General features: G+C 65.9%; 50 protein-coding genes and 1 pseudogene (1 of these 51 only partly in view). 27 read left to right on the forward strand and 24 right to left on the reverse strand.

Annotated features, from left to right (window positions below; genetic code table 11):
- Positions 1-53: 53 nt before the first annotated feature.
- Positions 54-1,154, reverse strand: a complete 1,101-nt coding sequence (locus JYA52_RS18965; protein ID WP_205654804.1) for a LacI family DNA-binding transcriptional regulator — start codon at positions 1,152-1,154, stop codon at positions 54-56.
- 177 nt (positions 1,155-1,331) lie between these two features.
- On the opposite strand from JYA52_RS18965, the gene JYA52_RS18970 reads away from it, so the two are divergent.
- The 6 genes from JYA52_RS18970 to JYA52_RS18995 all read left to right on the forward strand — a co-directional run bounded on the left by JYA52_RS18970 (position 1,332) and on the right by JYA52_RS18995 (position 7,071).
- Positions 1,332-2,192, forward strand: a complete 861-nt coding sequence (locus JYA52_RS18970) for an ABC transporter substrate-binding protein (protein ID WP_205654805.1) — start codon at positions 1,332-1,334, stop codon at positions 2,190-2,192.
- A 93-nt stretch (positions 2,193-2,285) separates the two neighbouring features.
- Positions 2,286-3,074: an amino acid ABC transporter permease gene (locus JYA52_RS18975; protein WP_205654806.1), complete on the forward strand. Its 789-nt coding sequence runs from the start codon at positions 2,286-2,288 to the stop codon at positions 3,072-3,074.
- Positions 3,071-3,841 carry an amino acid ABC transporter ATP-binding protein gene (locus tag JYA52_RS18980; RefSeq protein WP_205654807.1) on the forward strand — a complete coding sequence of 257 codons (771 nt, stop codon included), beginning with the start codon at positions 3,071-3,073 and terminating at the stop codon, positions 3,839-3,841. The genes JYA52_RS18975 and JYA52_RS18980 overlap by 4 nt, the downstream gene beginning before the upstream one ends.
- The gene (locus JYA52_RS18985; RefSeq protein WP_205654808.1) at positions 3,841-4,884 is read left to right on the forward strand and encodes a Gfo/Idh/MocA family protein; all 1,044 of its coding nucleotides are present in this window, start codon (positions 3,841-3,843) and stop codon (positions 4,882-4,884) included. The genes JYA52_RS18980 and JYA52_RS18985 overlap by 1 nt, the downstream gene beginning before the upstream one ends.
- 96 nt (positions 4,885-4,980) lie before the next feature.
- A complete protein-coding gene (locus tag JYA52_RS18990) occupies positions 4,981-6,099 on the forward strand; it encodes an NAD(P)/FAD-dependent oxidoreductase (RefSeq protein WP_205654809.1) in 1,119 nt (372 codons plus the stop codon).
- Between the two features lie 39 nt (positions 6,100-6,138).
- Positions 6,139-7,071, forward strand: a complete 933-nt coding sequence (locus tag JYA52_RS18995; RefSeq protein WP_205654810.1) for a hypothetical protein — start codon at positions 6,139-6,141, stop codon at positions 7,069-7,071.
- 225 nt (positions 7,072-7,296) lie between these two features.
- On the opposite strand, the gene JYA52_RS19000 is transcribed toward JYA52_RS18995, so the two are convergent.
- Positions 7,297-8,337, reverse strand: a complete 1,041-nt coding sequence (locus tag JYA52_RS19000) for a LacI family DNA-binding transcriptional regulator (protein ID WP_205654811.1) — start codon at positions 8,335-8,337, stop codon at positions 7,297-7,299.
- A gap of 162 nt (positions 8,338-8,499) precedes the next feature.
- Between JYA52_RS19000 and JYA52_RS19005 the strand changes: the two genes are divergently transcribed.
- The gene (locus JYA52_RS19005; protein ID WP_205654812.1) at positions 8,500-9,435 is read left to right on the forward strand and encodes a dihydrodipicolinate synthase family protein; all 936 of its coding nucleotides are present in this window, start codon (positions 8,500-8,502) and stop codon (positions 9,433-9,435) included.
- A gap of 116 nt (positions 9,436-9,551) precedes the next feature.
- A complete protein-coding gene (locus tag JYA52_RS19010; protein WP_240460539.1) occupies positions 9,552-10,850 on the forward strand; it encodes an Nramp family divalent metal transporter in 1,299 nt (432 codons plus the stop codon).
- 80 nt (positions 10,851-10,930) lie between these two features.
- Here JYA52_RS19010 and JYA52_RS19015 read toward each other — a convergent pair whose 3' ends face one another.
- From JYA52_RS19015 to JYA52_RS19045, 7 genes are all read right to left on the reverse strand, one after another.
- Entirely contained in the window at positions 10,931-11,269 is a 339-nt protein-coding gene (locus tag JYA52_RS19015; RefSeq protein WP_205654813.1) for a GYD domain-containing protein, read from the reverse strand.
- An 89-nt stretch (positions 11,270-11,358) separates the two neighbouring features.
- Positions 11,359-12,528 (reverse strand): glycerate kinase, encoded by a 1,170-nt coding sequence (locus tag JYA52_RS19020; protein ID WP_205654814.1) that lies wholly within the window; start codon positions 12,526-12,528, stop codon positions 11,359-11,361.
- Between the two features lies 1 nt (position 12,529).
- Positions 12,530-14,008 carry a C4-dicarboxylate transporter DctA gene (dctA, locus tag JYA52_RS19025; RefSeq protein ID WP_205654815.1) on the reverse strand — a complete coding sequence of 493 codons (1,479 nt, stop codon included), beginning with the start codon at positions 14,006-14,008 and terminating at the stop codon, positions 12,530-12,532.
- A gap of 189 nt (positions 14,009-14,197) precedes the next feature.
- A complete protein-coding gene (locus JYA52_RS19030; RefSeq protein ID WP_205654816.1) occupies positions 14,198-15,295 on the reverse strand; it encodes a tartrate dehydrogenase in 1,098 nt (365 codons plus the stop codon).
- A 117-nt stretch (positions 15,296-15,412) separates the two neighbouring features.
- On the reverse strand, positions 15,413-16,324 hold the full coding sequence (locus JYA52_RS19035; RefSeq protein ID WP_205654817.1) for a LysR family transcriptional regulator: 912 nt from the start codon (positions 16,322-16,324) through the stop codon (positions 15,413-15,415).
- A gap of 36 nt (positions 16,325-16,360) precedes the next feature.
- Positions 16,361-16,642 (reverse strand): hypothetical protein, encoded by a 282-nt coding sequence (locus JYA52_RS19040; RefSeq protein WP_205654818.1) that lies wholly within the window; start codon positions 16,640-16,642, stop codon positions 16,361-16,363.
- A gap of 20 nt (positions 16,643-16,662) precedes the next feature.
- Positions 16,663-17,406 (reverse strand): TetR/AcrR family transcriptional regulator, encoded by a 744-nt coding sequence (locus JYA52_RS19045; protein ID WP_372433933.1) that lies wholly within the window; start codon positions 17,404-17,406, stop codon positions 16,663-16,665.
- Between the two features lie 112 nt (positions 17,407-17,518).
- Between JYA52_RS19045 and JYA52_RS19050 the strand changes: the two genes are divergently transcribed.
- From JYA52_RS19050 to JYA52_RS19060, 3 genes are all read left to right on the forward strand, one after another.
- Positions 17,519-18,940: a flavin monoamine oxidase family protein gene (locus tag JYA52_RS19050; protein ID WP_205654819.1), complete on the forward strand. Its 1,422-nt coding sequence runs from the start codon at positions 17,519-17,521 to the stop codon at positions 18,938-18,940.
- 55 nt (positions 18,941-18,995) lie between these two features.
- Positions 18,996-20,510, forward strand: coding sequence for an APC family permease (locus JYA52_RS19055; RefSeq protein WP_205654821.1), 1,515 nt, complete (start codon positions 18,996-18,998; stop codon positions 20,508-20,510).
- 114 nt (positions 20,511-20,624) lie between these two features.
- Positions 20,625-21,107, forward strand: coding sequence for a pyridoxamine 5'-phosphate oxidase family protein (locus tag JYA52_RS19060; RefSeq protein WP_205654823.1), 483 nt, complete (start codon positions 20,625-20,627; stop codon positions 21,105-21,107).
- A 121-nt stretch (positions 21,108-21,228) separates the two neighbouring features.
- Here JYA52_RS19060 and JYA52_RS19065 read toward each other — a convergent pair whose 3' ends face one another.
- From JYA52_RS19065 to JYA52_RS19095, 7 genes are all read right to left on the reverse strand, one after another.
- Positions 21,229-22,569: an MFS transporter gene (locus JYA52_RS19065; protein ID WP_205654825.1), complete on the reverse strand. Its 1,341-nt coding sequence runs from the start codon at positions 22,567-22,569 to the stop codon at positions 21,229-21,231.
- A 418-nt stretch (positions 22,570-22,987) separates the two neighbouring features.
- On the reverse strand, positions 22,988-24,139 hold the full coding sequence (locus tag JYA52_RS19070; RefSeq protein WP_240460540.1) for an ROK family protein: 1,152 nt from the start codon (positions 24,137-24,139) through the stop codon (positions 22,988-22,990).
- 198 nt (positions 24,140-24,337) lie between these two features.
- Positions 24,338-25,264: an ABC transporter substrate-binding protein gene (locus JYA52_RS19075; RefSeq protein WP_205654828.1), complete on the reverse strand. Its 927-nt coding sequence runs from the start codon at positions 25,262-25,264 to the stop codon at positions 24,338-24,340.
- An 86-nt stretch (positions 25,265-25,350) separates the two neighbouring features.
- The gene (locus JYA52_RS19080) at positions 25,351-26,706 is read right to left on the reverse strand and encodes an aspartate aminotransferase family protein (protein WP_205654830.1); all 1,356 of its coding nucleotides are present in this window, start codon (positions 26,704-26,706) and stop codon (positions 25,351-25,353) included.
- A gap of 29 nt (positions 26,707-26,735) precedes the next feature.
- Complete coding sequence (locus JYA52_RS19085) at positions 26,736-27,875, reverse strand: phosphotransferase (RefSeq protein WP_205654832.1); 1,140 nt, start codon at positions 27,873-27,875, stop codon at positions 26,736-26,738.
- A gap of 48 nt (positions 27,876-27,923) precedes the next feature.
- Positions 27,924-28,214: a hypothetical protein gene (locus JYA52_RS22575; RefSeq protein WP_240460541.1), complete on the reverse strand. Its 291-nt coding sequence runs from the start codon at positions 28,212-28,214 to the stop codon at positions 27,924-27,926.
- 48 nt (positions 28,215-28,262) lie between these two features.
- Entirely contained in the window at positions 28,263-28,937 is a 675-nt protein-coding gene (locus JYA52_RS19095; RefSeq protein ID WP_205654834.1) for a haloacid dehalogenase type II, read from the reverse strand.
- A 459-nt stretch (positions 28,938-29,396) separates the two neighbouring features.
- Between JYA52_RS19095 and JYA52_RS19100 the strand changes: the two genes are divergently transcribed.
- The 4 genes from JYA52_RS19100 (at position 29,397) to JYA52_RS19115 (ending at position 34,389) form a co-directional block, all read left to right on the forward strand.
- Positions 29,397-30,119 (forward strand): GntR family transcriptional regulator, encoded by a 723-nt coding sequence (locus JYA52_RS19100; protein ID WP_307869454.1) that lies wholly within the window; start codon positions 29,397-29,399, stop codon positions 30,117-30,119.
- A gap of 183 nt (positions 30,120-30,302) precedes the next feature.
- Complete coding sequence (locus JYA52_RS19105; RefSeq protein WP_205654836.1) at positions 30,303-31,649, forward strand: L-fuconate dehydratase; 1,347 nt, start codon at positions 30,303-30,305, stop codon at positions 31,647-31,649.
- Positions 31,646-33,184 (forward strand): aldehyde dehydrogenase (NADP(+)), encoded by a 1,539-nt coding sequence (locus JYA52_RS19110; RefSeq protein WP_205654838.1) that lies wholly within the window; start codon positions 31,646-31,648, stop codon positions 33,182-33,184. The genes JYA52_RS19105 and JYA52_RS19110 overlap by 4 nt, the downstream gene beginning before the upstream one ends.
- Entirely contained in the window at positions 33,181-34,389 is a 1,209-nt protein-coding gene (locus JYA52_RS19115) for a fumarylacetoacetate hydrolase family protein (RefSeq protein ID WP_372433937.1), read from the forward strand. The genes JYA52_RS19110 and JYA52_RS19115 overlap by 4 nt, the downstream gene beginning before the upstream one ends.
- On the opposite strand, the gene JYA52_RS19120 is transcribed toward JYA52_RS19115, so the two are convergent.
- Positions 34,277-34,975: a hypothetical protein gene (locus JYA52_RS19120; RefSeq protein WP_205654839.1), complete on the reverse strand. Its 699-nt coding sequence runs from the start codon at positions 34,973-34,975 to the stop codon at positions 34,277-34,279. The two genes, JYA52_RS19115 and JYA52_RS19120, sit on opposite strands and share 113 nt — an antisense overlap.
- 184 nt (positions 34,976-35,159) lie before the next feature.
- Between JYA52_RS19120 and JYA52_RS19125 the strand changes: the two genes are divergently transcribed.
- The 4 genes and pseudogenes from JYA52_RS19125 (at position 35,160) to JYA52_RS19140 (ending at position 38,831) form a co-directional block, all read left to right on the forward strand.
- A complete protein-coding gene (locus JYA52_RS19125; RefSeq protein ID WP_205654841.1) occupies positions 35,160-35,537 on the forward strand; it encodes a VOC family protein in 378 nt (125 codons plus the stop codon).
- 44 nt (positions 35,538-35,581) lie between these two features.
- Positions 35,582-36,525 (forward strand): annotated as a pseudogene (locus JYA52_RS19130) (PHP domain-containing protein).
- Positions 36,526-36,647: 122 nt separating this feature from the next.
- Positions 36,648-38,027: an MFS transporter gene (locus JYA52_RS19135; RefSeq protein WP_205654843.1), complete on the forward strand. Its 1,380-nt coding sequence runs from the start codon at positions 36,648-36,650 to the stop codon at positions 38,025-38,027.
- A 27-nt stretch (positions 38,028-38,054) separates the two neighbouring features.
- On the forward strand, positions 38,055-38,831 hold the full coding sequence (locus JYA52_RS19140; protein WP_205654845.1) for an SDR family NAD(P)-dependent oxidoreductase: 777 nt from the start codon (positions 38,055-38,057) through the stop codon (positions 38,829-38,831).
- Between the two features lie 7 nt (positions 38,832-38,838).
- Here JYA52_RS19140 and JYA52_RS19145 read toward each other — a convergent pair whose 3' ends face one another.
- From JYA52_RS19145 to JYA52_RS19155, 3 genes are all read right to left on the reverse strand, one after another.
- On the reverse strand, positions 38,839-39,141 hold the full coding sequence (locus JYA52_RS19145) for a DUF4193 domain-containing protein (RefSeq protein ID WP_205654846.1): 303 nt from the start codon (positions 39,139-39,141) through the stop codon (positions 38,839-38,841).
- A 175-nt stretch (positions 39,142-39,316) separates the two neighbouring features.
- Positions 39,317-41,605 carry a fibronectin type III domain-containing protein gene (locus JYA52_RS19150; RefSeq protein WP_205654848.1) on the reverse strand — a complete coding sequence of 763 codons (2,289 nt, stop codon included), beginning with the start codon at positions 41,603-41,605 and terminating at the stop codon, positions 39,317-39,319.
- 364 nt (positions 41,606-41,969) lie between these two features.
- Positions 41,970-42,356, reverse strand: a complete 387-nt coding sequence (locus JYA52_RS19155; RefSeq protein ID WP_205654850.1) for a DUF5997 family protein — start codon at positions 42,354-42,356, stop codon at positions 41,970-41,972.
- Between JYA52_RS19155 and JYA52_RS19160 the strand changes: the two genes are divergently transcribed.
- Positions 42,319-43,185 carry a LysR family substrate-binding domain-containing protein gene (locus JYA52_RS19160; protein ID WP_307869456.1) on the forward strand — a complete coding sequence of 289 codons (867 nt, stop codon included), beginning with the start codon at positions 42,319-42,321 and terminating at the stop codon, positions 43,183-43,185. The genes JYA52_RS19155 and JYA52_RS19160 overlap by 38 nt on opposite strands.
- 31 nt (positions 43,186-43,216) lie before the next feature.
- Here JYA52_RS19160 and JYA52_RS19165 read toward each other — a convergent pair whose 3' ends face one another.
- The gene (locus JYA52_RS19165; RefSeq protein ID WP_205655276.1) at positions 43,217-44,155 is read right to left on the reverse strand and encodes a 5'-3' exonuclease; all 939 of its coding nucleotides are present in this window, start codon (positions 44,153-44,155) and stop codon (positions 43,217-43,219) included.
- Between the two features lie 187 nt (positions 44,156-44,342).
- Here JYA52_RS19165 and JYA52_RS19170 point away from each other — a divergent pair, with 187 nt between their 5' ends.
- The 5 genes from JYA52_RS19170 to JYA52_RS19190 are packed head-to-tail and all read left to right on the forward strand — an operon-like array spanning position 44,343 to position 50,062.
- Positions 44,343-45,788, forward strand: coding sequence for a GntP family permease (locus tag JYA52_RS19170; protein ID WP_240460543.1), 1,446 nt, complete (start codon positions 44,343-44,345; stop codon positions 45,786-45,788).
- Positions 45,789-45,838: 50 nt separating this feature from the next.
- Positions 45,839-47,089, forward strand: a complete 1,251-nt coding sequence (locus JYA52_RS19175) for a CaiB/BaiF CoA transferase family protein (protein WP_205654853.1) — start codon at positions 45,839-45,841, stop codon at positions 47,087-47,089.
- A complete protein-coding gene (locus tag JYA52_RS19180) occupies positions 47,086-48,078 on the forward strand; it encodes a hydroxymethylglutaryl-CoA lyase-like TIM-barrel protein (protein ID WP_205654855.1) in 993 nt (330 codons plus the stop codon). The genes JYA52_RS19175 and JYA52_RS19180 overlap by 4 nt, the downstream gene beginning before the upstream one ends.
- Before the next feature lie 2 nt (positions 48,079-48,080).
- Entirely contained in the window at positions 48,081-49,070 is a 990-nt protein-coding gene (locus JYA52_RS19185) for a 2-hydroxyacid dehydrogenase (protein WP_205654857.1), read from the forward strand.
- Entirely contained in the window at positions 49,067-50,062 is a 996-nt protein-coding gene (locus tag JYA52_RS19190) for a glycerate kinase family protein (protein ID WP_205654859.1), read from the forward strand. Before JYA52_RS19185 ends, JYA52_RS19190 begins: the two co-directional genes overlap by 4 nt.
- Positions 50,063-50,088: 26 nt before the next feature.
- Here JYA52_RS19190 and JYA52_RS19195 read toward each other — a convergent pair whose 3' ends face one another.
- On the reverse strand, positions 50,089-50,880 hold the full coding sequence (locus JYA52_RS19195; protein ID WP_205654861.1) for an IclR family transcriptional regulator: 792 nt from the start codon (positions 50,878-50,880) through the stop codon (positions 50,089-50,091).
- A gap of 78 nt (positions 50,881-50,958) precedes the next feature.
- Positions 50,959-52,287 (reverse strand): MFS transporter, encoded by a 1,329-nt coding sequence (locus JYA52_RS19200; RefSeq protein WP_205654862.1) that lies wholly within the window; start codon positions 52,285-52,287, stop codon positions 50,959-50,961.
- Between the two features lie 240 nt (positions 52,288-52,527).
- Here JYA52_RS19200 and JYA52_RS19205 point away from each other — a divergent pair, with 240 nt between their 5' ends.
- Together JYA52_RS19205 and JYA52_RS19210 are read left to right on the forward strand one after the other, a co-directional pair.
- On the forward strand, positions 52,528-53,298 hold the full coding sequence (locus tag JYA52_RS19205; RefSeq protein WP_205654864.1) for an IclR family transcriptional regulator domain-containing protein: 771 nt from the start codon (positions 52,528-52,530) through the stop codon (positions 53,296-53,298).
- A gap of 144 nt (positions 53,299-53,442) precedes the next feature.
- Positions 53,443-55,599, forward strand: coding sequence for an amylo-alpha-1,6-glucosidase (locus tag JYA52_RS19210; RefSeq protein WP_205654865.1), 2,157 nt, complete (start codon positions 53,443-53,445; stop codon positions 55,597-55,599).
- 57 nt (positions 55,600-55,656) lie between these two features.
- Here JYA52_RS19210 and JYA52_RS19215 read toward each other — a convergent pair whose 3' ends face one another.
- A protein-coding gene (locus JYA52_RS19215; protein ID WP_307869457.1) for a cytochrome P450 crosses the window boundary here: on the reverse strand, positions 55,657-56,145 show its 3' end. The gene runs 738 nt beyond the window's last position; the window shows 489 of its 1,227 coding nt (coding positions 739-1,227); the start codon falls outside the window, past its right edge; it ends in the stop codon at positions 55,657-55,659.

The raw sequence follows: 56,145 nt of genomic DNA on the forward strand, positions 1-56,145 counted from the left end.
CGAACGGGGCTGCCGGGAATCGACACGGGCATGAAAAGTTTTTGAAGCCGCGGCTAGAGTGCCGGCACCTCGACGGACTCCCCGGATGAGGCAGGGACCACGCCGACCGACCCGCGGCGGACCAGTGTCGCGCTGAACTCCGGCGCGGCGGCCGCGGGAGGCCGGCCTTCGATCTGCCGGATCAGTGCGCTCGCCGCAGCGACGCCCATGTCGTACACCGGCTGCGCGATCACCGTGAGGGGCGGCGTGGTGAGCCGGGTCCACGCGAAATCGTCGTACATCAGGAACGAGACGTCGGCCGGGATGGCCAGGCCCAGTTCCTGGATGGCCTCCACGACGCTCAGCGCGATGAGTCCGTCCGAAGCGACGACGGCGGTGGCCGCGTCGTTGCCTTGGAGGACGTCGCGGGTGAGGTTCCGGATGGAGTCGGCGCCGCCCGCATTGAGCCGCACGAGATCCTCCGGGAATGCGCACCCCATGTCGGCAAAGGCCCGGCGCATGCCGTCCAGGCGATCGGAGATCTGGGAGGAGTCCAGCCGCATGCCCGCGGTGTAAGCGGCGTCGGTGCGCAGGGTAGAGATGAAGGCGATCCTCCGGTGTCCGGTCTGAAGGAGGTACCGGGTGGACTCGTATGAGATGGCTGCCATATCGACGGCGACCGTCTCCACCTCGAGCCCCTCCGCGGAGCGGTCCAGCAGGACCAGCGGACGCCCGGAATCGTGAACGCGCCGCAAATGCTGGGTTTCCACGGAGGACGCGGGGGCGACGATGAGGCCGTCGACCCTCTTGTCCAGGAGCACCCGCACGGCGTCCACTTCAGCTGCCGTATTCTCATCCGTGTTGACCAGGATGACGTTGAACCCGCTCTTCTTGGCGGTGTCGGTGATGCCCCTGGTGGCGAGTCCGAAGTGCGGGTTTTCGATGTCGCCCACCACCACCCCGATGGTGTGCGATTTTCCCGTGTTCATGCTGCGGGCGAGCTCGTTGGGCCGGTAGTCCAGCTCTTCCGCGGCGGCCAGGACCCGCTCGCGGACGTCCTCGCTGACCGCGCCGTAGTTGCCCAGCGCGCGGGCGGCCTGGGCCTTGGACACCTGGGCAGCTTTTGCGACGTCGGCAACCGTTACGTCGCGCCGTCTTGCTCCGTCACTGCTCATGTTCACCTTTCAGAGGGGCTGTTGACGCGGCCTGTGAGTTCCGCTACATTTTCATCAATCGATGTGAGTCCGGTCTCAATCGTAGGGACTGAGACCGGACTCAGCAAGACCCCGCATCGACCACATCCTTTAGCGGCCCTGACAGCACCGCTTTCCCTCCCACGATTGGACAACGCTGTGATCAAACTGAACTTCCGCCCGGCAGCCGTGGCCGCTGCAGCCCTGGCGGCAATCCTCGCCCTCTCCGGCTGCGGCGGCTCCTCGCCGGCCAACTCGGCCCCCGCCGAGAACCCATACGGCCTGATCGAGCCGGGCACCATCCGCGTCGCCAGCCTGGGCGATTCGAAGCCGTACACCTTCACCGACGCGCAGGGCAACTTCACCGGCTTCGACGTCGAACTGTTCAAGGACGTGGCCCACCGCGCCGGCGTAGACAATGTTGTCTTCACCGGCCAGGACTTCTCCGGGCTGCTCGCCGCGGTGGCCAACGGCCAGTTCGACGTCGGTGTGGCCGCGATCGGCATCACCGACAAGCGCAAGGAAACCGTCGACTTCTCCGAGGGCTACCTCGCCGGCTACCTGACGGTCATCACCACCAAGACCTCGGGCATCAAGGATGTTGACGGACTTTCCGGCAAGCGCCTGGGCGTGGTTCAGGGAACGCTCCAGGAAGCCTATGCCGTCAAGAACTTCACCTCCGCCAACCTGGTGCGCTTCCCGGACAACAACACGGCCATCTCCGCCGTCAACAGCGGCTCCGTGGACGCCCACTTCCTGGACTACGAGGCAGCCAAGGCATACCAGGAGCAGTATGGCCTGGTCAGCGCCGCAGACATCCCGTCCTTCGATGCCCCGGCGGGCTTCGCCATCGCCAAGGACAAGCCTGCCTTCAAGGAGGCCCTCAACAAGGGCCTGGCTGCAGCGATGGAAGACGGCACCTGGAAGAAGCTCTACCAGAAGTGGTTCCCGGGTTCGCCGATGCCGGAGCAGTACCTGCCGAAGGCCGAGCAGACCGCGTCCCCTGCCCCGAGCAAGTAAGCCCCTCCGGTAACCAACCCAACCGGCTATCCGGGCGGGCCGCCGTGCGCGGTCCGCCCGGGACCCACAAGCGAACTACGTCTGAGAGCAACCATGGACTGGCTCAACACCATCATCCGTACATTTTTTGACTTCGGCGCAATGGCCGAAGTGCTGCCCCAGCTCCTCGGGGTGGGCCTCCTCAACACCCTGATCATCTCCGTCGCCGCCACCGTCCTGGGCGTGGTGCTGGGCATGGTGATCGCCGTCATGGGCATCTCGCCGTCCAAGTGGCTGCGGGTTCCGGCCCGGATCTACACCGACCTCTTCAGGGGCCTGCCTGCAATCCTCACCATCCTGCTGATCGGGCAGGGCTTCGCGCGGTTCAGCCAGTCCGTCTTCGGACCGTCGCCATACCCGCTGGGCATCATCGCACTGAGCCTGATTGCCAGCGCCTACATCGGGGAGATCTTCCGCGCCGGCATCCTCAGTGTGGACAAGGGGCAGGGCGAGGCATGCCGTGCGCTGGGCATGAGCTACGCCAAGTCCATGGCCCTCGTGGTGGTGCCGCAGGGCGTCCGCCGCGTGCTGCCGGCCCTGGTGAACCAGTTCATCGCCATCGTCAAGGACTCCTCCCTGGTCTACTTCCTGGGGCTGCTGGTCAGTGAGCGCGAACTGTTCCGGGTGGGCCAGGACGCTGCCGTGCTGTCCGGCAACCTGTCGCCGCTGGTCATGGCGGGCATCTTCTACCTGGTGATCACGGTGCCGCTGACCCATCTGGTCAACTACTTCGACAACAGGTTCCGCACCGGCCGCCGCCGTCCTGCCGCACCCAGCAGCGGATTGAAGGAAGTCAAGGAACTCGATGCGGCCTCGCCGCTGATTACCGGGAGCAACACATGAGCGTCGCAAGCAACACAACCGCCCCAGACATCGAGACGTTCCACGGTTCGAGCCTGGAACTGAAAAACCTGACCATGGCTTATGGGGACATTGACGTGCTCCGCAACGTCAGCCTCACCGTGGCCCCCGGCACCACCACCTGCATCATCGGGCCGTCCGGTTCAGGTAAGTCCACGCTGCTGCGCGGGGTCAACCGGCTCCATGAACCCAAGAGCGGCGACGTGCTGCTGGCCGGGGAAAGCGCCCTGCAGGTCAAGCCGGATACCCTGCGGCGCCGCATCGGCATGGTGTTCCAGCACTTCAACCTGTTTCCCGACCACACCGCATTGGAAAATGTGGCGCTGGCCCTCTGGAGCGTCAAGGGCATGTCCAAGGCCCAGGCCATGGAGCGCGCCCGGCGCCGCCTCGCCGAGGTGGGGCTTGCCGAACGCGCCGACCACCGGCCCCGGGACCTGTCCGGCGGGCAGCAGCAGCGCGTTGCCATTGCCCGGGCACTGGCCATGGAACCTGAGGTCATGCTCTTCGACGAGGCCACCAGTGCGCTGGACCCCGAGCTGGTCAAGGGCGTCCTGAACCTGATGGCAGGCCTCGGCAAACGCGGCATGACCATGCTGGTGGTCACCCACGAGATGGGCTTCGCCCGCAAGGTCGCGGACCAGGTGGTCTTCATGGACGAGGGCGAAGTGGTGGAAGCCGGTACCCCGGCCGACCTCTTCGACAACCCCCGCAGCGAACGCCTGCAGCGCTTCCTTTCGGAGGTGCTGTGATGGGCAAGGTTACAGCGGCACCCATCCGGACCGCCGTCGTCGGCTTCGGGATCTCCGGCAAGGTGTTCCACGCGCCGCTGATCGCGGCGGACGCGGACTACTCGCTGGATGTGATTGTGACGGCGGACCCGGCACGGGCCGCCGAGGCGGCCCGGCTCTACCCGCACGCGCGCATCGTGCCGTCGCCGGAGGAGATGTTCGCGCTGGCCGGCGACCTGGACCTCGTCATCCTGGGCACCCCGCCGCACACCCACTTCGACCTCGCGGCCACGGCCATTGCGCACGGCCTTCACGTGGTGGTGGACAAGCCCTTCGTGCCGACATCAGCCCAGGGGGAGGAGCTCATCGCTCTGGCGTCCGACGGCGGCGTGCAGCTCACGGTCTTCCAGAACCGCCGGTGGGACGCCGACTTCCTGACGCTGAAAAAGCTGCTTCGGTCGGCGGCTTTGGGCGAGGCGCGCACTTTTGAATCGCGGTTCGAGTGGTGGCGGCCCGAGGGCTTCGGGAACTGGCGGGACAGCGTTTCCCTTGCTGAGGGCGGCGGGATCCTGCACGACCTCGGTGCGCACCTGATCGACCAGGCCATCCAGCTGTTCGGGCCGGTGGAAAAGAGCTACGGCGAGACCGCGAACCGAGGAACAAATCCGGACGCCGCAGACACCGAAGCGTTCGTGTCGCTGCTCCACGAGTCCGGAGTCCGCAGCAGGCTGTGGATGAACGGCATGGCGGCCCGCGTGGGCCCGCGCTTTCACGTTCTGGGCGCGGAATCCGGCTACACGAAATGGGGGCTGGACGGCCAGGAGCCTGCGCTCGCGGCCGGCATGTCGCCGTCGGACCCCGCCTTTGGTGTTGACCCACAGGAGTCTTGGGGGCTTCTGGGAGTGGACGGCGCATCAGTGCCCGTTCCGGCCGAACGGGGCGCCTATCCCGAGTTTTACGTGCAGCTCGCCGCCGCCCTGCGGCGGGAGGGGCCCCTGCCCGTCGACCCGGCCGGGCCCCTCGAGGTCCTGAAGATTATCGAGGGCATCCACGCCCTGGCGTAGCTGACCCAGCACTTTTGCGGCGCCGGCCGCTCTCTTCCCGGGCGCGGCTACGCGTCCTCATCAATCGTGTCCAAAATCCACAGAAAGGGAGAACTCATGTCCTCCACCGCCACCAAGCACGTCGCCATCATCGGCGGCGGCATCCTGGGCGTCTCCACCGCTGTCCACCTGCTCCGCGAAGGCGCGTCCGTGACGCTGCTGACCGAGCGCAGCCTGGCCAGCGAGGCCACCGGCCGCTCGCTCTCCTGGCTCAACTCCGCCGGAGAGCGGTCCACGCCGTACCACCAGCTTCGCCTTGCCGGCGTGGACCGGTACCGCACCCTCTTCGCGGCCGATCCCAGCCGGGAGTGGCTGCAGTTCGGCGGCGGGCTGATGTGGAACGCTGCTGGTCAGCGGGAGGTTACTGAGGCCCGCCACGCGTACGAGACGTCCGTGGGCTACGACTCCAAGCTGGTGGCACCGGACGGGATTGCCGCGCTGACGCCCGGAATCGACGCGGGAGCCGTTCCGGAGAATGCCATCTTCAACCCGGGTGAGGGTTGGGTCAGCCTGCCGGACCTCGTGGAATTCCTGATGGAGGAGTTCCACAGCCGCGGCGGCCGACTGGTGCTGAACACTGGAAAGTCTTCCGTGGTGCTCGACGGCGGCCGGGCCGTCGGCGTCGAAACGGAGGCGGGGGAGACGTACGACGCCGACTCCGTGCTCGTGGCCTGCGGAGCGGCGACGCCCGCCGTCGTCGCGCCCCTGGGAGTGGAGATCCCGAACGGTTCCCCTGTGTCCATGCTCGTGGTGACCAAGCCGGTGGCCCATGACGTGCGGGCCGTGATGAACACGCCCCGTGCCGCCGTGCGGCCCAACCCGGGCAGTACCTTTGCGCTGGACCACGACTGGTACGAAGGGCGCATCACCGAGCACGCGGACGGCACGTTCAGCATCCCGGACGACGTTGTCCAGGAACTTGCCGACGAAGCATCCAAGCTCATCGCCGGAAACCCCGAGCTGAAGCCGGCGTCGTGGAAGATCGGGTACAAGCCGATCCCCGGTGACGGCGAGCCGGTCTTCGGCGAACTGGGCCAGGTGCCGGGCTGCTTCGTCGCCTTCACCCATTCCGGCGCTACGCTGGGGCTCATCGCCGGCGAACTGCTCGCGGGGGAGATCCTGACCGGCAACAGGCACCCGATGCTGGCCACGTTCCGGCCGGGGCGGTTCTCCTGACGCCTGGGGCGCTGAGTACGTCAGGTGTACTTTGAGGGGATGGAGGTCCTCGACTGGCTGCTCGATTCTGACCCGTCAATCCGCTGGCAGGTGCTGCGGGACCTGACGGACGCGCCGCCGGAGGAGGTGTCCGCAGAACGCACCCGCGTCGCCAACGAGGGGTGGGGCGCCCGCCTGCTCGCGCTGCAGGGTGGGGACGGGCAATGGGACGGCGGCACGTACTACCCGTCGCCGTACGACGACGCTGAGCCGGGCCAGCCCTGGACCGCGACGACCTACAGCCTGCTGCTCCTGCGTGAATTCGGGCTGGACCCCCGCAGCGACCAGGCCCGCCGCGCCGTGGCACTCGTCCGGGAGAACAGCAGGTGGGAGGAGGGAGACCAGCCCTTCTTCGAAGGGGAGGTGGAGCCGTGCATCAACGGCATGGCAGTCACCCTCGGAGCCTATTTCGGACACGACGTCGACGGCGTGGTGTCGCGTCTGCTCGGGGATCAGCTGACCGACGGCGGCTGGAACTGTGAGGCGGAAAACGGCTCCACGCGGTCATCCTTCGGGACCACCATCAACGTGCTCGAGGGGCTGTTGGAGCACGCACGCGCGACGGGCGGGTCACCGGCTTCTACTGCGGCCAGGAAACGCGGGGAGGAGTACCTGCTTGAACGCGGACTCCTCCGCAGGAAATCCACCGGCGACGTGATCAACGGGGACTGGCTGCACTTTTCCTACCCGACCCGCTGGTTCTACGACGTGCTCCGCGGGCTCGAGTACTTCCGTGCAGCCGGCGGTCCCCCCGACGAGCGCGTGAGTGAGGCGATCGGCGTGCTCCGTTCCAGACGGCAGCCAGATGGCACCTGGCTGCTGGAGAACACCCACCCCGGGCGGGTCCACTTCGCGATGGAGGACGGCGACGGGCACCCGAGCAGGTGGAACACCCTCAGGGCGCTGCGTGTGCTCAAGTGGTACGGAAACTGACCCCCGTTTCCTTGTCCGCCCGCAGGGGCGGACAAGGACCTGCCGGTCCCGGCATCGCCTTGGGGAGTGCGGTGCCAGGCCGGCAGACTGGCCGAGCCATTCGGAAGTTCACCGTTCCGGCCAGATGCCCATAGTGTGGCAGCGCCGCCCTACAGAAACCTTGCGGCACCCTATGGGTCCCGCGACCGCAGACGGGGTCAGGTGCGGCGGCCGTTGCTCTCTGGCCTAGGCGTGATCCGAGGTGGAGGAGTGCCTGGGGGAGCCGCTCGATTCGCGCGGAATGAGCGTTGGCATGGATTTCCGGATTCTTGGTTCCTTACCCGGGTTCACAATGAGGTCGATCGCGTTGCCGGCGATCTGGTCGAGAGGCACGTGCACCGACGTCAGGGGGGTTGAGAGCCGGGACGAGAGGGGTATGTCGTTGTAGCCGACCAGGGCCAGGTCTGCTCCGACAGTGACGTGGTGGCGGTGGGCCGCTGCGATGAGGCCCATGGCCAGATTGTCGTTGGCCGCGAACACAGCACTGGGGCGTCTTACGGTGTTGCTGTCCAGCAGGGATTCCCCGGCGGAGAACCCGCTTTCTATGCCGTAGCCGACGGCCAGCTGCCATTCGTCCGGCAGCGTGATGCCCGCTTCGTCCAAGGCTCTGCGGGCACCGGCGAGCCGGGAAATTCCTGTGGACGTGAAGGACGGGCCCGTCACCACAGCAATGTCGCGGTGGCCCAAATCTATGAGGTGCCGGACGGCCAGGTATCCGCCGACCTCGTCGTCACCCAGCGCGGAAGGGCTAACCCCGTCGGTGCGCAGCACCAGCGCGTGCGCCACGCCCCGTTCGCGCAAGCGGCGGGGGAGCTCGTCGTCGAGGCGGGCGGTGGCCATGATGAGTCCGTCCACATTGCGGTCGAGCAGCGTCTCTGCGGCCCGCCGTTCATCGTCAGGGTCATCGCCGCTGGTGGCAACCATGGCGAAGTAGCCCCGGTCCGACGCGGCGCGTTCGAGCTCCTCGAACATCAGGGCCATCACCGTGTCGCTGAGCCGCGGGACGAGCACTCCGAGGGTTCGTGTTTCGCCCCTGCGCAGGCTCGACGCGAACGAGTTGCGGCGGTATCCGAGTTCCTCGGCCACTTTGCGGACATGCGCCGCGGCTGCTGAGCGCGATGCGGTGCCCCGTTCGTCCAATGCGCGGCTGGCCGTGGAAAGACTCACCCCGCTGGCCGCAGCAACGTCCCTGAGGGTGACGCTCGAGCCTGGGGCAGCCGGTTCCATGTGAGTTCTCCTGTTCGGGATGGTCCTACTAGACACTCTATTTCCTCCTCGTTCGGAATCAGCCCTTGACAGTGAGGTGGAGCACATCGCAGAATGAAAACGTTCCCGCAAACGTTCTCACATCCTAGCGGGACTTCGGACAACAAGACAGAGGAAGCTCTTATGACCATCGACCTCCGCGGGCTGGTTCCCGCACCTGTAACGCCGTTCAACCGGGACGGCAGCGTCGACGTCGACGCCATCCACCGCCTCGGGGGCTGGCTGGCCAGCGTCGACGGCGTCAAGGGCCTCGTGGTCCTGGGGCACGCCGGCGAAGGGACGTTCCTGACCCAGGAGGAGCAGGCCCTCGTCATCCGTGAGTTCAAGAACGCGGTCAATGGCGAGATCCCGATCATCGCCGGCATCACCGGTGAAGGAAACACGGTCGCGGCCCTGGAAGCCAAGCGCGCGGTCGAGGCCGGCGCCGAGGCCGGGCTGGTCTACCCCTCCCACGGCTGGCTGCGGTTCGGATACCAGAAGGGCGCACCCCAGACCCGCTACAAGGAAATCTACGAAACGTCCGGCCTGCCGCTGATCCTCTTCCAGTACCCGGATGCCACCAAGGCCACCTACGACCTGGAAACCCAGTTGGACATCGCCGGCCAGGAGGGCGTGTTCGCAACCAAGAACGGCGTTCGCAACATGAAGCGCTGGGACACCGAAATCCCCGTCCTGCGGGCCACCTTCCCGGACCTGCAGATCCTGACCTGCCACGATGAATACCTGCTGCACACCATGTTTGACGTGGACGGTGCACTCGTTGGCTACGGCGGACTCGCCCCCGAACCGCTCGTGGAGCTGATCGCAGCCGGCAAGGCAAAGGACTACCCAGCCGCCCGCGCCATCCACGACCGCCTGCTGCCTGTGACGAAAAACGTTTACCACCGCGGGTCCCACATGGAAGGCACCGTCGCCCTCAAGGAAGGCCTCGTCGCCCGCGGCATCCTGGAACACGCCACCGTCCGCCCGCCGCTGCTTCCGCTTGCTGAGGGTGCCGGCGATGAAATCGCACTGGCACTCAAGTCCGCGAACCTGGGCAGCGTAACCGTTCCCGCCTGATCTCCGAATCACTCAAGGGTGGCGGGCCCCCAACCCGCCACCCTTACCCAATGCCTTATTCTCCAATTAGGTCAACGACGACCCACAGCGGCGACGCTGTAGAAGGAGGACTCGCAATGAGCGAGCCAAACAAGACCATCGCCTCCCCGCACGCTCACCGAGGACAGACAGTCACCCACGACAGCAGCCCCGCTCCGGCCGCACCAGCCAAACGCAGGACGTTCCTTGGTTACCTCGCGCTCATGGGGCCGGCCTTCGTGGTCGGAGCTTGGCAATTCGGACCCGGAAACCTCACCACCGCGGTGCAGGCTGGCAGCCGATATGACTACACCCTCGTTTGGGTCATCGCCGTATCCACGATTCTCATGATCTTCTTCACCGACATGAGCGTACGGCTGGGCATCGCCACACCCACCTCCCTGGTCACATCCATCAAGGATCACCTGGGCAAATGGGTGGGGGTTCTGGCCGGATTCGGTGTCTTTGGAATCACCCTCATGTTCTCCGTCGGCAACGCCGTCGGATCCGGCCTTGGCCTGTCGCTGGTTTTCGGCGGCTCCCCGGTCCTCTGGACCGTCGTCTGCACCGCCGCAGTTGCCTTCGTCCTGGCCTTCCGCAACGTCTACGGCATTGTCGAGAAAGCCCTGTTGGTAATCGTCGCGCTCATGGCCGTCGCCTTCGTTGCCAGCGCCGTCGTCGCCCAACCCGACTGGTACCGGTCCATGGAAGGCATGGTTCCCCAGCTGCCGGCCGGAAGCGAAATCCTCATCGTGGCGCTGGTCGGAACCAACTTCTCCATCAACGCCGCCTTCTACACCTCCTACGGCATCAAGGAAAACCGCCGCACCCGCGCCGACTACCGCGACATCACGCTTGTCGACACGATCCCAGGCATCGTCGCACCCGGCATCATGACCGCACTCGTCATCATGGTGGCCGCCGCCGTGCTCGGCAAGACGGGCGCGGAGGCCGGAACAATCAATGCCCTCGCCTCCGTTTTCGCGCCGCTGGCAGGCCCAGTGGGCTCCATGCTCTTCGCCCTGGGTCTCTCAGGCGCCGCCTTTTCATCCATGATCGCGAACGCAACCGCTGGCGGCACCATGTTTTCCGACGCCCTCGGCCGCGGCGCGAAAGCAGGATCACCGACCGCCCGCATTTTCACCGGCGTCATCCTGGCCTTCGGGCTGCTGATCACTCTTGCGTTCCAGTCCTCACCCGTCGGGCTGATCGTCATCGCCCAGTCCCTGACCGTGCTCATCGCACCCATGCTGGGCGTCCTGATCGTCATCATGGCCAACAAGGCTTCCCTCATGGGAAGCCTTCGCAACAGATGGTGGCACAACCTGTTCGGTGCCATCGGGCTCATCGCCATCATCGCGTCCTCCCTGCGCCTCATCACTACCCTGCTCGGATAGTCCCCCCCTAAGGCAAGGAATAAGGCCCCCATCTGCACAGGATGGGGGCCTTATTCGTCATTGGCCGAGGCTCCCGCAGCCTAAGCGTCTGGGGCCGTGCCGGGAACCCGGTACTTGATCTGGCCGGCTTTCTGGAGGGCTTCCAGGGTTTCGTCCACGCTCAGAAGTACAGTCGTTTCCATGGAACTCAGTGCGCCGCCTCCGCTGATGGCAACCGCAACCGCGGCCATGGAGACGTTGTCGGGAGCCTCCCACAAGTTGTAGCCGTCGTGGGTGCCAAAGGCGTACCAGAAGCCGTGGAGTTTTCCGCCGACGGATTCGATGTATTCCTGTGCGGCCTTCCTCCGGTCCTCGGGCTTGCTGACCAGCCTCGCCCAGGTCTCCGGTGTGTAGCTGAACTTCGACAGGTAGAGCGGCATGGTCTCGTCCCCTTGTTCGCGGTTGGGAGTGCGGATGCACCAAGAATGGCAGTGTGCCGCCGGGTCGGCAATGGTCCTGCGGCAGCTGATTAGCCAGCTACAAGGAGGCTAGTTCCGATGTCGCTTCCGATCCTGCGCAGCAGCGCGGCGGAGAGTTGGGAGTCCTTCGACGAGTCCTGGTCCGTGTATTCGGCCAGCGTGTAGACCCGGGTCAGAGACATCTCGGACCACCGCTCTCTGGGGAGCAGGGAGCGTCCGGCGACGGCGATGATCGGTCGGCGTCCGGACCGGCGGGCGACGGCGGCGGGCAGCTTCCCGGACAGCGTCTGTTCGTCGATGCTGCCTTCGCCGGTGATGACGACGTCGCAGCCGTCCTTCCGGGTGTTGAAATCGAGCAGGTCCAGGAAGTAGTCGGCGCCGGACACCTGCCTGGCGCCCAGCAGGAGGCAGGCATAGCCGATGCCGCCGGCGCTTCCGGCGCCGTCGTGTCCTGCCAGCGCCGCCGCGTCGGCGAAGCCGGCCTCCGCCATCTTGGCAACGAAGTGCTCCAGGCCCTCGTTGAGGCCTGCGATGTCCTCCGGACCGGCTCCCTTTTGCGGTCCGAAGACCGCCGGTGCCCCTTGTGCGCCGAGCAGCGGGTTGTGGACGTCGCTGGCAACAATGAGTTCTGTGTCGGCCAGTTCCGGAAGGTCAGTCCGGTGGATGGAGTGGATCTGCGCCAGGGCACTGCCGCTGCCGTAAAGCTGCCGGCCGCCGGCATCGCGGAAGCTGTAACCCAGGGCGGTCAGCATTCCCATGCCGCCGTCGGTGCTGGCGCTGCCGCCCAGGGCCATGACGATCCTGGCCGGCTTCAGGCTGAGGGCGAACAGGATGGCTTCGCCGAAACCGCGGCTGGACGCGCTCAGCGGCTCCAGCTTTCCGTCCGGAAGGAGCCCGAGGCCGCAGGTGTTGGCGACCTCGACGACGGCCGTGTCGCCGTCGAACGCGATGACTGCCTGGACGTGCTGGCCCGTGGGCCCCGCGGCCGTGTAGCTTCGCCGGGTGAACCCGGAGGCGACGGCGGCGTCGACGCTGCCGTCACCCCCGTCCGCCAGCGGAAGCAGTTCGCATTGGACCGCCCCGGCCCGGCCGGTGGAATCGGCTGCGGAGCGGAGCCCCGCGGCCAATGCGGCCGCCACCTCGCCGGCGGTGAGGCTGCCTTTGAATTTGTCGGGTGCGATGAGGGTCCGCACGGTTTTCGGGGCGGCTGTGTTGTGCATGTCAGACGGTTTCCGAGTAGGCGGGAGTGCGGCCCCGGGAGTGCCCGGCATCAGCTGCGGTCGCGTCGTGCTTGGGGCTGGTTTCCCTAGGGGCGTGGTGGCCGTATTTCGCCAGGTCGTCGTCGATGTCCGTGACCTCGTTGAGATGGATCGGGTCCTCACTGGGCATCGGCTCAACGGTTTCGCCGGCGAAGACGCGGCGGGCGCGGTCCGCGTCCAGGGTTCGGTCCCACCAAGCGATGAACAGCGTGGCCACCGCGTTGCCCGTGAAGTTCACCAGGGCCCGGCACTCGGACATGAACTTGTCGATGCCGAAGATGAGCATGATGCCGGCCGCCGGGATGGTGCCGATGGTGGTCAGCGTGGCCGTCAGGGCGATGAAGCCGCCGCCGGCGACGCCTGCTGCGCCCTTGGAGGTAAGCAGCATGACGGCGAGCAGGCCCAGCTGCTCGCCCAGGGTCAGGTCCGTGTTGGTGGCCTGGGCGATGTAGAGGGCGGCAAGGGAGAGGTAGATGGCGGCGCCGTCGAGGTTGAAGCTGTAGCCGGTGGGGACAACCAGGCCGACGGTCTCTTTCTTGACGCCGGCGTGCTCGAGCTTGCGCATCAGGCCGGGCAGGGCCGGTTCGGCGGTGGAGGTGCCCAGGATGAGCATGTATTCCTCTTTGAGGTGGCGGATCATCGTGAAGATGTTCAGCTTCAGGAAGAGCATGATGGAGCCGAGCACGATCACCACGAAGAGGATGGAAGTGATGTAGAAGAGGGCGATGAGTCCGCCCATGCTGGTCAGGGATGAGACGCCGAACTTGCCCACGGCGTAGGCCATGGCGCCGAAAGCACCGATCGGGGCAGCCTTCATGATGAAACTGAGGATCTTGAACATCACGCCGGTGAGGCGCTGCACGCCGTCGAGGACGGGGGCGCCGACCTTGCCCATGGCGTTCAGGGCGATGCCGAAGATGACGGCGATGAAGATGATCTGTAGGATGTTGCCCTCAGCAAAGGGGGCAACCATGCTTTCAGGGATGACCTTGGTGAGGAACTGCCACCATTCCTGGTTCGCTCCGGCGTCGATCAGTTTTGCCGCGGACTCGGAAGTTTCGATGCTGTCCGCGTCGGCGTTGACGCCGTCGCCCAGTCGGAAGATGTTGATGGCGACGAGGCCGAAGATCATGGCCAGGATGGTGCCGACCTGGAAGTACGTCAGCGCTTTCAGCCCGGTCATGCCGACCTTCTTGAGGTCCGCTACGCTGGCGATGCCGCCCACGATCGTGAGGAACACGATGGGGCCGATGAGCATCTTCATCGCATCAACGAAGGTGGTTCCGATGGGTTCCATGGCGATGCCGACACTTGGCGCGAGCCAGCCGACGAGAATGCCGATGACGATGGCGGTCAGTACCCAGAAATACAGTTGGCGGTACAAAGGTGTTTTGCGGGCCGGGGTGCTGGCTGACGCGCCGGCCGTGGTGATGTTATCCATGATTCCTACCTCGTTGTGGAATGTCTCTGGAGATGGTCTGAAGTGTAAAGGGGTAAGCGGCGTCCCGAGGGCCCCGACGCGAGCTTGCGAGCGTTGGGAAGGGACCTCCGCGGTGGCGTTCGACGGCGGCGGGCGGCCGCCGTCGAACGCCACGGCAGGTTCTAAGCGGCGTCCCGAGGGGCCTCCGCGTTAGACGGCGGCCAGGGTCAGCGTGAGGGCCTTGATAATGGCCTCGGTGACGTCCTCCGTGGTGGAGTCACCGCCGACGTCGCGGGTCAGGTGGCCAGCGCCGGTGGTCTGCTCGATGGCGGCCTCCACACGGCGAGCTTCCTCATGCAGGCCGAAATGGTCCAACATCAGGGCGGCGCTGGCGATCGCACCGATCGGGTTGCTGATGCCCTGGCCCGCAATGTCCGGAGCGGAGCCGTGGACCGGTTCGAACATGGACGGGAAGCGGCGCTCCGGGTTGAGGTTGGCGCTGGCTGCCAGGCCCAGGCTTCCAGCGAGGGCCGAGCCCAGGTCCGAAAGGATGTCGGCGTTCAGGTTCGAGGCGACGACGACGGAGAGGTCCTCGGGCTTGAGGATGAACTTCGCGCTCATCGCGTCGACCAGGACGCTTTCGGTTGCGACGTCCGGGTAATCCAGGGCTACGCGCTGGAAGGTTTCGTCCCAGAGGACCATGCCGTACTGCTGGGCGTTGGACTTGGTCACCGAGGAGACCTTCTTGACCGTGCGGGTCCGGGCCAGGTCGAAGGCGAAGCGCATGATGCGTTCGCAGCCCTTCTCGGTGAACAGTGCGGTCTGCAGGGCGACTTCGTTGCCCGGGCCGCGGCCGCTGAGGTTCCGGCCGCCGAGGCCGGCGTATTCGCCTTCGCTGTTTTCGCGGACAACCACCCAGTCGAGCTCGGTGTTGTCGGCCTTGCGGAGCGGCGACTGGATGCCCGGGAGGAACTTGACCGGGCGGATGTTGGCCCACTGGTCGAAGTTCTGGGTGATGTTCAGGCGCAGGCCCCAGAGGCTGATGTGGTCAGGGACGTTTTCCCAGCCGACGGCGCCGAAGTAGATGGCGTCGAAGTCCTTCAGGGTCTCCAGGCCCTTGGGGTCCATCATCTGGCCGGTCTTTTCGAAGTAGCCGCAGCCCCAGGGGAACTCGGTCCACTCGAAGGAGAACTTGCCGCCGGAGTTCTCGGCCAGGGCGTCCAGGACGCGGCGGCCTGCGGAGACGACCTCTTTGCCGACGCCGTCTGCGGGGATTGATGCGATCGTGAATTTCTGGGTGGCGCTCATGTGCCTACCTCCTCGTTGAGTCTGTTAGCAGCGTCACACTGCCCTTCCTCTTCAAGTAGAGGGCACAGCGCCCGGACCCGTCCAAGACCAAGATCCGATACGGCAAATAGGCTCAGCCTATGTGTCAGCTGCGTCGGGTTTGCCCTTGGCGGCGTGCAGCGCCGCGACGGCAAGGAATGCCCGGGCTGCCGGCGTCAGGTCTTCCTTCCGGCTCAGGATGGCCACGTGCAGATGGGAGACGGGTTCAATGAGGAGTGTCCGGAGTCCGGCCTTCTGGGCTGTCGGCGCCCAGGAGGAAGGCATGACTGCGTGGCCCACACCCGCCAAAACCAGCGGAAGAATCGAGGTCCGGTGGGCCACTTCAACTACGATTTCGGTGTTGACCCCGCGGGCCAGGGCATCGTCCACCAGCCAGCGCATCAGGGAGCCGCGCTGGCTGGCGATCAGCCGGTGGCCTCCCAGGTCCGCCCGCTGGATGGCTGACCCGGTGCCGAAGGTGTCGGCGTGGGGGTTCACGATCAGGATCAGTGGTTGACGCTCCAGCTCCAGGACCTGGACGCCGGGAACCTTCATCGCGCTGGAAGAACCGGCCAGTCCGATCTCGGTACTGCCGCTGCGCACGGATTCGATCACTTCCTCGGGTGTGAACGCGGCACTGATGTTGAGACTGACAGAGGGGTGCTCGCGGGTGAAGCCGGCGATCATCGAGGTCAGCGGCTCGATGCCGGGGGAGGGCATGGTGGTGATGTCCAGCCTGCCGCTGCGCACGCCACGGAGCGCCAGCACCGCCGACTGCGCGGCGTCGAGGTCGCGCATCACCAGCCGGGCGGGACCTACGAGCTCCCTGCCGGCTTCGCTGAGCACGGCACGCCGCCCGATGCGGTGGAAGAGTGGGACGCCCAGTTCCTTCTCCAGGCTGGCGATGGTCTGGGAGAGGGATGGCTGGGCGATGAGCAGATGTTCTGCTGCGCGGTTGAAGCCGTCATGGTCGACGACGGCAAGAAAGTACTTGAGTTTCCGGGTGTCCACGCCGCTCCTTCGCAGGGTTCCGTTCCGTGCTCGGCGTCATTCGTCCTCGTCTGGGGAGTCTTCGCCGGTGAGTTCTGCGAGAACCTCGGCGGCATCGCTGTTGCCGTTGGCGGCGAGCCGCCGGAGCTCGTTCAGGTCCGACTTTTCGCTGGCGAGTTCAACAAGCTGGTCTGCAGCATCCCTGCTGCCGCCGTCGGCAAGGCGCCGCAGTTCCTCGAAGTCTTCGCGCTCCGCGGCACGTTCGATCAGTTCGCCGACGGCGTCGAGGTCCCCGCGGGCCGCTTGTTCCCGCAATGCTTCGAGCTCGGAATCTGACATGGTGGGTTCCTCCAAGGGAATTAGTGCTGGTGGACCTGGTTCCGCAGCGTGCCGAGCCCGGTGATCAGAGCCTCGAGACCCAGGGTGAATGCCACGTCGGCGGGCCGCTCATGGCCCTGCTCGGCCAGGCTCCGCACGGCAGCGGTGAAGCTTGGCGTCGCCTCGGCCATGGATCCGGGGTCGAAGATGTCCGCCGGTGCAGTGACGTCGTAGGCCGAACCGAAAATGAACGATTCCAGGGCCACGATGGAGGAGACGATCCGCTCTTCGGGGAAGCCGGCGTCGCGGAACCCCGCGCTCACTGTCTCGTACATCGCCAGGGTCTGCGGGGCGTCCGTTACGGGCAGTACGGCGATGACCGGGATCAGCGGAGTGTGCCGGGAGAACACGTCGCGGTAGCTCCACGCCCACTTCCGCACGGCCTCCTCCCACGGCTCGGCGTCGAAAGCTGACAAGTCCACCAGCGCTGCGAGGTGGTCCTCGACCAGGACCAGCACGTCGCGTTTGGATTTCACATGGTTATAAAGGGCCGACGGCGCGACGTTCAGTGCGCGGGCCAGCGCGGCCATAGTGAGGCCGTCATAGCCCTTTTTTTCGACGAGTTCGAGCGCGGCGCGGGTGATGCGGGACTTGTCGAGTACCCCGCCGACTGGCCGGCCGGCGCGACGCCGGGCAAGGTCTTCCACGGCAGTCTCTCCCGTGGCGGTGCTTCCCGGGGCGGGTGGTGCCGGCATGGCTGGCCTTTCTGCAGGCGGTGTCTTCATCAGTATTCCATCAGCCCCTTCCCGTCCGGGGACGGACCGGCTATAGTTTCTCATAAATGAATAGCATTCATTTAGTGGCATGCATCACCCGCGGCCACAGAGAAAGGACATCATGCTGAATCTTGACCGCGACGTCGTGATCGTGGGCGCAGGCCCCTCCGGGCTTACGGCGGCCCGTGAACTGACGAAAGCAGGCCTCACGGTCGCCGTGCTCGAGGCCCGCGACCGCGTGGGCGGCCGAACCTGGACCGACACCGTGGACGGCGCCACCCTGGAAATCGGCGGACAGTGGGTCTCCCCGGACCAGACCGCTCTGCTGGCACTCCTGGACGAGCTGGGCCTGGAAACCTACTCCCGCTACCGGGAGGGCGAATCCGTCTATATCGGCGCCGACGGCACACCCGTCCGCTACACGGGCGACTCCTTCCCCGCCAGCGCGGAAACCGCCGCGGAAATGGACAAGCTCATCGGCCTGCTGGACACGCTCGCTGCCGAAGTCGGCCCCACCGAGCCCTGGGCTCGCCCCAAGGCGCGGGAGCTGGACACCATTTCGTTCCACCACTGGCTCCGCCGGCACTCAAGCGACGAGGAAGCCTGCAACAACATCGGCCTGTTCATCGCAGGCGGCATGCTCACCAAGCCCGCCCACGCCTTCTCCGCGCTGCAGGCTGTGCTGATGGCCGCCTCCGCCGGATCCTTCACCCACCTGACCGACGAGGACTTCATCCTGGACAAGCGGGTTATTGGCGGGATGCAGCAGGTCTCCCTGCTGCAGGCGGCGGAGCTGGGGGAGGACGTGATCCTCAACAGCCCGGTGCGCACCATCCGCTGGGAGGCCGACGGCGGCGATGGCTACCGCGTCACGGCGGTGTCAGAGCGCGCCACCGTCAATGCCCGCTTCGTGATCATGGCCGTGCCGCCCAACCTCTACTCCCGGGTCTCCTTCAGCCCGCCGCTGCCGCGCCGCCAGCACCAGATGCACCAGCACCAGTCCCTGGGCCTGGTCATCAAGGTGCACGCCGTGTACAGCACGCCGTTCTGGCGCGAGGACGGGCTGTCGGGGACGGGCTTCGGCGCCGGCTCCCTGGTCCAGGAGGTCTATGACAACACCAATTTCGGCGACTCCCGGGGCACGCTGGTGGGCTTCGTCTCGGACGAAAAGGCCGACGCCGTCTTCGAGCTGGATGCAGAGGCACGCAAGCGGGCCATCCTGGAGTCCATCGCGGGCTTCCTGGGGGACAAGGCGCTGGAACCGGAGGTCTACTACGAATCCGACTGGGGCTCAGAGGAGTGGACCCGCGGCGCATACGCGTCGAGCTACGACCTCGGCGGCCTGCACCGCTACGGCAAGGACCAGCACGCGCCGGTGGGACCCATCTACTGGTGCTCCTCCGACCTCGCCGCCGAGGGCTACCAGCACGTGGACGGCGCGGTCCGCATGGGGCAGGCCACCGCTGCCCGCATCACCTCAGCGGCCGGCACCTCAGCAGCTGGCGACCGTGCGCTGGCCCCCGCTACTGCCGCCGTCGGCTGACGCGGCCGCCCCCATCCCATTCAATGGCGAATGAACCATCCGGAGAGGCAATCCCATGAGCACCAAGGCCGCAGTCGCCCAGGATCCGCACAAGAAACTCAGTGAAAAGGGCCTGAAGGCCGGGTCCGTGGGGCTGCTCGGGGCGGTGGTGATCGGCGTTTCGTGCATCGCGCCGGCGTACACGCTGACGGCGGCACTCGGGCCCACCGTGTCCGAGGTCGGCGTGCACCTGCCGGCCATTTTCCTGGTGGGGTTCGTCCCCATGCTGCTCGTGGCGCTCGGGTACCGCGAACTCAACAACGCCATGCCCGACGCCGGAACCTCCTTCACGTGGGCGACGCGCGCCTTCGGCCCGTGGATCGGGTGGATGGGCGGCTGGGGTTTGATCGCCGCCACGATCATCGTTCTGTCCAACCTGGCGGCGGTTGCCGTCGACTTCTTCTACCTCATGCTCGCGCAGCTGCTCGGTAATCCTGGGCTTGCTGAGCTGTCAAAGAATCTGCCGCTGAACATCGCCACCACCCTGGTGTTCATCGCCGCCGCCTGCTGGATCTCCTACCGGGGCATGGAAACCACCAAGGGCGTCCAGTATGTCCTGGTGGGCTTCCAGTTGCTCGTGCTGGGCTGGTTCGCCGTGTCCGCGTTCGTCCATGTGGCAAATGGCTCAGCGTTCGATGCCACAGCCATCTCGCCCGACTGGTTCAACCCGTTCGCCGTGGACTCGTTCTCCTCGTTCGCGGCCGGAGTCTCGCTCTCGATCTTCATCTACTGGGGCTGGGACGTGACCCTGACGATGAACGAGGAAACCAGAAATCCGGAGAAGACGCCGGGCCGCGCCGCAACCGTGACCGTCGTCGTGATCATGGCCATCTACATGCTGGTCGCACTGGCAACCCTGTCCTTCGCCGGCGTGGGCGAGACCGGACTGGGCGCCGGGAATCCTGAGAACCAGTCCAGCATCTTCGCCGTCCTGGCGGGACCGGTGATGGGTCCGTTCGCCATCCTGATGTCGCTGGCCATCCTCAGCAGCTCGGCCGCGTCCCTGCAGTCCACGTTTGTCTCACCGGCCCGCACGCTGCTGGCGATGGGGCATTACAAGGCCCTGCCAGTGAGGTTCGGCAGGGTCAGCCCGGCGTTCAAATCTCCGAGCTACGCCACGGTTGCAGCTGCTGCTGCCGCCGCCGGGTTCTACGTCATCACCCGGACCACGTCGGAGAACGCCCTCTGGGACACCATCACGGCGCTGGGCATGATGATCTGCTTCTATTACGGCATCACGGCGCTGGCCTGCGTCTGGTTTTTCCGGGCAGTGGCCTTCAGCAACGCCAGGGCCTTCTTTTTCAAGTTCCTGGCACCGCTGCTCGGCGGGGTCATCCTGCTGGTCATGTTCTTCAAGACGGCCTACGACTCCATGGATCCGGAGTACGGCTCGGGATCGTCCGTGGGAGGAGTTGGCATGGTGTTTGTGCTGGGCATGGGCGTGATCCTGCTCGGCGTCGTGGCCATGCTGGTGATGGCCAGGATCCGGCCCGAGTTCTTCAAGGGGCAGGTACTGGCCCGCGGCCTGTAGCGCCCGGGGGCTGGAAAGTAAGCACGCTTATCAATAGGGTGGTCCGAGGGGAAGATTTCCCGCACCGAACAGAGTGACCTGAACAGAGCGTCCTGAACAGAACGAGGTGACAGCATGCCGGAAACCGCCAACATCAGCAAAGTCACGGACATCATCAACGATTCCCACATCGGGATGTTCACCACCATCAACGAAAAAGGCGCGCTGGTCAGCCGGCCGCTGGCCGTCCAGGATGTGAAGGACGACGGCGACATGTGGTTCTTCACCGGGGAGGGAACCTCCCAGGTGGCGCACATCGGCGCGGACCCACGGGTCAACGTGTCCTTCGGCAAGCGTACGGAATGGGTGTCCGTCGCCGGAACCGCGGAAGTGGTCCGGGATCGGGCGAAGATCCGCGAACTGTGGAACCAGGCCGTGGAGGCGTGGTTCCCGGACGGGCCCGACACCCCCGAGGTGGTCCTGCTGCGCGTCGACTCAGACTCCGCGGAATACTGGACCAGCCCCGGCGGCACTGCCGCCACCGTGCTGCAGTGGGTCAAGTCCAAGGTCACCCACAGCCGCATGAGCGTCGGCGAAAGCGGCACGGTGGAGCTGTAAAGAACAACCACACCAGGCGTGCGAAGGCCGCCATCCGGATGTCCGGATGGCGGCCTTCGCTTCGTTGTGCTGCTTCCTCAAGCCCTGTTGACTCCTAAGGCCCTGTTGAGGGGTTGCCGCGTCAGGCCGCCGGCACCGGCTCCTTCACCTTCAGGGGTTCCACCTTGCCCAGGACGAACAGGTAGTTGGCGGCGCCGATCAGGGACACGGCGCCGATGACGGCCAGCGGCGCCACGAACGAACCGGTCTGGTCCACCAGCACGCCGATCAGGACCGGCGTGAAAATGCCGGCCAGGTTGGAGGCGAAGTTCTGCAGGCCGCCAATGGAGCCCACGTGCCGGGAGCTGGGTGCGACGTCGGCCGGCAGCGACCAGATGCCGGTGGCGGCAACGGTGAGGCTCGAGTACGCCACAGACAGCAGCGCGAGGGCCATCCATGCTTCGGGAACCAGCGCGGCGAACATGATGACCGAACCGCCGATCAGCCCGCCGGCAATGGCGGTCTTGCGGACCTTGGTAACGGATACTCCTGCCCGGACTGCGCGGTCGGCCAGGTAGCCGCCGAGCCAGCCGCACAGCACGGCGCAGATGCCGGGGATCGCCCCGAACATACCGAGCTTGAGGAGGTCGAAGCCGCGTTCCTTGACGAGGTAGCTCGGGAAGAAGGTGATGAAGAAGTAGATGGCGCTGTTCAGGCAGAAGAAGCCAAACATCATGCTAAGGATGGTGCGGTATTTGAAGAGTGCACGCCACGGCAGCTTTGCTGCGTTTGCATCGTCGCTTCCCTCGCCGCGGGCGCCGCCTTCCTCGATGTAGGCCACCTCGGCGGCATTGGCCCCCGGGTGCTCCTGCGGGCTGCGGTATACCTTCCACCAGACCGCGGCCCAGATGATGCCGGCAATGCCGATGATGATGAAGACCGCGTGCCAGGACGTGAGGGCAACGATCAGGGTGACGATGGGCAGCGCGATGACGGCGCCGACCCGCGAGCCGGAGTCCCAGATGCTGGTGGCGAAGGCCCGTTCCCGGACCGGGAACCAGGTGGCAACCACCTTGGCAGCGGTGCTGGGGGCGGGGCTTTCACCGACGCCGAGAAGGAACCGTGCGGCGAAGAGCGACCAGAAGTTCGTCGCGGCGGCGGTCACCATGGTGAAGGCGGACCACCATACAGCGGCCAGCGAGAATGACCGTCGCGGTCCCACCTTGTCCACGTACCAGCCTGCGGCGAGCTGGCAGAAATCGTAGGCCCAGAAGAAGGCGGCAAAGATGAGTCCCTGCTGCGTGGCGGTGAGCTCGAAGTCCTTGCCCATGAACGGCAGGGCGACGCTCAGGCTTGAACGGTCAAGGTAGTTGATGCTGAGCCCGATGAAGGCGAGCCAGATGATGACCCAGCGTTTCCGGGTCATCAGGCGCGGTGGTGTGGGGGATGACTTGGTGGCGGTCTTGCTTCCGAGCGCAGTCATGCGGTCTCCTTCGACGTGAACATGGCTTCGGGTGCCTGGGGCACCGGCGGGGAGGGAAGACGCCGAGGGTGTCGGCGCCAAAATCATATAGGAATCTTGTTAATCATATAGATAATGTGATGCGGATCAAGTCCTGCTCCAAAAAAGGCGGTAATACGGGAAAAGGTCTTGAGCCGGGGTGGCCCAGCAAGAAACTGACGTGCCTGGCGGCACTGTCTTGCGGACGATCTGTCCGCCGGCTCAAGGTCCGTCAAAGGGGTGTCGAGCCAGGCGGACATGAGTCACAGCCGTCGGTGTCGAGGGAACAGGCTCCTATGGGACGGAACTCGCCAGGATCCTGAGCGGCGCAGGGATGAAGGTGCTGGAGGTCAACCGCCCGAACCGGGCCGCGCGCCGGCTGAAGGACAGATGCCACCTGCTACAGGCTTTGGCCCTCGCTGCGGGCCTCGAGCATCGATTCACGGAGCCGGGATTGAGCCAGGGCCAGTCCGGCCTGCGCCGCTCCCCGGGCCACCGATAGTCCGATCACTTGGGGCACGACCCTGATCTCCGGGACGGTGGGAAGGCTTTGTGCCAGTCGCCTGCGCGCCTCGGGAAGGACTTCGTCCACGAGCGGACTCAGGCGACCCACAAAATAGACGGACTCCGGGTCCAGCGTAACGGCAACGGCACCGACTGCGGTCACGATCGCCGTCGTAAATGCCTCCACCACTTCCGCGCGGGACGCCATTTCCTGCGGCTGTGACCACAGGGCTTCAATGCCTTCCAGGTCCAGTCCCCGTCCCTGGGCGAATTGGAGGAGGCCCGTTGTGCTCAACAGTCCGTCGAGGGTCTCGTTGCCAACGCCGGAGAAGAGAACACCACCCAGATCACCGAAGGCAGGGCTCCGCCCTTTGGCGATCTCATGATCAGTACAACCAGCGAAGCTCAGCACCGTACTGAGCATGAACAAAGCAGCATTTCCTATTCTCGCATCATCCTTCAGGATCCCTCGTAAGGATGCGTTGGCATCGCTCTCAACAGTCACGGGAGCCTTCAACCGTTCTTCAAGGGCACTCTGGAGACGTGAAGCCAGGAAAATCTTCCTTGATTCTGGTTTCCCGGACCAGTTGGTGCCATTCGGGACACGGCCGGGCAACGCGGCGACGATTTGGCGCAATGGTCCCTCTGCGGAATCACTGGTCTCCACAATCAAGTCCACCAGCCACTCGGCAGTGGTTCCAACATCGCCCCCCTCGAGGCTGGGAACAATGATGTGCCTAATCTCGCGACCTCTCAGGTCAGTTACGAGGACGCACGTGGTTCGCGTCCCGAAAGAGATACCGACAATGTGTCCTGCCGTGCCGGGGACATCCAGATAGGTGGAGGGCCGGCCACGGCGCACAACGGCATCGACTCCCTGCTCAACGAGGAAACCGTCAAAAAGAAGCTCATCCACCTTCCGGGACACCGTCGCCTGACTCAAACGTGTCAATTCGATCAGCCTGGTGCGCGTCAAGGGCGCCTCTGAAAGGACCGCATCAAGGACAGAAGCCTTAGTGTAGTCACGTGCCGTGGGGATGCTGCTCATAGCACAACCTTATTGAGAGTTCCGACCTAAACCGGGACGTGAGGGGCTGTCCCGGTAGTCGTTGATGGGGTTAATGGTTTTCTTTCGTTGCGCGTTCGTCGGCCATCGCTGGTTCCGGCCAACGGCCCGTACGCCCCGGCAGGGCAACAAACTGCCGGGGCGTACGGGTCAATTGGGGCGTCGGCGCGCCCACTGGTCCTAGCGGATCGTGGCCTCGGTGATGGCTGATTCGCCCAGGCCCCAGTACTCCAGGGACTTCTTGTATTCCGGGGTTTCCAGAACGGACTGGATGGCCTTCTGCAGGGCCGGTGTCAGCGGTGATCCTTTCTTCAGGCCCATGGCGACGTTGGTGTTCGTGCGGGTATCCATCCTCGGCTGCAGGATGGTGAAGTGGTTGGGCTGCTGTTCGTTGGCCCAGGCCAGGGCGCTGGCGTCGTAGAAGACGCCGTCGATCCGCTTGGAGTCCAGCTGCGTCAGGGCCTCCTGGACGTTGGGCAGCGTGATGGCGTTGATGGCCGGCTGGCCCTTTTCCTCACAGGTCCACTTCGAAACGTTCGGCAGGTGCTTCAGCTGCTGGGTGGAGCCCTTGGTCACGCCAATGTTCTTGCCGCAGAGGGTGTCGTTGGTCAGCTTGAGCGGGTTGCCCTTGGCTACCGCCACGGCCGAGCCGCCCTTGAGGTAGTTGATCATGTCCAGGACCTTGAGCCGCTCCTCGGTGGCGGACATCGTGGTGGCGGTGAAGTCGTAGCGGCCGCCGTCGATGCCGGGAATGATCGTGTCGAACGCCGTGTTCTCGAACTTCAGCTTCAGCCCCAGCTTCTTGGCTACCAGGCGGGCGAGGTCCGGGTTCACGCCGATGGGGGTGGTGTTGTCCTCGGCCAGGAACGTCATCGGCGGGGAACTCAGATCCATCGCAACCGTCAGCTCACCCTTGGCTTTATAGGACTCGGGCAGCAGCGCCACCGCGTCGGCATCCGGTTGGACGCTTTCTGAGATGTCACGGGTGTTCTGCGTCTTCGGAATGTCCGCCGCCTGAGTGCCTGCTGCCGTACCGCCACAGGCGGTGAGGGCAAGCAGGACAGCAAGTCCCGCAGTCGCCGTCTGGATTTTGCTTCTGGTCTTCATAGTGCAATCCTTCAAATCGTTTCAGCGGGTGTCATCCGCAGAATGAGTGAGCTTGTTTAACAGGATTCCCCCGGGCCCATTCGGGCCTAGCGCAGTGCCTTGAAGGCACGGCCCATTGCTTCGAGCAGGCGATCGGCATCATCGCCGGAGAACGGCATTGGGGGGCGGAGTTTCAGGACATTGCCCTGGGCGCCGCATGCCGAGATGAGGATCCGGTCCTGCCGGAGGGCATTCACGATGCCAGCGGCGGCTTCCCCGTCGGGTGAGAGCGTGGATTGGTCCGTGACGAGGTCGACACCGATAAAGAAGCCGCTCCCGCGGACTTCTGCAACCTGGTCCAGACCCTGAGTGAGGTCCCTGAGTCCAGTGATGATCTTTCCTCCGACCTTGAGGGCGTTTTCTATGAGCGATTCCTCGCGGATCACGTCCAGGACGGCCTGGGCAGCGGCGATGGCTACTGAGTTTCCGCCGAAGGTGTTGAAGTATCGGATGTTCTCTCCGAATTCCACGAGCAGTTCGGGTTTGAAGATTGCTGCCGCGACGGGGATGCCGTTACCCATGGGTTTGCCGATGGTCACGATGTCCGGGACGATTCCGTGGCGTTGGAAGCCCCACCATTCCTCACCGGTGCGGCCGAAGCCCGGCTGGACTTCATCGGCGATGTACAGGCCGCCCACAGCATGGATTTCCTCAACGATGGGACGCAGGAAGCCTGGAGGGCCGGCGAAGACACCGTCGGAGGAGAAGATGCTGTCGGCGATGAAGGCCGCCACTCCGATGCCGTGCCGGTGAAGGTCGGCGATGGCGGCACGCACCTGGTTCCGCAGGTGATCCTCCAGGGACCCTTGATCCAATGGATATCGCAGGGAGTCCGGGGCGTCGATGACCCGCACGTTCGCGCCCAGGGGCACGCCGATGCCCAGGGACGGTGAGAAGGACGCTACTTCGGTTGTTAGTCCGTGGTACGCGCCGGAGGTGACGATGATGCCCTGGTTTCCGGTGGCGTATTTGGCCACGCGCATGGCGAGGTCGTTGGCTTCGGACCCGGTGCAGGTGAACATGACGTGGCCCAGCTCGGCTGGGAACGTGGAAAGGAGCTGCTCGGAGTAATCGAGGATGGATTCCTGGACGTAACGGGTGTTGGTGTTCAGCGTCTGCATCTGTTCGTGGACGGCGGCGATGACCTTCGGGTGGGCGTGCCCGACAGAGGGGACGTTGTTGTAAACGTCGAGATAGTCATTTCCATCGCGGTCAAACAACGTCACGCCCTTGCCGCGGACAATTTCCAGGGGTGTGTCATAGAAGAGCCGGTAGCCGGGTCCGAGGCTCTGGTTCCGGCGCCGGATGTTCTTCTGCATCTGGTCCGGGAGTTCATTGAGGCGGTTGGGATCAAAGCCATTGATCATTGCACGCGATGGCTTGCGGATTTGGGAAGTGTCCATGGTTTGTCCTTGAAAGCTGTGAGTCTGGTTCAGGATGTGAAAGGAAGTCTTGGTGCAGGGGCGGCGGCTGTGGAGGCGAGCCGGTCCCAGTCAGGCTTGGAGTGGGAGAGCAGATAATCGCGCCTTTGCGGCAACTGGCTTGCCCGCCACTGCGTGATCAGGGCCCGCAGGAGCAGACGGGCCTGCGCTGAGATGATCAGAGCCTCCAACTCCTGGTTCGGCAGTGGACGGATACTCCGATAGCCCTCCATGACCTGAAGTGCGCGCTCCCAGGGGCTGGCCGGGACTGCTCCTAGAAGGTTGGCCATGGTGACGCTGAGGTCGAAGATCACGGGAGTCCGAACGACGTCTCCGAAGTCGATGATCCCGGTGACGTAGTCCGGCCTGTCCGGGTTGACAACGACATTGAACGGGCTGAAATCTCCGTGGACAACTTGGGAGGTAAGCGTGTCAAGAAGCGGAGCCACTTTCTGGTCGAATTGGTCGAAAATGTCTTCGGCCAGCGAGCGTTTTTGCTCATCATCGACATAGTCCAGAAGCGGCCGCATCCGGTGAAAGTGCTTCAGGTCCCACAGGAGCAAACGGTCGGCACGGGGATGATCGAAGTCCTGCAAAGCAAGGTCCAGACGGGCAAGGCTTGAGCCGACCAACTGAAGCTGACCGGCCGACGCCTCGTGAGTGGCCAGCAAATCTCCAGGCATGAAGCGCATCACCCGAAGTACCCGATCAAAGGGTCCACCAGGGGCCGGGATGAGGACCTGCGGATCTCCGCCAAGGCTCCCGACAAGACGCTGGACCGGAAGTTCAGGGGCGGTCCGCTCCAGATGCTCCATGCAGGCCGTCTGAAGGTGGACGATCACCGGATCCTCATCCGGTGGGGACACCTTCACCAGATAGGTTTCTTCTCCGTCCCGGAGGCGAAAAGTCTCGTCCTTCTCGGTGGGAATCCGGACAAGCGTCCCTTTCAGGCCGTAGGACTGTTCCAGGAGCTCCAGGACAGTTGAGTCAGCGAGCTGAGACTGCTCTGCCAGGAGACCACTCTCTGATGCGACGGCGTCGATAAAAGCCGAGTAGCTACTGACGGCCAAGGGTACCTGGGCGGGGTCCGTGGCACCGATACCGTGGGCCTGGCCGGTGTGGATTGTTGTGGGGTCAAAGGAGGGACTCATCTCACCCTTTTCAATAATTGAAGGAGAAGTCAGGAGACCTGGCTGTGGTTAGTTGAAGCGTTGGGGCCGGGCGAATTCCAGGCCCTCGAAGGATCGTTTGCCGAGAGCTTCGGGGGCGGCGATTTCGCCGAATCCGGTGGCGTTTTTGAAGCCTGCGCCGGAGAATCCGGTTGCGGTGTAGATCCTGCTGCCTTCTTTGAGCCGGCCGAGGAGGGGGTGGCCGTCTGTGGTGGTTTCGGCTTCGAATCCGGTGACGGAGTCGGGCAGGTGCGATGCCTGCCACAACGCCATGCTTCCGATGCTACCCAGGCCGACAACGGCGAGTTTGCCATCGGTCATTCAGATCACCTTTTCGTATTCAAAGACGCTTCGCCTCAGGAACCGGGTTTAGAGACCGAGGTTCTTGTTCAGCTCGTCCAGGGACTTCACGGTGGTGTAGTCGTAGCCCCCCGTAATGGGGTCATAGCCACGGTCCAGCACAACGAGGTTCCGGAAGCCCATGTCGTGCATCGGATGCATGTCGTACCGGGTGTGCGAGGCGACGTGCAGGAAGTCCTCCGGCCTGGCGTTCAAAGTGTCCAGCATGTACTCGAACGCCTGGTAGCGCGGCTTGTATGCCTGGGCCTGCTCAGCGGTCAACACGGCGTGGAAGTCTGCACCGACCTTGGGGATGCTGATATCCAGGAAGCTGGTGTCCGCGTTGGACAGTGCCACCAGCTTGTAGTTGTCACCCATGACCTTCAGCGGAGCCGGCACGTCCTCGTGGGCAACCCAGCCACGTACCGCGTCACCGAACGCTGCGCCGGCGCCTTCGGTCGGCCCGATGCCCCAGTACTTGCACACGCGGTCAAAGGAATCCTGAAGGATCTGCTCGTAGGGCTTGTAGTCGCCAAGGACCTCGTCGAACCGGTACCCACGGAACTGCTTCTTGAAGGCAGGCCACTGCTCTTCGGAGATGCGGCCATCCAGCAGGCGACGTGTGGTGGAGTCAATGTCGAAGTTGATCAGCGTGCCGTAGATATCAAAGGAGATGTACTTCGGCCGGAGATTAGTCGGAGCCATGATTAGTCCCTTCAAGGGTTGTGTTAGGAGATTGGGCCTTGGGGTTGTCAGCCATCTGTCAGCGAGTGCTACGGCTGACCGTTTTTGATTCTCTATGAATCTAAATGCACATCTGCCAATTGTCAACAATTTTCTTTGCTTGTTCCCAGGATGGCTCAAGCTACTGGACCGCAAAGAATGGCGCCTCCCCGGCCCCGCACTTCCTGCTCTGTGACCTGCCAAGAGTCGGAACCGAAGTCGTCAACCAGCTCCTGGTCACCGTCGGGGACAACCCGGACCGCCTTGGAAATGAAGCCCGGGTCCTATTGGTCTCGGCTCAACCCGTCACGCCCATCCCTAAATCAAGGAGCCATGCTCAATTTGACGCCTATGGGAGCATCTTCGCCGCGCGCTCCGTCGTGCGCCGTGGCTTATGATTCCCCCAGCGAATCCGTCCGATCCGAAGCAAGAGGTATGTGCGTGCCCCCGCGTCAATCGTCCGACATTTCCCGCGGCAAAGTTGCCGTCACCGACGTGTATGCCTCCATGCGCGCCTCCATCCTGGAAGGTGAAATTGCGCCAGGAACCCGGATCAACATCGACGCCGTGGCCCGCAGCCTCGGGGTCTCCCAGACTCCCGTGCGGGAAGTGTTGCAGCGGCTTGAGGGTGACAACCTTGTGGTCTACAGCCCGGGCCGCGGGTACAGCACCACCCCGCTGCTCGGCCTGCCGGAACTGCGCTCGCTGTTTGAGTTCCGCCTCCTGGTGGAACCCTGGGCCGCCCGCGCGGCGGCCGTGGACCGGCTGGCCAATCCGGCGGCTGCCCTGGAGAGGGAGCTGGCCAGCTTCCGGGACACCATGAAGGCGGACAAGGACCTGCGGCAGGACCTCGTGGCGCACGACACCCGCTTTCACGACACCATCCTGGCCGCCTCCGGTAACCCCGTGGTGCGCCATGCTTTCGCGCAGACCCACTGCCACCTTCACACCTTCCGGCTCTACCCGGCCGATGTGGACGGCGCCATCACCGTGGCGGAACATTCGGCCGTCCGCGAGGCCATTGAGGCGTGTGATCCGGAGCAGGCCGAGGCTGCCATGACCATGCACATCCGTAATTCCTTCGACAGGTTTGCCCAGGCCTTCGCCGGGGAACTTGCTCCGCTGGAGGACACGGGTGCGCCGCGGAAGCGGATCATCAAATAGACATCGCCCCCGACAGTCCGGGGAGCCCCGGCCGCCAAGGCCGGGGCTTTTTCGTGTCCCAAAACAGCCCTTGGAGCCCGCGGATGGAGCGCGGGACTTGATCTGGATCACAATCCCTATATGATTATTGAAATTCATATAGGAAATCACCCCCTTTCAGCACTTCACCGAGAGAAGAGATCCATGCCTTCCATCATTTCCATCAAGACCCAGGACGTCCGGTTCCCCACGTCCCTGGAGCTCGACGGTTCCGACGCGGTCAACGTCGACCCCGACTACTCCGCCGCCTACGTCGTCATCCGCACCGACGCGGGCGACGAAGGCCACGGCTTCGTGTTCAGCTGCGGCCGGGGCAACGAGATCCTGACGGCCGCGATCGACGCCTACGCCCGCCTGCTCCTCGGCCGGGACATCGACGAACTGATCTATGACCTGGGCGGCGCATCCAAGCGCCTGATCCACGACTCCCAGCTGCGCTGGCTCGGGCCGGAGAAGGGCGTGACGCAGATGGCGTGCGGCGCCCTGGTCAGCGCCCTGTGGGACATCCGCGCACGCCGCGAGAACAAGCCGCTCTGGCTCCTGCTCAGCGAGATGTCCCCCGAGGAGCTCGTGGCCGCGGTCGACTTCACGCACATCCGCGATGCGCTCAGCCCCGCGGAAGCACTGGAGATCCTGCGGGCAGGCGAGGAGGGCAAGGCAGCCCGCATCGCCGAGCTCAAGGCGGATGGGTTCCCCGCCTACACCACCTCGCCGGGCTGGCTGGGCTACAGCGACGAGAAGCTGGTCCGGCTGAGCAAGGAAGCGGCGGCCGACGGCTTCTCGATGATCAAACTCAAGGTGGGCGGCGACATCAACGACGACCGCCGCCGCATGGCGCTGGCCCGCGAAGCCGTCGGCGACCTGCCGATCGCGATCGATGCCAACCAGCGCTGGGAAGTATCCGAAGCCGTGGAATGGGTCAACCAGCTCTCGGAGTTCAACCCGTACTGGATTGAGGAGCCCACCAGCACCGACGACATCCTGGGCCACGCCGACATCCGCAGGGGCGTTTCGCCGGTACGCGTGGCCACCGGCGAGGCCGTCGCCAGCCGCATCGTCTTCAAGCAACTCCTCCAGGCCGGTGCCATCGACGTCCTCCAGCTCGATTCCACCCGTGTGGGCGGCGTCAACGAGAACATCGCCAACCTCCTGCTCGCGGCCAAGTTCGGCGTGCCGGTCTGCCCGCATGCGGGAGGCGTGGGCCTCTGCGAACTGGTGCAGCACTTCTCCTTCTTCGATTACGCCGCCGTCAGCCGCAGCCAGGAAGGCCGCATGATCGAATACGTCGACCACCTGCACGAGCACTTCGCCGAACCGGTGAAGATCGTCAACGGGCGCTACGCAGCACCGGCCCTTCCCGGCACGGGTGCCGAGATGTTCAGTGCCTCGCGCACCCGCTGGGAATTCCCCGGCGGCGCGGGTTGGCAGGAAGTCGGCAGCCGCGCCGCCGTTACCGGCGGCTCCCTGACCTCCGCGGGGACCGGACGATGACCGCGGCCACAGGGAACGCCGTCCGGGAGGCGGCCGCCGCAGGGACACTGGGGGCGGAACCCACCACTGTCGGGCAGCTCAACGCGGCCGTCGAACAGGCCCAGGAGGCCTTCGAACGGGGGCGCCATGCGGATCCGGACGAGCGCGCCGGCTGGCTTGAGGCCATTGCCGCGGGCCTGGAACAGGACGCCGGCGCACTGCTGGAGATCGCCGGCCGGGAGACGCACCTGGGCGCGCCACGGCTGGAAGGCGAGCTGAAGCGCACCGTCTTCCAGCTCCGGCTCTTCGCGGCTGAGATCCGGATTGGGGAGCACTTCGACGCCACGATCGACCATGCGGATCCTGACTGGGGCATGGGCCCGCGGCCCGACCTGCGGCGTTACAACGTACCGCTGGGCGTCGTCGGCGTCTTCGGCGCTTCCAATTTCCCTTTCGCGTTCAGCGTGATGGGCGGGGACAGCGCATCGGCCCTGGCTGCCGGCTGCGCAGTCGTGCACAAGGCACATGACGCCCACCGCGGGCTCGCTGCCCGCACCGCCGAAACGGTGACCTCCGCGTTGGAGGCTGCCGGGGCGCCGTCGGGCCTTTTCGCCCTGGTCACCGGCCGACGGGCCGGCGAAGCGCTGGTGGACCACCCGCTGGTGAAGGCCATCGGCTTCACGGGCTCGACGGCGGGCGGCCGCGCGCTGCTCAACCGCGCCGCCGCGCGGCCGGAGCCCATCCCCTTCTTCGGGGAGCTGGGCGGCATCAACGCGGTTTTCGTCACCCGGAAGGCCTGGGCGGCGCGGCGCGACGAGATCCTTGCCGGCTACGCTGGCTCGTTCACGCTGGGGATGGGCCAGTTCTGCACCAAGCCCGGGCTGCTGTTTGTCCCCGCCGGGCATGCCTCGGAAGCCGGCGAGCAGCTGGCGAACGCGCTCGCGGACGTCACGCCTGCACGCCTCCTCAGCGAGAGGCTGCACGGCGGCTACACCGAGGCTGCCCGCCGGCTCAGGGACACCGACGGCGTGGACGTCCTGGTCGAGGGTGACTTCACTGAGACTCCGGCCCCCACCGTTCTGCGCACCAGCTCGGGGGAAGTCCGGAAAAACCCGGACATCCTGCGGCAGGAGATGTTCGGCCCGGCGAGCCTCGTGGTCGAATACGGCGACGAGTCGGAGCTGGCTGCCCTGGCTGAACTGCTGGAAGGGCAGCTGACCACCACCCTGCAGGCCGAAGAGGACGACGACGTTGCCGGGCTCGCCGCCCGCCTCACCGACATCAGCGGCCGGGTCCTCTGGAACGGCTGGCCCACGGGCGTCACCGTCAGCTACGCCCAGCACCACGGCGGCCCCTACCCGGCGACGACGTCGGCCACCACCTCGGTGGGAACCGCCGCCATCCGCCGCTTCCTGCGGCCGGTTGCCTTCCAGACGTTTCCCGCCTCCCGGCTGCCGGAACCGCTGCAGGACGGCAACCCGTGGGGCGTCCCGCAAAGGGTCGACGGCGTCTGGCGGCGCCCGTCTGACGCCATCAGTGGGGAGGGCCGGCTGTGAGCGGCGTGTCTGAGGCGGCCGCCTCCGTCCTCCCGGAGGACGCAGGGCAGGCCCTGCTCATCGGGCGCGTCTGGGACGTCGACAGCGGGGGTCCGCGGGTCGTGGCGGTCAGCGGCGAGGCCGTGTTCGACCTGCACCGCCTGGCCGGCACCGTTTCGGAGCTGCTCGAGCTGGCGGACGCTGCACATACTGTCCGGACGGCGCTGCTTGACCCGGACCTGAGCGAACCCCGGTGGGCGACGTCCGACGTCGTCAGCGCCTCGCTGGCGGGCGACACCACCCGCCCGCACCTGCTGGCGCCGGTTGACCTGCAGGTCATCAAGGCCTGCGGCGTGACCTTCGTGGACAGCATGATCGAGCGCGTGATCGAGGAGCGGTGCGCGGGCGACGCCGGGAGGGCCGCGGAGATGCGCGAGCTGGTGGGCAGGGCCCTCGGCGGAAGCATCGGTGCGGTGCGTCCCGGCTCTCCGGAAGCCGCGGAGGCCAAGCGGATCCTGATCGCCGAGGGACTCTGGTCGCAGTACCTGGAGGTGGGCATCGGCCCCGACCCTGAGGTGTTCACCAAGGCGCCCGTGCTGTCCTCGGTAGGGCTCGGCGCCGGCATCGGCATTCCCGCCTTCTCCTCATGGAACAACCCCGAGCCCGAGTTGGTGCTGATCGTCACCTCAGGTGGACAGGTGGTGGGGGCGACGCTCGGCAACGACGTCAACCTCCGCGATGTGGAAGGCCGCAGCGCGCTGCTGCTGGGCAAGGCGAAGGACAACAATGCCTCGAGTGCGCTGGGGCCGCTGATCCGGCTGTTCGACGGCTCCTTCACCCTGGACACCCTGAGGGAGGAGGAGATTCTGCTGCGGGTGGACGGGCCGGACGGCTACCGGCTCGAAGGCCGCAACAGCGTGGCGCGGATCAGCCGGCCGTTCGAGGAGCTGGTGGCGGCCACCCACGGCAGGCACCACCAGTATCCTGACGGCTTTGCCTTGTTCACCGGGACGCTGTTTGCGCCGACGCAGGACCGGGACGAACCCGGGCAGGGCTTCACGCACAGGTTCGGCGACGTGGTGACCATCCGCAGCCGCCACCTGGGAGCCCTGGTCAACCGTGTGGGCGCCTCGGAGGAACTGCCGGAATGGACGTTCGGGCTGCGGCAGCTCTTCGGGTACCTTGCAGCGCAGTGGCCCCAGCCTGCGGAACCTTCCATGCGGTAGCCTCGCCGCAGGCTGCTCCCGCCGCGGCTTCAGCGCAGCGCAGTGCCACCTCGAGTCGGTCAACGGCCTGCAGGTAGCCGGGTGCGGCCAGGGTCCTCAGCACCTCCGCCTCCCGCATCGCCTTCACGAACTCCGCGGTTTCCGGGCGGCGCACGTCCGACATGTCCGGAAAATCAATGGCCAGCGCGGGGTCCAGTTCGTAGCGCTGCCAGCGCTGCAGGACAGCGTCGTGAAGGTGGGCCGCGGCCAGCAGGGCGGGCCGTTCCTCCCGCAGGCGGCGCCGGGACGAATACCAGCCCAAAACCCTGGGGCCGCTCCGGTATGCGGCGACGCCGCTGACACAGGCGGCCGCCGCCAGCGCCAGGCCGGCCGGTGGCGAGGCCACCGCCGGGATGAGGAGTGCCGGAAGGATCACGGCTGCACCCCAGAAAAGGTCCCAGAACAGCGGGTCTGAGGGGTCGCCGTCGGCGTTTCCTGCATGGTGCCGGACAGCGAAGGCCGTGCAGGCGACGGCGGCCACGAGCACGGCGCCCCAGAGGACGAGCGGCAGCATCCCCAGGGGGACGGCTTCGGTTACGGCGGGCACTCCGACACCTCCAAGCAGCGGGGCCCGGCGAATCGGGCTCCACTTCAATTCCAGCCGTTCAGGCGCCGCCGGTCAATGGTCTGCCGACCGGCGGTGCCTGCGGATTTGCCGCCGCCCTTTTCGGCAGGGGACTGGCCGGCGCAAACGGTTTGCAGCGGGCGGCCTGCGGCGTAGCGTTGGCGGCATGCGACTCAAAATGTGCAGCATCCACGTCCAAGACCCGCAGGCAGCGCACTCGTTCTATACGCAGACCCTCGGCTTCGAGACGCTCATGGCCATGCCCGAGCACAACCTCTTTATTGTGAAGGATCCCGGTGACGCGGGCAGCGTGGGGCTGCTGCTGGAGCCGAGCGACCACCCGGTGGCCGCAGCGTACATGAAGGGACTGCACGACGCCGGGCTCGCGGCGATCGTGTTCGGCGTTCCTGATGTGCGGGCAGAGTACCAGCGCCTCACCGACGCCGGCGTCCGGTTCCAGGGCGAACCGTCGGAGGATCCATCCGGGACCTCGGCCGTGTTCGATGACGGCTGCGGCAACTACATCCAGCTGCACCAGGACTGACGGCCGCTGCCTGTGGCGCCGGAACGGCCCGCGGAAGGGACTGAATGGACGCCGTTGACGCCCTGAATGAGATCGCGTTCTGGCTGGAACGCAGCGCCGCGCCCACGTTCAAGGTGCAGGCGTTCCGGAAGGCTGCCGGCGTTATTGGGGACCTCGCCGCCGACGATCTCGCGGAGCGTGTCCGGGACGGAAGATTGAAACGGACCAAGGGCATCGGGGACACCACGTTCCAGGTCATCCGGCAGGCGGTTGAGGGCGCCGTGCCCGACTATCTGGACAAGCTCAGGCAGAGCGGCGCGAAACCCCTCGCGGCGGGCGGCAACGGACTGCGCCCCCAGCTCCGGGGCGATCTTCGGACCATTCCCCGAACCTCAAGATCGCCAACGGACTGAGCGCCGAGCGCCTCAGCGACCAGCTTGAGGCCGTGGCCGCGGTCAACGCGGCACACGCCCGCCAGGACGGCGCGGAGTTCCGGCTGCTGTCCGGGATCGAGGTGGACATCCTGGAAAACGGGGAGCTGGACCAGGCGCCCGACATGCTGGAGCGGCTCGACGTCGTGGTGGCCAGCGTGCACTCAAAGCTCCGCTCGGACCGGCGCACCATGACGGACAGGATGCTCAGCGGCATCCGGGACCCGCACACCAACGTACTGGGGCACTGCACGGGCCGCCTGCTGCAGGGTTCCCGGGGGACCCGGCCGGAGTCCGAGTTCGACGCCGAACGGGTCTTTGCCGCGTGCGCGGAGGCGGGCGTCGCCGTCGAAATCAATTCCCGTCCCGAGCGGCAGGATCCCCCTGACAACCTCATGCGGCTGGCGCTTGATGCCGGGTGCCTGTTCAGCATCGACAGCGACGCCCATGCTCCCGGCCAGCTGGACTTCCTGCAGTACGGCGCCGAGCGGGCCGAACGGAACGGGGTACCGGCAGAGCGGATCATCACCACATGGCCACTGGGGCGGTTGCAGGAGTGGCTGGAATCCGGGTGCTGACCTGCTGATACGGCGGAAAACGGCAGTTGGTAAGCATGGTGACTATTACGTTGCAGAGTGGTAAACCTTAATTGTTCCGCCCAGGAACCCCGGCGGGCATTTTCCCCACAGCGAGGTGCGCCATGACTTCCATGAATCCTGCTAACCAATTGGACGAGCTGGGCCAGAGAACGTTGCGTCGGGTGCGCAACCGCCTGATGCCGCTGATCGTCCTGCTGTACTTCATTGCCTACCTGGACCGGAACAATGTCGGCTTCGCGAAGCTGACCATGAGCGAGGACATCGGGCTCAGCGCGTCGGCATATGGACTCGGGGCCGGCATCTTCTTCCTGGGCTACGCGCTGCTGGAAATCCCGAGCAACGGCGGCATGTACAAGTTCGGCGCCCGGAAGTGGATCGCGCGCATCCTCATCTCCTGGGGCATCTTCGCCACGGCCATGGCCCTCGTTAACGGTGAGACAACCTTCTACATCATCCGTTTCCTGCTGGGTGCGGCCGAGGCAGGGTTCTTCCCCGCCATCCTGTTCTACCTGACCCTGTGGTTCCCGGCAGCGCAGCGCGTCACCGTGCTGGGCATCTTCATCCTGGCCCAGCCCATTTCCAACGCCCTGGGTGCTCCGGTGTCGGGCCTGCTCCTCCAGATGGACGGGATCATGGGCCTGCAGGGGTGGCAGTGGCTGTACATCATCGAGGGCATTCCGGCCATCATCCTCGGCCTGCTGACCCCGATCCTGATGACGGACCGCCCGAGCCATGCGCACTGGCTCGCCGCCGATGAGCGCGAATGGCTGACCAAAACCATGGATGACGAGCTTGCCCACAAGCAGAAGGGCCAGCCGCACCACTTCCTGGCCGGACTCAAGGACCCCCGGACCATCGCCTACTCGGCGCTGTACTTCGGCCTGGTGTGCGGCATCTACGGCCTTGGTCTCTGGATGCCGACCATTGTTGCGGCATTGGGCAAGTTCACCACCACGGAGGTGGGCTTTATTGTGGCCATCCCGTACACCATCGCCGCCGTCTTCGTGTATTTCTGGGGCCGGCGCTCCGACCGCACGGGCAACCGGGTCATGCACGCCAGCATCAGCATGGTGATGGCGGCCATCGGCCTCCTCGCCGCCGGCTTCCTGGTGCAGGTCAATGCGGTCCTGGCCCTGGTCGCCCTGACTCTGGCGGCCATGGGCATCTACTCCGCCATTGCGCCGTTCCTGGCAATGCCCTCGACGGCCCTGGTGGGCGCGGCGGCGGCAGCCGGCCTGGCCATGGTGAACTCGCTGGGCAACCTGGGCGGATTCGTGGCTCCCTACGCCGTGGGCCTGTTCAACGACGCCACGGGCGACAACCGCTCTGGCCTCGTGTTCCTGGCGACCTGCCTCGCCATCACTTCGGTGGCCACGTTCCTCTACGCGCGCAAGCGCCCGGAGGGCCACGTGAAGCCCGGTACGCCTGCCACGGTCGGTGAGGAAGCTGTTGCCGCCGACGAGTTCGATATCAAGAGCTGACAACCAGGCGACGAGGGGCTGAGGAACATGGTTCATCACGAAACGTTCCCGGCCGAGCGGACTGCGGTGCTGACCGGCGCCGCCTCTCCGCGCGGCATCGGACGGGCGACGGCGGAAATGCTCGCCAGCGCGGGCTGGTCGGTTGCGATCCTGGACGTTGACGGCGACGCGGCCAGGAAAGCGGCAGAGGAAATTGCCGCCGTCTACGGCGTCCAGGCGGTCGGGGTGGGCGCGGACGTCTCCGACCAGGCCGCCGTCAACGCCGCCATCGACGAGGTCGAGTCCAGCCTGCCGCCGATCGTTGGCCTTGCCAACCTGGCGGGCATCAGTTCACCCACGGAGTTCATGGACGAGACACTCGATGCCTGGGAGCGGGTGTTCAAGATCAACATGACCGGCACGTTCCTGGTCACGCAGCGCGTCCTCAGGGGCATGATCGACCGCAGGCTAGGCAGGATCGTCAGTGTGTCTTCCATCTCCGCCCAGCGCGGAGGCGGAACTTACTCAAAGGTGGCGTACAGCGCCTCGAAGGCGGCCATTATCGGCTTCACCCGGGCGCTGGCCCGGGAGATGGGCCAGCACGGCATCACCGTCAACTGCGTGGCGCCCGGCCCCGTCGACACGGACATCATGGGCGGAACGCTGACGGATGAGCGCAAGGCCGCCATGTCCGCGGATATCCTGGTGGGCCGGGTGGGCACCGTGCGGGACATCGCCGCGCTGATGGTGTTCCTGATGGGCGAGGACGCCGGCTACATCACGGCGGCCACCTACGACATCAACGGGGGGCTGCAGATTTCCTGACGGCCGTTTATCCCTCGCACTCCGAGCAGTACTTGTTTCCGTTCTTTTCCCGCGCGAGCTGGCTGCGGTGGTGGACCAGGAAACAGGACATGCAGGTGAACTCGTCATCCTGCACGGGGATGACCTGGATGAGCAGCTCTTCGTGGGAGAGGTCGGCGCCGGGGAGGTCGATGCCTTCCGCGGTGTCCGCTTCTTCGACGTCCAGCAGCGCGGTCTGGGATCCGCCGCGCTGGGCCTGCATCGCTTCGAGCGATTCGGTCCCGGGCTGTTCGTCCTGGCTGACGCGCGGTGCGTCGTAGTCGGTTGCCATGGTGGTTTCACTCCTTCTCATGAGGGCCGGGATGGCACTCAATCGCAGGCATCAACTCTACTGGTCCGCGAAGTATTCCCGCAGATGCTGCTGGCGGAATTTTCGGAAAAACAACGGAGTCCGGTGGTTCCCCGCTGAGTGCGGGGAACCACCGGACCCGTGCAGTGGACTGGTGCTACCTGTTGGTTACCAGGATGGGTCCGGCAGTCCCTCCCACCGTGGACTCCACATAGATGGAGCCTGGGTTGGTGGTGCCGGCGGCGGCGTTGCGCAGCCTGAGGCTGAACTCGCCTCCCGTGGCCGGTGCAGCGGCGGCCGTGACGGCCACCTGTCCGAGCGACCTGCCCGTGGGACCGCCCACCCGGACCGTTACCGTGGCGCCAATGACAGAGCCGGTGCCTGAGATCCGGAAGTCGCCGCTCTTCCACTGTGCGCTGCTGACCGTCACCCGGTCCGGCACGGGCGTCACCCTGACCTCATCCGTCTTCACCGTGCCGCCGGCCGTGACCGTGAGCCGGAACGTGAGCGGGCTGTTGGTCATCGGGTACTTGAAGACCTGCAGGCTGAACGTCGGCTTCAGAGTGGTGGCGCCGGCAAGGGTCACCTTGTTCGGGTCCGTGGTCCCGGTGGGGATCTGCTCCCACAGGTAGGTGGCGCCGGTAGTGGTGGAGCCGGTGCCGTCCAGCGTCACGGTAGTGGCCGTGGTCCGGCGGGCGACCGCCTGGTCCGGACCGGCCTTGGCCACGATGTCGCCTTCAGCGGTCATGCTTGCGCTCTTGTTGGATTCCGCGCCCCAGCCGTTGACGTTCTTTGCCTTCACCGTGAACTGGTAGGCGGTGTCGGCGGCGAGTCCCTCATAGGTGAACGTGGTGGCGGTGCCGGCGGACCGTGCTGCGCCGAACGCGGCGCCATCCAAGGTGTATGCCTGCACTGAGTACTCGCTGATGCTCAGGCCCTCCGCTCCCGGATTCGGAGCGTTCCAGGACAGCGCTGCGGTGCCCTTGCCGGCCACGGCGGTCGGGGCGTCCGGTGCTGCCGGAACAGGATCGTTGGTGATGGTGAAGGTTGCCTCGCTGATCTGCGAGACGTTGCCGGAAGGATCGAATGCCGCAAAGCGCAGCGTTGTCGTGGTGGTGATGTTCAGGGGTCCTTCGTAGCGAATGGCTTGATCCCCGAGGCCGCCGCCCGAGACAACCGGATCAGAACCGTCGACGGTGTAGTAGATGTCGCTGCCCGTCTCGCTGGCGGCCAATGTGACGGTCTGCGGGACAGGCGACGTCAGGCCATTGGGTGATGCCGTGACGGTCGGCGCGGTGCTGTCCGTCTGCGGCACGGCGTGAGCTGCCGGGAATGTTTCGCCCACACTGCTCACACCCACGACGAACACGTCGTACTGCTCCCCGGACTTGAGCCCGGTGATCGTGGTTCCTGTGGCTCCCGCTCCGGAGATCCGCTTGCCGATTTCCTCTTTCTCGTTGAGGGTCTCGGTCTTGCCCACTGCCACGGCGCGGTAGCCGGTGATGGCCGGCGTACCCGGAACGGCCACTGCGGGCTTCCAGTTCAGCTTGATGCCTCCGGCCACATTGGCCGCCGTGATGTTGGACGGGGCAGCAGGGCCGGACTGCAGCGGTCCGTTGGGGCAGCCGCCCATTCCGGGGCCGCCGGGTTCGCCGTACTCGGAGATGGTCAGGCCCTGGCGGTTGCCGTCCACATCTGTCAGTTCCCATGCCATGGAGCGGGCGCCTGCCGCGCTGGCGGCCAGCTCAGCCGCTGCCTGCTCATCGAAGACATAGGTGGCGGTGAAGGTGTTTCCGGAGATGTCCAGGCCGGACGAATAGCCACCATTGTCGGAGGGCGTCAGTGGACCGGGCAGGGCGCGCACGTCGCGACGGCCCACTCCGGTGTCCTTCAGGGCGGGCTCAATGATGCGCTGTTCCAGCTGGTCGGGGCTGACCCCGTTCCCCAGATAGCCCTTGACCGTGACGGTGTTGCCGCTGCGCTCGGAGGCAGCGGTCACGTAGGTGTCCTGGACCTTGGCTTCGCCGGCGGACGCCGCTTCACCGTCGAACTTGATCGAGACAACGTCCCCGGGGCGGATATCGGGAGTGACGTTCACGCCCGTGCCCGCTCCCCAGCAGACCCCGCCGGGGTGGTTGATTTCGAAGGCCACATCCCCTGCGGCAACCTCACTGCGGGCGGAGCCGATGACTCCGACATTGGGCCGCGTGACCTCCACGGTTGCCGTTTGTCCCACACGGTCCTGGTATCCCTCAATGGTCACGAAGTCCCGGTCGGGAAAGACCACGAGGTTGTCGGGAAAAGCGGGAACGGCGGCGCTGGCTGGTGAAATGGCGAGGATGGACGATGCGCAAACTACCGCCGAAACGGTGGCAACGATCCCTGCCCTTCGGGTGCCGGGCAGGAGAGATGCGTATGCACCCGGCTTGCATTGTGCTGGCTTCATGATGACCCCATCGACTTAGAGATGCGCAAGACCTTCGCGCACAACCACAGATTTGGTGATCCGGGTTGTGGAAATGCTGTGCCTCTCGGGGCCTTCGAAGGCCGCCAACCACCGCATTGGCGGTGCCCATGGTCCCCCCGGGGCTTGAGGGAGAGCGCGGCAAATCCGGCAGTCGGCTCTCGCTGCGACGTCCGGAATGTGGCGTGCTGTCGGCCTTTTTGGGGCCGGAACCCCGCGCGCCGCACGGAGCCGCCACCCCGTTGCACGCGGTCCCCTAGGGTGGGGGATCAGCATGCCGGGTTTCTCCAAGGGCAGGGACGGGATCTGTGCTGCAGAATCAAAGTTCAGCCCAGTTCAGCCCGGTTCAGTCTTGGCGGGCCTTCTTGGCAGTTTCATCCTTGACGCGCTGCGCCTCGGCGCGGACTGCCGCGTGCGTGGCGCGCTCGGTGACCAGCCACGCCGGGGGAGCCTGCAACAGCGCGGTGATTTCCGCCGTCGTCAGCGCCTCTTCAACACCGCCGCGGGCGAGGCCGCTGATGGAGACGTTCAGTTTCTGCGCCACCACCGGGCGGGGGTGGGGGCCGTTGCGGCGCAGCTCGGCGAGCCACTCCGGCGGGTTGGCCTGGAGCTCGGCGAACTCGGCTCGCGTGATGGTTGAATCCTGGAACTCCTGGGGTGTTGCAGGCAGATAGATGCCAAGTTTCTTGGCAACGGTGGCCGGCTTCATGGACTGGGAGTTAGCAGAGGTCATGCTTCAAGGGTATCCGGCTGCCGGCGCGCAGCGCACCAAGGGCAAGACCGGCACCGGCAGCCCACCGGCGCCACTGGCGTACTGTGAACGTGTGCCCGCCGAAGATGAATCCACGTTTGCCCCCGCCGCCCCGGAACCCGAGCAGCGGCAGCTCCGCTTTGCCTACGTAGCCGGCGTCACGCCGGGGAAGTGGATCCGGCGCTGGGAAGAGCGGATGCCCCATGTTCCGCTGCGCTCGTTCATGTCCGACGGCGGCGCCCAGGTGTCGGTCCTGCGTGACGGATCCGCGGACCTCAGTTTCGTCCGCCTGCCCGTGGACCGCGAGGGCCTCAACGTCATTCCCCTGTACGAGGAACAGCCCGTGGTGGTGGCGCCCAAGGGCCACGAGATCTCCGTGTTCGAGGAAGTGGCCCTCGAAGACCTCGCACAGGAGACCTTCCTCGACGCCGACGGGCTTGGCGGCCCGGAAACCGCCCTGCAGGTGGTGGCTTCCGGGGCAGGCCTGCTGGTCCTGCCGATGTCCGTGGCCCGGCACTTTAACGTCAAGGACACCGTGGCCCGCCGCCTCACCGGAGCGCCGGGCACCGAGATCGCCCTGGCCTGGCCCAGTGATGCCACGGACGAGGTGATCGAGGAGTTCATCGGCATTGTCCGCGGGCGCACCGCGCAGAGCTCCCGGCAGCCGTCCGCCAAGGTGGAAAAGCCCAAGAAGGAGCCGAAGCCGGACCGGCGCGGGACCGGAGCCAAGAAGCCCAAGGTGGCTCAGCGCTATGCCCCAAACCCGGACAAGGGCCGCGGCAAGGGCTCACGGAAAAAAGGAAAGCGCTAAGACCCGCATGTTAATCCTCACCAGGTAAACCTCACCGGCGCAGGTCGAACGCATCGAGGAGCCGACTGACCGAGCCGCCGAGGTTCCACTCGGTGGCGAGGCGCTCGAGTTCCGTGCGCGATTCGCCGACCACAGGGTGCAGCCGTGCGCCGGCCTCCTCGAGGCTCGGCAGTTCGAGGTCGCGCACAATCTTCACGACGGCGGGAGCCACCGTGAGATAGCCGGCGGCCGCGGCGAGCTTCGCCCGCACGGATGCGGACAGCGCGCTTCCTGAATCCGCCGTCGCCTCGAGCAGTGAGTCGAGCGTGCCGTACTCCCCGAGCAGCGAGGCGGCCGTCTTCTCGCCGATGCCGGCCACGCCCGGCAGTCCGTCGGAGGCGTCCCCGCGGAGAGTCGCATAGTCGGCGTACTGTTCGGGCAGCACCCGGTACTTGCCGACGACAACCACGTCGGTCACCACTTCGAGGTTCCGCATGCCGCGCGCGGTGTAGATCACCCGCACCTGGCGGGCGTCGTCGACGACCTGAAAGAGATCGCGGTCGCCGGTCACCACGTCAACCGGGAGGTCGGCGTGGCTGGCGTAAGTGCCCACGACGTCGTCGGCCTCATGCTCGGCGGCCCCCACGACCGCGATGCCGGCGAGGTCAAGCACGCGGCGGATCATCGGAATCTGCACCTCGAGCGCGTCCGGCACCACCTCCACGTCGGGGGAACCAGCCAGCACCTCCGCGACCCGGTGCGACTTGTAGGTGGGGATGAGGTCGACCCGCCACTGCGGACGCCAATCGTCGTCCCAGCACGCCACGAGATGCGTCGCGTCGTAGTCCGTGGTGAGCCGGGCAATCATGTCGAGGAGGCCGCGGACGGCGTTCACCGGGGTGCCGTCGGCGCGGCGGATCGTGTCGGGCACGCCGTAGAAGGCGCGAAAATACAGCGACGCGGTGTCCAGCAGCATCAGGCGGTCGGGCATAACTGATCCTGACACGGATACGCCCGGTGGTGGTGGACCGTCCCGACACTTTCATCAAGAAGATTGGCGCCACATCTTGCATTATGAACTTAAACCCATAATATGGGATGAGCGAATGTGTCCTTCCTCACGGCACGCATCTGTTCCCAGCCTTCAATGTGGAAGGCCCAACGATCGGATTCCCCCCATGTCAGACATAGCTGTCCTGATCAATACGGCCGTGGCGGTCCTAGCCGCCGTTGTGCTGATCGTCCGCTTCAGAGTCAACCCCGTCATCGCCCTGGTGATCAGTTCCGTCTACCTCGGCCTCGCCGTGGGCCTTGGCGTCGAAGAGACCGTCAAGACCATCACGTCCGGTTTCGGCGAAATCATGGTGGACGTCGGCCTGCTCATCGCCTTCGGCGTCCTGATGGGCTCCATCCTTAACCAGAGCGGCGCCATCCGGCGCCTCGTGGAGCACTTGCTGAACACCTTCGGCCCCAAACGCCTTCCGTACACCATGGGCCTGGCCATCGGAACGGTCCTGCAGTCCATCTTCCTGGACGTCCTGCTCGTCATCTCGGCCCCGCTGGCGCGCAAACTGGCACCCAAAATCGGCAAACTCGGCACGGCCCGCATGGCCACGGCCATGGCCATCGCCCTCGAGTGCGGCATCGTTTTCACGGTTCCCGGTGTTGCATCCCTGGCGCTCGCGGGCCTGTTGAACGTGCCGCTTGGGAAAATGCTGCTGTTCGGCCTGCTGTTGGTCATCCCGACCATCGTTATCTCCATTGCGATCATGACGTTCCTTTTCCGCCGCGGTTTCTGGAACGAAGAGAAAGACGAGGACCACACCTTCGTTGCGGAGGAAGACCGGGAAGGCGAAGAGGAAGAGCCCGACGGCGGTGCGGCGCCAGCAACCGCTTCATCCGGCCACACGCCGGGCTCCGGCGGCCCTGGGGCACAACTGGCCGGCGCGGCGGTCGCCGTCGCCGAACGCGAACGGAAGCAGTTTCCGCTGATGGTGCTGTTTGCCCCGCTCCTGACCTCGCTGCTCCTCATCGGCGCCGGCGCCATCCTGCAGATCCTTAAGATCGACATGCCCTGGCTGCAGCTTCTGGGCGAGCCTGTCATTGCACTGCTCATCGGCCTGATCGGCACCTGCCTGGTCACGCGGTCCGCCATCGGACAGAAGCGTGTCGAGGAGGCCATTGCGGTGGGCTTCAAGGAGAGCGGACAGATCCTGATCCTCACCGGCGTGGGCGGCTCACTCGCCGCCACCGTTGCCGCGGCCGGTCTCGGCGACATCCTCGGCGGGTTCTTCTCCGCCAGCACCGTTGCCCCGCTCCTCGTGGTCTGGGCGATCGCGGCTGTGCTCCACATCGCCGTCGGCTCCGTCACGCTTTCCGCCATCACGGCCGCGGGGCTGCTGGCTCCCATCGCTCCGGCCATCGGCCTGGACCCTGTGCTGCTGGCCTTGGCGGCCGGCGCCGGATCGCTCTTCATGGTCCACGTCACCAGCAACACCTTCTGGCTGCTTCAGTCCTTGCTGGGCCAGAGCGTACGGGGTGCGCTGAAATCGGTGACCGTCGGCGTCTCGGTGGCGTCCGTCGTCGCGATTCTGCTGATCCTGCCCATGAGCCTGTTGTTCTGACCGGAACCGAAGCCCGTTCCCGGCGTATGCCTACGAAAGAAGAAGAAACCATGACACAGCCACGAATCGCGCCGCTGGACGGTATTCGCGTCCTGGAGCTCGGAAATTACATCGCCGCGCCCACGGCAGGCAGGCTCCTCGCCGACTTCGGCGCCGAAGTGATCAAGGTTGAGCGGCCGGGTACCGGCGACGAGCTCCGCAACTGGCGCCTGCACAAGGGCGATACGTCCATGCTGTACCGCACCATCAACCGCAACAAGAAGTCCGTGGTGCTGGACTTGAGAACCGAGGCCGGCAAGCAGGCGGTGCTTGGGCTCGCCGCGAAATCCGACATCCTGCTGGAAAACTTCCGGCCGGGAACGCTGGAAAAGTGGGGCCTCGGGCCCGAAGTGCTCAACGAAGCCAATCCGGAACTCATCATCACCCGCATTTCTGCTTTTGGGCAGACGGGCCCGCTGTCCGAGCGGCCCGGCTTTGCCGCCGTCGCCGAAGCCTACGGCGGGTTCCGGAACCTCGTGGGCGACCCGGACCGCGCGCCCGTCCGGGTGGGCGTCTCCATCGGAGACTCGATCGCGGGCCTCTACGCCGCCTTCGGCTCCATGATGAGCCTCTACCAGAGGGAAGCACGACGCCGGGACGCGGCCGGCGCCGTGCCGCTCACCGAGCGCGTCATCGACGTCGCGCTCCACGAGGCGATGTTCTCCATGATGGAATCGCTCATTCCGGACTACCAGGCGTACGGCGTGGACCGGCAGCGCGTGGGCGGCCGGATGGAAGGCATAGCCCCGTCCAACGCCTACCTCTGCAGGGACGGCGCCAGCATCGTCGTGGCCGGCAACGGAGACTCGATCTACCAGCGGTACATGGACACCATCGGACGTCCCGACCTCGCCGCGGACCCGTCGCTGCAGACCAACGCCGGCCGCTGGGCGCGGCGCGAGGAACTGGACCAGGCCATCGGTGCCTGGGCCCAAGGCCTGGACGCCGCGGACGCCCTCAAGGCCCTCGACGCCGCAGGCGTTCCCGCCGGCCCCATCTACACCGCGGCCGACATCAGCAGCGACCGCCAGTACGCGGCCCGCAACATGATCCAGAAATTCGATGTCTCCACCGGAGACGAGATCCTCCCCGGCGTGGGCTTCCCGGGCATCGTTCCGGTAATTGGCGATCAATCGCTCCCCATCCGCAACCTTGGACCGGACCTCGGCGAAGACACGGCAGAAATCCTCACCGGGCTCCTCGACATGGACCCCGCAGAAATCAGTGCGGCGTCAGGCCGCGAGGAGGCACTCCAGGCATGAACCACTACTCCAACAACCTCGCGTCAACATTGGGCAGCACGATCCTCAGGGACGTCACCCTGCGGGACGGGCTCCAGCTCACCGGGAAAGTCCTGCCCACCGAGCGGAAAATCGAGACGGTCAGGGAACTGCTCCGCCTGGGGGTGCCCGCCATCGAACTGGGATCCATGGCCCGCCCGGACCTGGTGCCCACCATGGCCAACACCCTGGACGTGGTCCGGGCCCTCACGCCCGAGGAACTGGACAAGTGCTGGATCTGGGTAGCCACGCCGGGCCACGTGGCCAAGGCCGCGGCCGCGGGCGCGCGGAACTTCCAGTACTGCCTCTCGGCGTCGGATTCGCACAACAAGGCGAACATCGGCCGCACCACCGAGGAAAGCCTCGCCGCGCTGCCCCAGGCCGTGGAGTACGCCAAGGCGGTTAACGGACAGATCCAGCTGTGCATCGCGACGTCGTTCACCTGTCCCTTCGAAGGCACCGTCCCCGAGGAACGCGTCCTGTCCATCGCCAACGACCCCCGCGCCGAGGGAACCACGGACATCGTCCTCTGCGACACACTGGGTCAAGCCATCCCGGCCCAAGTGTCCGGGCTGATCGCCCGGGTCCGGGACGAGTCCCCGGCCCGGCGGATTGTCTACCACGGCCACGACACCTGGGGCCTGGGCGTGGCCAACACCCTCGCCGCCATGCAGGCAGGCGCGGCCATGGTGGACGGCGCACTCGGCGGACTGGGCGGCTGCCCGTTTGCCCCAGGTGCCAGCGGCAACACCTCCAGCGAGGACATCCTTTTCGCCACACGACCCGGCTGGCTGACCACCGACACCTTCGCCGAGCTCGTGATCCTCTCTGAAAAGCTGCTCGCCGAACTGGGCGAACCGAACCGCTCCAAGGCGGCACAGGGCGCCCGCTCCAAGGCCGAGGCCTTCGGCTGGGTCATCCCGTCCGACAGCACTGCTGCCGGCACACCCTGCACCACTGGAGGCAAGTAAGCGTGGGCAACAGTTTCCTGGTCACCACCGCGATCCCGGACCCGGGCCTGCAGCTGCTTTCCGATGCCGGCCGCGTCACCGTGCTGCCCGAGCCCCCGGACTACGGGACCCTGGCGGCGCTGTGCGCCTCGGGCGAGTATGACGTCGTGCTCACCCAGCTGCGCGACGTCGTGGACGCGCCACTCCTGGCGGACGCCCGCGTGAAAGGCGTCTCCAACTTCGCCGTCGGGTACAACAACATCGACGTCGACGCCGCCACGCGGCACGGCATCCTGGTGGGCAACACCCCGGGCGTGCTCACGGACGCGACGGCGGACATCGCCATGCTGCTCATCCTCGGCACCGCCCGCCGCGTGGTGGAAGCCGACCGGCTGGTCCGCGACGGCAAATTCCTGGGCTGGGAGCCGGAGCTCCTGCTGGGCCGGGACGTCTCCGGTGCCGTGCTGGGCCTGGCCGGATTCGGGCGGATCGCCCGCGCCACCGCACGCCGCGCCCTGGGCTTCGGGATGGAGGTGCTCTTCTCTCCCCGGCCCCCGGGAGACAGGCCGGTCAGCGACCAGGAACTGGGCGAGTTCGCCGGCAAAGTCCGGCAGGTGGCGTGGAACGAGCTCGTGGCACGCAGTGACTTCCTGTCCCTGCACGTGCCGCTGAACGACCAGACCCGCCATCTGGTCGACGCCGAGGTGTTGGGGCGGATGAAACCGGATGCCATCCTGATCAACACCGCCCGCGGGCCCGTCGTGGATGAGTCCGCCCTCGTGGAGTCCCTGCGGAACGGGACCATCGCCGGTGCCGGCCTGGACGTGTTCGAGGACGAGCCGCGGCTCGCCGCGGGGCTGGCCGAACTGCCCAACACCGTGCTGCTGCCCCACGTGGGCAGTGCCACCGTCGCTGTCCGCAGCGAAATGGCCCGGCTCAGCGCGCTCAACGCCGTCGCCATTGCCGAAGGACGCACGCCGCCCCACCCCGTCAACCACCTGGCCAGGGCATGACCGTCCTTGTCGCCCCGGACAGCTTCAAGGGGACGTATTCGGCAGCGGAGGTCGCAGCGGCCATCGCCGCCGGTGTCCGGGATGCCGGCGGGAAGGCCGTGCAGCTGCCCGTCGCCGACGGAGGGGAAGGAACCTTCGACGCGCTGTGCCGCGGTCTGGCCGCCTCAGCCGTGGCAGTCCAGGCGAAGAACCCGTGGGGTGAGCCGATCCCGGTGACCATCGGACTAACTGCGGACGGAACCGCCGTCGTCGAACTGGCGCAAGCCAGCGGCCTGACGGTGCCCAGCAGCCGGCCGCGTGACCCGGTGTTGGCCAGTACCTACGGAACCGGCATGATGGTGGCCGCCGCGATAGATGCAGGCGCCACGCACATCATGGTGGCGGCCGGCGGATCGGCCACCACCGACGGCGGAGCCGGGGCTGTCCAGGCCATTCATGACGGCGGCGGCCTCAGGGGCGCCCGGATTACCGTACTGTCCGATGTCACCACGACTTTTCTGGATGCTCCGCGGGTTTTCGGGCCGCAGAAAGGTGCTGGCCCGGCCGAGATCGAGGTGCTGGAGCAGCGGCTCCGGCAGCTGGCCGGTTCGTATCCCCGCAACCCGGCCGGCGTGCCCCGCACCGGCGCAGCGGGCGGGCTTTCCGGCGGACTGTGGGCCCACTTCAGCGCGGAGCTTGTCTCCGGGGCCGGGGCCGTTCTGGATGCCGTGAACTTCGACCGGTGCCTGGCGTCCGCCGACGCCGTCGTCGTCGGTGAGGGCCAGCTCGATTCTCAGACCGGCCAGGGCAAGATCATCTCCGCCATCCTGGAACGGGTGCAGGAATCCGGCCGGCGCATCCCGGTGGTCGCCGTGGTGGGATCCGTGGCGGAAGACCTCGGATCGTATGCCGGGAACTTCAGCGAGATCATCGTCGCGTCAGACTCCGCGGCGATGTTTGCGGCGGGAAGGTCGGTCGCTGGCTATTCCGCCTCCCGGCTCGGGCTGCACTGACGGGCGCTGCGATTTCCTGGCGGGTGCTACACCTCGCCAGGAAACCGGCCGCCGATCAGTCTCGTCATGTGCTCCGCCGTGGCAAGAAGCGGCTCCACCCACGCCTCACAGGTCTCCAGCGGCATCCGCAAGGTGGGCCCGCTGATGGTCACGGCCCCGACCAATCCCGCCGCGGAATCGAAGACCGGGGCAGAAAGGCCGGACGCTCCGTCTTCACGCTCACCCACCGTGATGGCGAACCCGTCGGTCCGGGTCTTCTTCACCACGGTCTCCAGATCTTCAGAGGTGGTGATGGTGGATTCGGTGATCGGCTCCAAGGGATCCCGCAGGACGGCATCCTTGAGTTCTGGATCCCAGGCCAGTAATACCCGTCCTGCCGAACCGGCGTGGAGTGGCAGCACCTTGCCAAGGTGCATCTCGCGGCGGAGCGCATGGCGGGTATCCGCCATGGCCACACACACCCGGTAATGCTGCTCCGCCTTGAAGAAGCAGGCGGTCTCGCCGGTGGTGTCCCGGAGCGTCTTGAGCAACGGGCTGAGGATGTCGATGACTTCCATGCCGCGCGTGGCAGGAGCCGCCCAGTACGCCATCCGCATTCCGATGCGGTACGCGTCCTCCTCCCGGTCCAGGAAGCCCTGGGAGGTCAGGTTCGTGACAAGCCGTTGGACCGTGGACGTTGGCATGCCGGTAAACTCCCGGATATCGCTCAGCGACAGCACCGGCCTGGAGAGCGAGAAAGCGTCCAGGATCGATGTTATTTTTCCGAGGACAAGCAAAGGGTTGCTGCTGGACTTCGCTGATGCATCGGCCGCCGACATACGACTCACGCTAGACGGTGGCAGTATTCCGGTCCAATCCTTCTCTCCAGCTCTCCATGATCCTGGCCTTGCACTTTGCTATGGAACCGGGTTGCCCAGTTCCCGAAGCGGCGTCTTGGATGTTTCCCGGGCCCACAGAGCGCCGGCCACGGCCAGCACCGAGGAGGCCGCGACGATCCAGGCGGCGGGTGCCCAGTTGGCCTTGTCGGCGCCGACGAGGGCGGTCCCGAGCAGCGGCGTGAAGCCCGCGCACAGGATGCCGATCTGCAGGCCGATGGCCATCCCGGAGTAGCGGACCTTGACGTTGAAGAGTTCAGAGAACCACGCCGGGTAGATGGCGTTGGACATCGAGTAGGTGCCTGCGGTGATCAGGGTGCTGGTCAGGAAGATCATGGCGACATTGCCGGTGGAGATGACCGAGAAGTACACGAAGATCATGGCGCCTGAGCCAAGGACGCCGGTAATAAAGACAGGACGGCGGCCGAACCGGTCCGAGAGCCGGGCAAACAGCGGCTGGGAGCCAATGGCGATGATATTGCCCACGATGCTGACCCACAGCATGGTGGAGGCCGGAACGCCGACGGAAACGGCGTAGGCCAGGCCGAAGGACTGCATGAAGGTGTTGGTCACGGTTTCGAAGGACATCAGGGCGACCTGGAAGAACTGGGCCGGATGGGTCTTGAACATCTTGGCGAAGGGAAGCTTCACCAGTTCGCCGTGGTCGTGCTTTTCCTCGAAGACTTCCGGTTCATCCAGTGAGCGGCGCACCATGTAGGCCACGATGAGCACGACCAGGGAGAGCCAGAACGGGATGCGCCAGCCCCATGCCAGCCGGTCCGCTTCGCCCATGGCGGCGACGGGGAGGAAGGCGAGGGAGGCCAGGACGATGCCGGCCGAGATGCCGCTCATGGCGAAGCTGGCGAAGAAACCGCGGCGGCCTTCGGGTGCTTCTTCAGTTGACAGGGCCGATGCACCGGCGGTCTCAGCTCCGGCGGACAGGCCCTGCATCAGGCGGAGGACCACCAGCAGCGCCGGCGCCCAGTAGCCGGCAGTGTTGAAGTCCGGCAGGACGCCGATCAGGAAGGTTGCCGAACCCATCAGCACCAGCGTGAGCACCAGGGTGTTTTTCCGGCCAATCTTGTCGCCCAGGTGACCGAACACCACTGCGCCGAACGGGCGGGCAACGTACGCCACGCCGAAGGTGGCGAAGGAGGCCAGCAGGGCAATGGTGGGGTCGCCGGAGGGGAAGAAGATCCTGGAGAAGATCAGCGACGCCGCGGTGGCGTAAATGAAGAAGTCGTAGTACTCCAGCGCGCCGCCGAGGAAGGCTGCGAGGGCGGCCTTCTTGGCGCGTTTGAGTTTGCGTTCTGCCACTGAAGCCGTGGGGGTGGCTGCAAGGTTTGTCATGAGGAGGGTCCTTCCACACTGAAAGACGGTGCTTCTGAGGGATCGGTTCTGTGTTTGTGTTCTATATTTGTGCGTATAGCGAACAGATGTGCGGTATGCGACTATGAAAAGCATACCCCCTCGTGAGCTGACTCACAATCGGCGTTCTTCCTCGCCGGATACCATGGAGAAGCAAGCCTGCACCGCGCATGCCGTGGCGGGCAGCGGACCAGGTGCACAGTCTCAGGAGGCACGACGTCCATGGCGGACAACGCGGCATATTATGTGAAATCGGTTGAGAAGACCTTTGACGTCCTCCGCGCCTTCGACCCCGACCATCCCCGGCTGACGGTGTCCCAGATTGCCTCCCGCTCCGACATGACCCGGGCCTCCGCGCGGCGGTTCCTCCTGACGTTGACGGATCTGGGGTACCTGCGCGCCGACGGGCCCTTGTTCGAGCTGACCCCGCGCTCCTTGGAGATCGGCAGCTCCTATTTGGCCAACCTCGCCCTGCCCCGGATCGCAGAGCGCCACCTCAAATCCCTGGCAGCGGACCTGAACGAGACCACCTCCCTCTGCATCCTCGACGGGCAGGACGTCGTCTACGTGGCCTGCGTACCCTCGCCGCGCCTGCTCAGTGTCTCCATCAGCGTGGGCACCCGGTTCCCGGCCTGGGCCACGTCCATGGGACGTGTTCTGCTGGCGGCACTCCCGGAGCCTGAACTGGACAGCTATATCAGGGGAGTAAGTTTGGAGCGCTTCACGGAGCATTCCGTCGGGAGCCTGGACGAACTCCGGAAAGAAGTGGACCTGGCCCGCAGCCGGGGATGGGGCATGGTCTCCCAGGAACTTGAGGACGGCCTGCGCGGCGTGGCAGTCCCCGTTCCGAGCGGCGGAGACACCGTTGCGGCGGTCAACGTGTCCCTCCAGACCCACCGCGCGCCGGCCGACACCATTGAAAAGACAGTGGTCCCCCACCTGCAGGAGGCGGCCCGCCAAATAGGCCTGGACTACGGCGGCCGCCCGTCCTGACCGGCCGCCCGTCACGCCCAAAGGCCTATGGCATCATCTGGCACACAGGCGTAGCGTCGATTGAGCAGGTGGCTGGCAGGTTGGCCGGGTGCGCGCAGCGCTGCCCCGTCAGGCCGGTGAGGTCAGCCCTTCGGAGGAGCCAGGATGACCGGATGGAATGCTGACATCGCTGCCGGGCCGTTGGGGCCTGGCTCCATCACCTTGGTGGAAGGCTCATCCTTTTGCATCTCCTCGGCGAATGGCGACATCCATCCGGAACACCCGCACGGGGTGTTCTATGAGGACACCCGTATCCTGTCCGGCTGGCGTCTGACCGTTAATGGAGCTCCATTGGAGCCGCTGGCGGCCAAAACCAAGGAACCGTACCGTGGCCTGTTTGCCGGCCGTGTCCCCCGCCCGGACGGGCACGCGGACAGCCCGCTGATTGTCGAACGCCTCCGCGAGGTGGGCGCCGGGATCCTGGAGCAGATCACCGTCAGAAACTACGCCCCGGCCCCGGCCGAATGCGTGGTCTCCCTCAGAGTCGACGCGGATTTCGCTGACCTCTTCGAGGTGAAGGAGGCGCGCATCCGACGGCGCTGGACTGAGTCCCGCCAGGCGGACGGCGACGCGCTGACCATCCGGGCCGATTGGCAGGGCATTCGGAAAGGCGTCGTCGTGTCCGCCAGCGGCGCAGTTGCCTCACCAGACGCCCTGACGTACCGCATCCTAGTCCCACCGCACGGGCAATGGAGCGCAACCGTTAGTGCGGTGCCGACCACCGACATGACTGGTACCGCGGCACCCTTTGTTCGCCCCGACGCCGGCGAACTATCTCCGCGCGACCTCCGCCGCCAGGAGTGGGTTTCGAAGATTCCGGTGCTGCGCATGGGCAACCGCTCCATCGAGCGGACGCTTCGGCGCAGCTATGACGACCTGGGCGCACTTCGCATCGAGGACCCCGACCACCCGGACCGGATCGTGGTGGCCGCCGGCGCGCCCTGGTTCATGGCGCTGTTCGGCCGGGACTCCCTGTGGGCCTCCCTTATGGCGCTGCCGGTTGATCCATCACTGGCCTTCGGCACCATCCAGACGCTGGCCGACCGCCAGGGCCGCGTCGTGGATGAAATGAGTGAGGAGGAACCGGGAAAGATCCTGCACGAGGTCAGGCTCGATGTCTCAAGCGGGCTGGCCCTGGGCGGCAAATCTGCCTACTACGGCAGCGTCGACGCCACGCCGCTGTTCGTGGCCTTGTTCGGGGAAGTCAGCCGCTGGGGATTCGCCCCCGAAACCGTCACGGCCCTGCTGCCGCACGTTGACCGGGCGCTGGCCTGGATCCGGGACTACGGCGATAAGGACGGCGACGGCTTCGTCGAGTACCAACGCCTCAATGACCAGGGGCTGATCAACCAGGGCTGGAAGGACTCCTGGGACGGCATCAACTTTGCAGACGGCACCTTGGCCGAGCCGCCGATCGCACTCTGCGAAGTGCAGGCCTACGTCTACAGCGCCTATCTGGCCCGCTCCTGGATAGCCTACGACGCCGGTGACATGGCCCTGGCGGCCGAGTACCGGGACCGCGCGGCACAGTTGAAGAGGCAGTTCAACGAACAGTTCTGGCTGCCCGACCGCGGCTACTACGCCGTCGCCCTGGACGGCCGGAAGCGGCCTGTCGACGCATGCGCGTCCAACATGGGGCAATGCCTGTTGTTTGGCATCATCGATGAGGACAAGGCCCCGCTGGTCGCGGAGCGGCTGATGTCTCCCGAGATGTTCAGCGGCTGGGGCGTGCGAACTTTGGCCAGTGACATGGGCGCCTACAATCCCGCCAGCTACCACAACGGATCGGTGTGGCCGCACGACAATGCGATCATCGCGGCCGGACTCCTGCGCTACGGCTTTGTCGAGCAGGCGCAGAGGATCTCCACGGCCCTGTTGGAAGCGGCCGAATATTCGGAAGGGCGGCTGCCAGAATTGTTTTGTGGCTTCAGCCGGGAGCAATTCGACGAGCCGGTTCCCTATCCCACGGCCTGCTCGCCCCAGGCCTGGGCCGCCACTACCCCCATCCAGCTGGTCAAGGGCCTAATGGGCTACTACGCCGACGTTGCCCGAGGCGGCCTCTGGATGGATCCGGTGCTCCCGGAATCCTACGGAGACCTGCACATCACCAACGCCCCCATGGCAAACGGCAGGATCACTATCGATATCTCGGGTACGACGGCGACCATCCAAGGCCTGCCCGAGGGCATGCTGTTCCACCACGGAAAGCGGCCGTGGGCGGCCGATCTCGTGGAACAAGCCAGACAGCGCGGAAAGGCCTAAACCGCGGTTCCTAGCCATATGGGCAAATAAGCCATGCGGGCCGGGGCGCCGGGCAAGTCAGCCCGGGCTGTTCGTTACGGTGACGGTCCGGGGCGCCTGGAAGGACAGCAGCCGGATCCATTCCGGCTCCCGGTCCCGAAGCTGGATTCCCGGCAGTGCGGTGGCGGTTTCCTGGACTATGACGGACGCCTCGAGTTCCGCCAGCTTGGCCCCGAGGCACCGGTGGATGCCAGACCCGAAAACCAGGCTGTACGGGGACGGACTGTCCCGGACCGGCCGGCCGGACAAGGACGGCCCGGGACCGGCCGGCGCCGTGATGTGGTTCCCGCTCAGTTCGAGGAGGATCTCGGTGCCGGCGTGAATCAGATCACCGCCAAGCAGGGTGTCCTGCGCGGCCACCCGGCGCCACGTGGGGACAGATGATTCGGTGGTCAGCACGTGCCTGACAATGGACCTGGAGCCTTCCTCGGAGGCGGCGTCCTTCCACTCCAGGGGCGCGGATCCCTGCAGGAGCCGGAACAGGGTGGTGCTGATCAGCTGTGTGGT

Source organism: Arthrobacter pascens (assembly GCF_017052465.1).
Taxonomy (GTDB): Bacteria; Actinomycetota; Actinomycetes; order Actinomycetales; family Micrococcaceae; genus Arthrobacter; species Arthrobacter pascens.

What these genes read in the sequence shown, in the direction of transcription:
- JYA52_RS18975 (WP_205654806.1), top strand. Translation starts at nt 2,286, where the DNA reads ATGGACTGGCTCAACACCATCATCCGTACATTTTTTGACTTCGGCGCA.
- JYA52_RS19190 (WP_205654859.1), top strand. Translation starts at nt 49,067, where the DNA reads ATGACCGTCCTTGTCGCCCCGGACAGCTTCAAGGGGACGTATTCGGCA.
- JYA52_RS18995 (WP_205654810.1), top strand. Translation starts at nt 6,139, where the DNA reads ATGGAGGTCCTCGACTGGCTGCTCGATTCTGACCCGTCAATCCGCTGG.
- JYA52_RS19140 (WP_205654845.1), top strand. Translation starts at nt 38,055, where the DNA reads ATGGTTCATCACGAAACGTTCCCGGCCGAGCGGACTGCGGTGCTGACC.
- JYA52_RS19135 (WP_205654843.1), top strand. Translation starts at nt 36,648, where the DNA reads ATGACTTCCATGAATCCTGCTAACCAATTGGACGAGCTGGGCCAGAGA.
- JYA52_RS19070 (WP_240460540.1), bottom strand. Translation starts at nt 24,139, where the DNA reads ATGAGCAGCATCCCCACGGCACGTGACTACACTAAGGCTTCTGTCCTT.
- JYA52_RS19180 (WP_205654855.1), top strand. Translation starts at nt 47,086, where the DNA reads ATGAACCACTACTCCAACAACCTCGCGTCAACATTGGGCAGCACGATC.
- JYA52_RS19010 (WP_240460539.1), top strand. Translation starts at nt 9,552, where the DNA reads ATGAGCGAGCCAAACAAGACCATCGCCTCCCCGCACGCTCACCGAGGA.
- JYA52_RS19045 (WP_372433933.1), bottom strand. Translation starts at nt 17,406, where the DNA reads ATGAAGACACCGCCTGCAGAAAGGCCAGCCATGCCGGCACCACCCGCC.
- JYA52_RS19200 (WP_205654862.1), bottom strand. Translation starts at nt 52,287, where the DNA reads ATGACAAACCTTGCAGCCACCCCCACGGCTTCAGTGGCAGAACGCAAA.
- JYA52_RS19080 (WP_205654830.1), bottom strand. Translation starts at nt 26,706, where the DNA reads ATGGACACTTCCCAAATCCGCAAGCCATCGCGTGCAATGATCAATGGC.
- JYA52_RS19105 (WP_205654836.1), top strand. Translation starts at nt 30,303, where the DNA reads ATGCCTTCCATCATTTCCATCAAGACCCAGGACGTCCGGTTCCCCACG.
- JYA52_RS19055 (WP_205654821.1), top strand. Translation starts at nt 18,996, where the DNA reads ATGAGCACCAAGGCCGCAGTCGCCCAGGATCCGCACAAGAAACTCAGT.
- JYA52_RS19110 (WP_205654838.1), top strand. Translation starts at nt 31,646, where the DNA reads ATGACCGCGGCCACAGGGAACGCCGTCCGGGAGGCGGCCGCCGCAGGG.
- JYA52_RS18990 (WP_205654809.1), top strand. Translation starts at nt 4,981, where the DNA reads ATGTCCTCCACCGCCACCAAGCACGTCGCCATCATCGGCGGCGGCATC.
- JYA52_RS19005 (WP_205654812.1), top strand. Translation starts at nt 8,500, where the DNA reads ATGACCATCGACCTCCGCGGGCTGGTTCCCGCACCTGTAACGCCGTTC.
- JYA52_RS19075 (WP_205654828.1), bottom strand. Translation starts at nt 25,264, where the DNA reads ATGAAGACCAGAAGCAAAATCCAGACGGCGACTGCGGGACTTGCTGTC.
- JYA52_RS18965 (WP_205654804.1), bottom strand. Translation starts at nt 1,154, where the DNA reads ATGAGCAGTGACGGAGCAAGACGGCGCGACGTAACGGTTGCCGACGTC.
- JYA52_RS22575 (WP_240460541.1), bottom strand. Translation starts at nt 28,214, where the DNA reads ATGACCGATGGCAAACTCGCCGTTGTCGGCCTGGGTAGCATCGGAAGC.
- JYA52_RS19085 (WP_205654832.1), bottom strand. Translation starts at nt 27,875, where the DNA reads ATGAGTCCCTCCTTTGACCCCACAACAATCCACACCGGCCAGGCCCAC.
- JYA52_RS19000 (WP_205654811.1), bottom strand. Translation starts at nt 8,337, where the DNA reads ATGGAACCGGCTGCCCCAGGCTCGAGCGTCACCCTCAGGGACGTTGCT.
- JYA52_RS18985 (WP_205654808.1), top strand. Translation starts at nt 3,841, where the DNA reads ATGGGCAAGGTTACAGCGGCACCCATCCGGACCGCCGTCGTCGGCTTC.
- JYA52_RS19015 (WP_205654813.1), bottom strand. Translation starts at nt 11,269, where the DNA reads ATGCCGCTCTACCTGTCGAAGTTCAGCTACACACCGGAGACCTGGGCG.
- dctA (WP_205654815.1), bottom strand. Translation starts at nt 14,008, where the DNA reads ATGGATAACATCACCACGGCCGGCGCGTCAGCCAGCACCCCGGCCCGC.
- JYA52_RS19170 (WP_240460543.1), top strand. Translation starts at nt 44,343, where the DNA reads ATGTCAGACATAGCTGTCCTGATCAATACGGCCGTGGCGGTCCTAGCC.
- JYA52_RS19205 (WP_205654864.1), top strand. Translation starts at nt 52,528, where the DNA reads ATGGCGGACAACGCGGCATATTATGTGAAATCGGTTGAGAAGACCTTT.
- JYA52_RS19155 (WP_205654850.1), bottom strand. Translation starts at nt 42,356, where the DNA reads ATGACCTCTGCTAACTCCCAGTCCATGAAGCCGGCCACCGTTGCCAAG.
- JYA52_RS19195 (WP_205654861.1), bottom strand. Translation starts at nt 50,880, where the DNA reads ATGTCGGCGGCCGATGCATCAGCGAAGTCCAGCAGCAACCCTTTGCTT.
- JYA52_RS19145 (WP_205654846.1), bottom strand. Translation starts at nt 39,141, where the DNA reads ATGGCAACCGACTACGACGCACCGCGCGTCAGCCAGGACGAACAGCCC.
- JYA52_RS19095 (WP_205654834.1), bottom strand. Translation starts at nt 28,937, where the DNA reads ATGGCTCCGACTAATCTCCGGCCGAAGTACATCTCCTTTGATATCTAC.
- JYA52_RS19210 (WP_205654865.1), top strand. Translation starts at nt 53,443, where the DNA reads ATGACCGGATGGAATGCTGACATCGCTGCCGGGCCGTTGGGGCCTGGC.
- JYA52_RS19065 (WP_205654825.1), bottom strand. Translation starts at nt 22,569, where the DNA reads ATGACTGCGCTCGGAAGCAAGACCGCCACCAAGTCATCCCCCACACCA.
- JYA52_RS19175 (WP_205654853.1), top strand. Translation starts at nt 45,839, where the DNA reads ATGACACAGCCACGAATCGCGCCGCTGGACGGTATTCGCGTCCTGGAG.
- JYA52_RS19040 (WP_205654818.1), bottom strand. Translation starts at nt 16,642, where the DNA reads ATGTCAGATTCCGAGCTCGAAGCATTGCGGGAACAAGCGGCCCGCGGG.
- JYA52_RS19020 (WP_205654814.1), bottom strand. Translation starts at nt 12,528, where the DNA reads ATGCACAACACAGCCGCCCCGAAAACCGTGCGGACCCTCATCGCACCC.
- JYA52_RS19125 (WP_205654841.1), top strand. Translation starts at nt 35,160, where the DNA reads ATGCGACTCAAAATGTGCAGCATCCACGTCCAAGACCCGCAGGCAGCG.
- JYA52_RS18980 (WP_205654807.1), top strand. Translation starts at nt 3,071, where the DNA reads ATGAGCGTCGCAAGCAACACAACCGCCCCAGACATCGAGACGTTCCAC.
- JYA52_RS19030 (WP_205654816.1), bottom strand. Translation starts at nt 15,295, where the DNA reads ATGAGCGCCACCCAGAAATTCACGATCGCATCAATCCCCGCAGACGGC.
- JYA52_RS19165 (WP_205655276.1), bottom strand. Translation starts at nt 44,155, where the DNA reads ATGCCCGACCGCCTGATGCTGCTGGACACCGCGTCGCTGTATTTTCGC.
- JYA52_RS19150 (WP_205654848.1), bottom strand. Translation starts at nt 41,605, where the DNA reads ATGAAGCCAGCACAATGCAAGCCGGGTGCATACGCATCTCTCCTGCCC.
- JYA52_RS19050 (WP_205654819.1), top strand. Translation starts at nt 17,519, where the DNA reads ATGCTGAATCTTGACCGCGACGTCGTGATCGTGGGCGCAGGCCCCTCC.
- JYA52_RS19060 (WP_205654823.1), top strand. Translation starts at nt 20,625, where the DNA reads ATGCCGGAAACCGCCAACATCAGCAAAGTCACGGACATCATCAACGAT.